Raw genomic sequence first — 55,899 nt, forward strand, 5'->3', positions numbered from 1 at the left:
CGGGAATCAGCCCCGCCTCCAGCCGCTCCAGCCCTGCATAGGCGATCATGGCCGCATTGTCGGTGCACAGGGCCGCCGGCGGCGCCACGAGCTGCGCACCGTGGCGCGCGGTCGCCGCCGTCAGCGCTGCGCGGATCGCCTGATTGGCGGCAACGCCGCCCGCCACCGCAAGCACGGCTTGCGTGCCGGCCGGCAGGACGGTGCGCAGCCGCGCCAGGGCGCGGTCGACGCGGTCCCCCAGGCTGTCGGCCGCAGCCGCCTGGAACGCGGCGCTCAAGTCTGCCACGTCGTTGTCCGACAGCGGGCTCGCCGCCTCGGCGGCCAGCCGCACGGCCGTCTTCAGGCCCGAAAAGGAAAAGTCGAGGCGCGGGTCGCCCTTCATGGGGCGGGGAAGGCGGAACCGCGCGGCATTGCCCGCACTGGCCATCCGCTCGACCGACGGTCCGCCCGGATGCGGCAGGCCGAGCAGCTTGGCGGTCTTGTCGAAGGCTTCGCCCAGCGCATCATCGATCGTCGTGCCCCAGCGCTCGTACTGGCCGAGGCCGCGGACCAGGATGATCTGGCTGTGGCCGCCCGACACGAGGAGAAGGAGATAGGGATAGGCGATCCCGTCGGTCAGCCGCGGCGTCAGCGCGTGCCCTTCCAGATGGTTGATGCCGAGAAAGGGAATATCGCGCGCGGCGGCGATGGCCCGGCCGGTCATCGCGCCCACGATAAGCCCGCCGACAAGGCCCGGCCCCGTCGTCGCCGCCACGGCGTCGAGCGCGTCGATCCGGATGGCGGCCTCTGCCAAGGCGGCCCGCACGATGCCGTCCATGGCCTCGACATGCGCCCGGGCGGCGATCTCCGGAACGACGCCGCCATAGGCGGCATGGTCTTCGACCTGGCTGTAGACGATATTGGACAGGATGCGCGCCGTGCCGTCCGCACCCCGCGCGACGATGCTTGCGGCGGTTTCGTCGCAGCTCGATTCCAGGCCGAGTATGGTTCGGGCGGGCCGCGCGGGCGGTACCGTTCCGCCGGATGCCGGCCGCGTGACGCTGTCCTGCAAGGGTCGACGGCTCCTCATGTTCGCCTGCCGACATAGCGTTTCGCACGGCAAAGCGCCACACCCCCGGTGGGCATGTCGCAACCGGCGGGCCGACCCGCGGCAAAGGCTTCTATCCTGGCTCGAAAGATTCTAGACAAGGCACGCCATCCTCCACGGGCAGGCCAAGGGATACGTGAAGCGCAGCATGACAGACCACCGCAGCTCGAAGGGCCCCATCCGCATCGGCACGCGGGGAAGCCGGCTCGCTTTGGCGCAGGCGCATCAGGTCCGCGACCTCCTGATGGCGGCCCATGGCCTGTCCGAAGAGGACATCGCCATCGTGGTCATGTCCACGGCGGGGGACCGGATCCAGGATCGCGCTCTGTCGGAAGTGGGCGGCAAGGGCCTCTTCACGCTCGAGATCGAGGAGGGGCTGTTGTCCGGCCGCCTCGACCTGGCGGTGCATTCGTCCAAGGACATGGCCACGCAATTGCCGGCCGGGCTGCATCTGGCCGCCTTCCTGGAGCGGGAGGACGTGCGGGATGTCTTCATCGGACGCACGGCGCCGCGCCTTGCCGAGCTTGCGCCCGGGGCGCATGTGGGCTCCGCATCGCTGCGCCGGCAGGCGCTGATCCGGCGGCTGCGCCCGGACCTGACCCTGTCGATCTTCCGCGGCAATGTGCAGACCCGCCTCGCCAAGCTGGAGGCGGGCGCGGCGGACGGCACGCTTCTGGCCCTGGCTGGCCTGAACCGGCTGGGCATGGCGCATGTGGCGACGGAAATCCTCGATGCAGACCGCTTTCCGCCCGCGCCGGGGCAGGGCGCCATCTGCGTCGAGAGCCGTATCGGCGATGAGCGCATCGCCGCGCTGCTGGCTCCGCTCGACCATCGTGCGACACGCCTGGAGCTGACGGCCGAACGTGCGCTCCTTCGGGTTCTGGACGGTTCGTGCCGCACGCCCATCGCCGCTCTGGCGCGATGTGGCGCCGATGACCGGCTCGATCTCCATGGCATGATCCTGACGCCCGATGGCACCGCCATGCACGAGGACCGGGTCAGCGGGCCGGCGGACGAAGCCGAGGCGCTCGGAACGGCGCTCGGCCGCACCCTTCTTGGCAGGGCCGGACCGGGCTTTTTCGAGGGCTGGGCACGGTGATCCGCGTCCTCGTCCTGCGGGAGGCGGCGGCGGCGCGACAAACGGCCGACGCCTTGCAGGCACGGGGGATGGCAGCCCTCATCATGCCGCTGGAAACGGTTGTCCGGCTGGATCCGCCACCGCCGCCCGAAGCCGGCGCCGTGACGGGGTTCCTTATCACCAGCGCGCATGCGATCGCCTGGCTCCAACGCCACTATGCCGGCGATGGACGGCGTGTCTTCGCCGTTGGGCCCGCCACCGCCCGCAATGCCCGCGCGGCCGGCTTTGCCGATGTGGTCGCGGCAGCGGGCAGCGCGCAATCTCTGGCCGCGCTTCTCATGCAGGAGGGGCCGGGCGACGGGCCGCTCCTCTACGCCGCCGGCGTGGACCGCCGGCCCGACCTGGAGCTGGCCCTGGCGGCGGCGGGGCGCGCGGTGATCGTGCGGGAATGCTACGATGTCGTCTTCCGGGCGCCGGAGCCTGCCGAGCGCGCGGCCATGACCGGGGCCACGGCCCCCGATTGCGCGCTGCTTCTGTCGGCCGGGCAGGCGCGCGCCTTTGCGGCGCTCGTGCCGGACGGCATGGTCGGGCCGCGCCCCTATTGCCTGTCGGCGCGGATTGCGCAGGCCCTGCCGCCGCGTCTTCTCCACAATTGCGTCGTTTCTCCCGTTCCGGCCTTGGACGGGTTGCTGGCGATGCTCGAAAACGATCGTTGCAGTCTGGAAACAAGGCGCTACATGCAGTGAGCGCGGCCCCGTCCGGGGGGGCGCTCGCGCCATGATGCGGGGATCGGACCTGATCCTTGCGACGGATTAAAAGTGAGCCGCGGCCGAATCGGCGCCGCGGCGAGAGGGAACGGGAGAAGCGTATGGCGAATCGTCCGCGCCGGTCAAAGGTGGGTGACACGACGCCCTCGAAGACCATCGATCTGACCGCGCAGGAAGCGTCCGGGCCGGATGCGTCGACACCCGCGCCGGCTGCGTCGGACACACCGGTTCCGCCCGTGACGCCACCGGACGCGCCGGCGAGCGTGGACGACGTGGCGGCCACCGCGCCGCCGGCGCCGACGGCCAGCGCCGCGGGCTTCGCCACCAAGGCAGCGGCGGTCACGCCCGAACCCGAAACGGACAGCACCCGGAAGGCGGCGCCCGGAGCGCGCCGCGCGGTGACGACGCCCCTGCCGGCGCCGAGCCAGCAGGCCAGGCCCGCGCCGGGCGAGGGCCTGGCCGACCAGGCCGCGCAGCAGGAGGCGGACAGAACCGGAGCCACAAAGGCCGGGGACGCAACGGCCGCACCCGCCGCACCCAAGGACGACGCAACCGAGCGTTTCGCAGCCGAGGAAGGCTTCACCCGGCCCCTGTCGCATGCGGACCTGTCCGAGTTCGACGATGATGAGACCGTCACCTCGGCAGCCGAGCCCGAGGCGGTGCCGGCGTCCGACCCTGCCCCCTACCGCGAACCCGATGTCCAGCCGGTTCCACCGTCGGCCGGCTCCTTGATCGGGGCGGCACTCGGCGGTGGCCTGGTGGCTCTGGTCGGCGGCGGCATCCTCCTCTATTCCGGCATTCTGCCGGGTCTCCCCACATCACAGCCCGCCGCCACGCAGTTCGCCTCGGCCGGGGAAGTCCAACGCCTGACGGGCGATCTGACGACGCTGCGCGAATCGGTGGAGCAGCTTCAATCGGCCCAGGCCGCCGGCGGCGCGACGACCTCGCCGGTCTCGGCCACCGATTTTGCCGCGCTGAGCGATCGCCTGGCGGCGATGGAGCGCAGCCTGCAGAATGGCAACACCGCCTCCGGCGATCTGACATCCGGGCTCGATGCCCTGCGCGGGACCGTGGACGAGCTCACGCAGAACGTCCAGGCCGCCCGCGATGCCGCGGCCGGCGCGACGCAGACGGCCGATGCCGCCACGCAGGCCGCCACCGGGGCGCGCGAGAGCGCGGACCAGATCCAGCAGTCCGTGACGCAGATGGAAGACCGCCTCGACGCGATCGAGGCTTCGAACCGCCAGGCGGGCACGGCGCTGGCGGCAGCCGGCCTCAAGGCGGCGATCGACCGCGGCGGGCCTTTCGCGCCGGAGCTCGAGGCCTATGCCACCGCTTCCGGCGCGCCGGAAAAGGTCGACGGGCTGCGCGACAGCGCCGCCTCCGGTGTGCCGACCCTGGCGACGCTCCAGGGCGAATGGCCGGATGTCGAGCGCGCCATGCTGCTCGCCTTGCGGCCGGACAGCGCGACCGCGCCGGTCGGCGACCAGCTCATGGCCGGCCTGCGTTCGCTCGTGACCGTGCGCCCGGAAGGGGCGGCCGCCGATACGGCCGAGGGCCCCGAGGGCGCGGTCGGCCGCATGAGCGCGGCCCTGCGCAGCGGCGATCTCGGCGCCTATCTGTCGCAGGAGGAAAGCCTTCCCGACGCCGCGCGTCAGGCGGGTGCGGACTATACGGCCCGCGTGCGGGCCCGTCACAATGCCGATACGCTGCTGGACCAGGCGCTGACGGGCGCCATTTCCGGCAATCCCGTCACACCTGCCACCGCCGATTGAGGCCAAGACATGTTGCGTATCCTCGCATTCTTTCTCGTGGTGCTGGCGGCTGGCCTCGGCTTTGCGTGGCTGGCCGATCATCCGGGCAGCGTCACGGTCGTCTGGCAGGGGCAGGAGCTGCGCACCACCTTCATGGTCGTGATCATCGCCCTGGCGCTGCTCGTCGTCGGGGCCGTCCTCGTGTTCTGGCTCTTGCAGACCCTCTTCGGCGCGCCGGACCGGATTGGCCGCTTCTTCGACGGCCGGCGCCGTGACCGGGGCTATCGTGCCCTGTCCAGCGGCATCCTGGCGGCCGGCGCGGGCGATGCCGCCACGGCGCGCCGCATGGAGCGGCAGGGCCGTAAGCTCCTGTCCTCCGACAAGGAGCCGCTCCTGCGCTTCCTGGATGCGCAGACGGCGATGATCGAGGGCGACCACGCCCGGGCACGGCGCGTGTTCGAAAGCATGGAGCACGATCCCGATACGCGCCTTCTGGCGTTGCGGGGCCTGTACCTCAACGCCGAACGGGTGAACGATACGAGCGCCGCGCGCCAGTATGCCGAGCGCGCCGTGCGCATTGCACCGCATGTTCCCTGGGCCGGCGGCGCCGTCCTGGAACTCAAGGCCGCCGAAGGAGACTATGACGGCGCCCTGGCCATTCTGGAGGCGCAGCGCAATTCCCGCCTGGTCGAAAAGAGCGAGAGCCAGCGCCTGCGCGCGGTGCTCCTGGCCGGCAAGGCGATGTCGCTGGCGGATGCCGACCCGGCCGGCGCGCGCAACGCAGCGCGCGAAGCCCAGAAACTCAGCCCCGACCTGGTGCCCGCCGCGCTCCTGGCGGCCCGCGCCAGTCTGCGGCTGGGCGATGCGCGCAAGGCCCAGAAGGTGCTGGAGGCCTCCTGGCGCGTGGAGCCGCACCCCGATGTGGCGCAGGCCTATATCCATCTGAACCCGGGCGACAATGCCGAGGAGCGCCTGCGCCGCGCGCAGCGCCTTGCGGGCTACCACCCCGACAGCCCCGAATCGCGCCTCGCCGTGGCGCATGCCGCCTTCGAGGCCCGGAACTACGCCCTGGCGCGGAGCGAAGCCGAATGGGTCGCCGAGCGTGCCCCGCGTGAAAACGCCTATCTCCTCCTGGCCGATATCGAGGAAGCCGAAGGCGGACCGGACGCGCGCGTGCGGGCCTATATGCAGCGCGCCTTGCGCGCGCCGAAGGATCCGGCCTGGACGGCGGACGGCATCGTTAGCCGGGAGTGGCGCCCCTTCTCGCCGGCGACCGGCCGGATCGACGCCTTCCGCTGGCGCGTGCCGGTCGAAGGCGATGCCCTGGATGCGCCGCTTCTGGACAATATCGCCATTCCCGCGCGCAGCACTGAGGCAACGCCCGACAGCGGGCAGATCGCCGCGCCGGCCCCCGTTCCGGCCGTGACGGCGCAACCGGACACGCAGCCGACCACCGACGCGACCGATCCCGGGCCCGTGCCGCCGTCCCCGCCGCGGGAGGCGGATTACGCGCAGCGCAAGGACGCGCGTTTCAACCTATAGAATCTTTACATCGCGGCTGCCCTGAACGAACATGGCGGCCTGATCCGCCCTGCCACGATGGATGGTCACGCATGCTGGAGCGCCTCAAGGAGTTCCTGGACGGTCTTGCCCCGGATACGCGCCCGCACGGGACGCTCGACGACGATCCCCGTGTGGCCATGGCCGCGCTCCTGTCGCACATCGCCTCCGCCGACGGAGCGGTCACCGATGCGGAAGCGGTGCGCTTGCAGGACCTCGTGGCGGAACGGTTCGGGATCGACCGCCAGGACGCAGGGCGGCTGGTCGATGCCGGTCGCCGCGCCGATGAGGAGGCGGTGGACCTTTACACCTTCACCAGCGTCCTGATGCGCCATTACGATGAAGAGGCGCGCCTGCGCTTCGTGCGGGCGCTGTGGGAAATCAGCCTGGCCGACGGCCATGTGGGCGAGCTGGAAGACAATCTGATCTGGCGGATTTCCGAACTGCTCGGCGTCTCCACGCGCCAGCGGGTCGAAGCGCGCCAGGATGCGGCCGAGCGGATTCGAGGACATGCCTGACGGCGACACGACGCCATTGCGCCACCGGATCGGATCGGAAGCGGAGGCCGAGCGCCGCTACGAGATATCTGCCATCACCGATGCGCGCCCTGTCCTGGTGGTCCTGCACCAGGAACGGTCGACGCCGGGCCGCGTCGGGCAGATCCTGGAACAGGCCGGCGTGCAGCTTGACATTCGGCGCCCGGTCCTCGGCGATGCCTTGCCGCAAACGCTGGACGAGCACCGCGGGGCGATTGTCTTCGGCGGGCCGCCCAGTGCCAATGATGCCGACCCGCATCTGCGGGCCGAGGTCGAGTGGATGAAGGTTCCCCTGGCGGAGGACAAACCGTTTCTGGGCATCTGCCTCGGCGCGCAGATGCTGGCCAAGCATCTCGGCGCCGCGGTCGGCCCAAGGCCGGACGGGATCGTGGAGGTCGGCTACTACCCGCTGCGGCCCACGCTGGAGGGCCGCCAGCTCCTGCCGCACTGGCCGCCCATGGTCTATCAGTGGCACCGCGAAGGCTTCGGCATGCCGTCCGGCGCGACGCTTCTGGCAACGGGCGAAGCCTTCCCGCACCAGGCGTTCCGCTATGGGCGCAACGCTTATGGCGTCCAGTTCCATGCCGAGCTGACCCTCGCCATGCTCCATCGCTGGACGACGCACGGCCATGAACGCCTGTCGCTCCCCGGCGCGCAGGCGCGCAAGGCGCATTTCACCGGCCGTGCCATGCACGACGCGCCCGTCCGCCGCTGGCTTGAGCAGATGCTGGGCCTCATCTTCGGCGGTCCGGCCGGCCGGGACTGAGCCCCCGCCCCGGCAGCGTCAGGGCGCGATCGCATCGAGAAAGTCGGACATAAGGTCCCGCGCACCGGCTTCCGGCTCGCTTCCGGCCATGACCGCGACGGCGATGGCGATGGCCGAAGATGTCGGATTGTGGCTTGCCGCCCCCGCTCGCAGGTTCATGACCAGCGTCGGGCACAGGAAGGCGGCGAGCCGGATGACCCGGCGCCAATCATCGGGAAGCAGCCCCTGCGCCGCCAGCAGGGCCAGGAGCGGGCGCCAGAGCGCATCGCGCTTGACGGCCAGAAGCGCCTGACGCACCGGCGAGGGGGCGAAGTCGGTTTCGATGTCGATGATGTCGCCGTTGTGCCGCACCCTCGCCGCGTAGCGCTTTTGCGCTTCGTCGGGTTCGTAGAGCCAGACGGGATGGGCGAGGATGTTGTGGAATGTGCTCTTGACCTCGGCCAGGAGGGTCGGAACATGCTCGCCGGCGAAGGCCGGATCGAAGAAGCGAAGCTCGGGCCCGTCCCGGCCCGCCACGTACCAGACATTGGCATTGTGCGCGTCTCCATGCGCGACGACGCCGCCGGCATCGGCAAGGCGCGTGGGCTCGAGGCGCTGGCGGGCGGCATCGAAGAGACCGCCGATCGTATCGCGGTAGAGAATGCCGTTGATGCGGACCCGGCTGGTGGCGAGCGTCGGCCAGTCGAGCTCCGCCCCCGGAAAGGCGAAGCGCTTGCCGACATAGAAGGCGGCGAGGCGCCCCCCGGGATAGTGCCCGGACGGCAGGTCCACGAGCCGGTCGTGGAACAGACGGTGGATGGGCTCGCGCGCGCTGTCCTGCGCGGTGATGGGGTGCAGCGTGCGGGCGAAGACCTCCATGAGGTGGCCTGACAGGACATGCTCCGCACGCGCTGCCGCCGCAATGCCGGCCGGGTCCGCAACCATGTCCAGCGCGCGCAGCACGTCGGAAAAGCGCGGGTCCGACCGCCGCCGATAGACCAGGATCTGCTCGCCCGGCAGGGTCGAGGACAGGACGGGCATGTCCACGGGAAGACCGGCTCGGGCCAGGATGTCGGCGCGGTAATACTCGCCCGACATGGTCTCCTCCCCGTCTTCCTGGTGGAACTTGAAGAAGAAGGCGCCGTCGGGCGTGTCGAAGAAGCCGTTCAGCGAGTTGAGGCTGTACTGGTCCCGGTTGATGGTCACGTTGCCGGGCGCGATGGCGAAGAGATCCTGAAGGAACGTGGCCAGCATCGCCTCGGCCCGGCCATCGCCCGCGCGGGCCGCCGCGCGGATCTCGCGCGTGCGCATGGGGGGCGTCACAGGGGCCGAAATGGGAGCCGTCATGGCCGCCCCGCCTGCAGGGCGTAGCGGCTGCCGAGCCAGCTCCGTTCCCCCACATAGGTAAAGCTGTTGACCGTCGCCACGACACGCCCCGTCCAGGTCTTGCGGTGCAGGACGAGGCAGCAGGAACCCGGCGCGATGCCGAGCCTCTGCGCCGCCTGCGACCCGGCCGGCACGGCACCGATCAGATGCTCGACCTCGGTCATGGGCGTCGCATGCTGGAGGTAGTCGAAGGTCGTCATGGCGGTGAAATCCTGCTGTGTATAGTCGGGCACCAGGTCCGGGTTCACGTGGCGCTCCTCGATCTGCACCGGCACGCCATCCTCGTGATGCAGGATCACCGAATGATCCACCGGACGCATGGCGTCGAACTCGAAGGCCAGCACCACGTCCGGGGCCGGCCGGGCGACGGTTTCCAGCACGAGCACGGCGGCGTGATGTCGCCCGCCGCGTGCGGCGATCTCGGCCGCGATGCTGGTGACCTCGATCAAGGTGGATTGCGGGCGCGCCGGTGCGACGAAGGTGCCGACCCCCTGGATGCGCCGCAGAATGCCCGCCGCCGTCAGCTCCCGCAGGGCGCGGTTGACCGTCATGCGCGACAGGCCGAGCTGGGCGACGAGCATGTTTTCGGACGGCAGGCGGCTGTTGCTCGGCCAGGCCCCGGAGCGGATCTTGTCGAGGACGAGCGTCTTCACCTTCTCATAGAGCGGCGCGGCATCGTCCGGGAGCGTGTCCATCCCGCTGCCTCCGTCCATCCGTCAGCCGCGCGGCTTGAGATAGGTGTCCCGCAGCTCCGACACGGCCAGCGCGTGGGACGAGAAGCCCTCATACTCGGCCAGCCGCCGCGCATGTCCGGCAAATTCCGGATAGGCCGGCGCGGTCACGTAGCCAATGGAGCTGCGCTTGACGAAATCGGTCACCGACAGGGGCCCGAAGCTGCGCGCCCAGCGGCTGGTCGGCAGAACGGCGTTGGGGCCGAGGGCGAAGTTCGCGATGCTGACCGGCGTATGCGTGCCCATCAGGATCTCGGCAGCCTCGGTGATGTGACCGAGATGCAGGAAGGGCTCCTGCGACAGGAGTTCCAGATGCTCGGGGGCGTAGGCATTGACGAAGTCGTAGCTTTCCTCGACCGACCGGGTCAGGACGATGCCGCCATGGCGGCCGCACAGGACCGCTCTGGAGAAGTCGGCCCGCTGCGGGCTCATGCGCGCCCAGTGCTCCGGCAGCGCGGCCAGCGCCTCCTCCGCCACGCGGCGGCTGTGGGTGACGAGATAGGCCGACGAGTCCGGCCCGTGCTCCGCCTCGATCAGGAGATCGAGCGCCGCCAGCCCGCCATGCACCGTATCGTCCGCCAGAATGACCACTTCGGACGGGCCGGCCGGCAGGCCCGTATCGATCACGCCCGCAAGGGCGCGCTTGGCCGCCACGACGAAGGGGCTGCCGGGACCCACGATCTTGAGCGCCGGGCGGACCGTCTCGGTGCCGTAGGCGACCGCCGCCACGGCCTGCGCCCCGCCGACCTTGTAGACGGTGTCCACCCCGGCCAATCGCGCGGCGACCAGCGTCGCAGCATCCACGCCGCCGTCCGGCGCGGGCGGCGTGACGATGGACAGCTCCGGCACACCGGCAACCATGGCCGGCACCGAGGTCATCATGGTGACGGAGGGGAAGGAGCCTTTGCCACGGGGAACATAGAGCGCGACGGACCGGATCGGCGTGAAGCGATCGCCCGCATAGGCGCCGGGGCGGATCTCCTTCAGCCACATGGGCTCGGGCTTCTGCTCCTCGTGGAAGCGGCGGATATTGTCGATGCCGAAGCGGATCGATTCCACCACCGCGCCGTCGACGGCGTCGAAGGCCGCCTCGAACTCCGCTTCGCTCACCTTCAGCCGATCGGGTGATAGGGCGGCCTTGTCGAACTCCTGGCCGAAGCGTGCCAGCGCGGCGTCGCCTTCGGTCCGGACGGCTTCGATGATCGGGGCCACGCGCTCCAGAAAGCTCGACAGGTCCGTCTCGGACCGCGCCAGGAGCGCGCTCCGCTCCGTGGCGCCGAGCGTGGCATAGTCGTGAAACGAGACGTCGGTCATCGAAGGCTTCTCCCGCGCGGGGTGCGCGCGCATCATTTGGATTTCAGGAAGATGTCCAGCCCGACGAGCCGGTCGAGCAGGGCGATGGCGAGCGCCGCGCAGGCGATGAAGACGACCGAGATCGCGGCGAGATCGGGCGTGATGATGGAGCGGATCGAGTTGTAGATCTGGACAGGCAGCGTCACGCTGCGCGCGTCGGTCAACAGAAGACTGACCAGGAACTCATTGAGCGCCAGGATGAACATCAGGAGCGAGCCGGTGATGATCCCCGGCGCGACCGCCGGCAGCGTGATATAGAGGAAGCGCTGCAGGGGCGGCGCACCGCAATTGGCGGCCGCCAGATCCAAATCCGGGCTCAGATTGCTGGCGCTCGCCGTGACGGCCCAGATCATGAAGGGCAGGTTGATCACGCAGCAGGCAAGGCCCACCGGCCAGATCCGCCCCAATATGCCGAGTTCCCCGAAGACGAGCATCATGCCGATGCCAGATCCGATCAGCGGGATGGTGAAGGGCAGGAGCAGGTAGATCTGGATCGACCGGGCGAAGCGCGGCCGGTACTTGGCCAGTGCGATGCCGGCCAGGGTTCCGACGGGAATGGCCACCGCCGTGCAGATGGCGGCGACGGCCAGAGACCGCAGGAAGGCCTGGCGCAGGTCCCGCGCGCCGGCGATCCGCTCGTACCATTGGAGCGAGAAACCCTCCGGCGGGAAGGTGATGATGTTGCCGGCGGTGAAGGAGGCACCGAGCACAACGATGGTCGGCGCGGACAGGATGACGATCGCCGCGATGACGAAGGTCCAAAGGGTGATCGTCTTGCTTCTGGCGTCCATCAGCGGCGCTGCCCTTCCAGAGCGAGGGTTCCCGCTCCGAACAGCATGAAGACGACCCCGACCAGCACCGAGCCGATGGCGACCAGAAGGAGCGTCAGCGTGGCGCCCATGCCCTGGTCCGAGGTGCGGAAGAACTGGTCGTAGATGGCATTGGCGACGAAGTCCTGCGTCCCGCCGCCGAGGATGGCCGGTATGGCGAACTCCGTCAGCGACAGGGTCCCCACGACGAGACCCGCCCCGACGAGGCCAGGCCGGGACAGCGGCAGCACGACATGGCGGAAGGTGCGGACCCAGTCGGCCCCGAGCGAGCCCGCCGCCAGCTCCATCTCTGCCGGAATGGCGGTCAGGGCCGGCGCCAGCATCAGGACGGCGAAGGGCAGCATGTACTGCACCAGTCCGAACAGGACGGCCGGGTAGTTGTAGAGAAGGCGGATCGGCGCCACGCCGACAAGGCCCAACGCCTCGTTGACCATGCCCTGGTTGCCCAGAATGATGAGCCAGCCATAGGCCCTGACCACCTGCCCGATGAAGAAGGGCAGGAACAGGGCGACGAGCAGGAGCTTGCGCAAGCCCGCCGACGGGGTGCGCACCATGACATAGGCATAGGGCAGGGCGAGGATCAGCGTCGCCACGGTGACGATCAGCGCGCCCAGGAGGCTGCGGCCGGCCACGGTGGCGAAGAAGGGCTCGGACAGGGCCCTGCGGTAATTGTCGAGCGTCAGCGTCTCGGACATCAGGAAGGTGCTGGTATCGAGCGTGCGCAGGCTCGTATCGCCGATCTGCACCAGCCCGAGCACCAGCACGCCGACGAGAAGCAGAGCCGGCAGCAGCATCAGATAGGGCAGGCCCGGCGCCAGGCGGGCGGGCCAGACACGGCCCGCGACAGCCTCCAGGCCGTCCATCAGGCGCCAGGTCAGCGGGTAGGCAGAGCGGGATCGACGCATGGTGGGCCTTCCTTGTTCGCCCGAAGGGCCGGCGGGCACTCTCCGCCCGCCGGCCTTTCGATCGGCATCAGCCCTGCATGATTTCCTTGAACTTTGCGAACCACTGGCTCTCGTTCTCGACCTGCACCTTGGACGAGATGCGGATGAGGTGTTTGAAATCCTCTTCCGTGGTCGGATAGGCCGGGTTGCCGACAAGATCGGCCGGCGGCGTCAGGCCGGGGACCACGCCCGGCAGGCCGAGCCCGTCGAGCCAGACCTGCTGCGCCTGGCGATCGAGCGCGTGGTTGATATAGGCCTTGGCCCAATAGAGCTCGTTCGCGGGCAGGCCCTGCGGGATCCACAGCCCGTCCGTATCGAACTTGGCGCCTTCCTCCGGCACGACCCAATCGATCTCGATGCCGTTCTTGCGCGCCTCGCGCGCATTGGTCGAGATGGTGCAGGCGGCGTCGATCTCTCCCTTCTGGAACCAGGCGGTGAAGTCCGGATCCTCGCCCAGGAGCGGCTCCTGCTCCTTGACCTTGGCGATGAAGTCCCAGGCCGGCTGCATGTCGTTCGGAATGCCGGCCAGGGTGCCCCCGCCGGCGATCTGCGCCGGGAAGTGGAAGCCGATCCCGTCATTATACAGGGCGATGCGGCCCTTCAGGCGCGGGTCCAGAAGGTCCTTCCAGGAGGTCGGCGGCCCATCGGGGAAGGCCGAGGGGCGGAAGGCCAGCACGTAGACATAGCCATAGGTGTTGACGATCGGATAGCCGTCCAGCCCGACCGGCTTGGCAAGCTCGGTCGTGTTCTTGAGGTTCGGCAGGTCCGACAGGTCCTCCGTCACGCCGCGCAGCGCCGATTTGGTGGCGTTGGTGGTCGTGTCCCAGTTCACATGGATGGGCGGCACGCGCTTCTGCGCCACGGCCGCCCAGATCTTGGGCTGGATCTCGTTGTCTTCGGTCAGGTCGTGGCGGACGGCGATGCCCGTCTGTTCGGTGAAGCTGTCGGAGACGCCGGCCTTGAGGGCGTCCACCCAGCTTCCGCCCCATGCCCGCACGATGATTTCGGTCGGCTTTTCCGGCTCCTGCGCAAAGGCGCGCGACAGGCCGAGGCCCGGCAGCATGGCGCCTGCGCCAAGTGCGCCCATCGAGGCAAGGAGCGTGCGCCGCCGGATGGATTTCGACAGGAAGTTCTCGTTCGACATTCTGGCCCCCGCGGTTTGGGATGGAGTGCTACTGACTGAAGACATGCAGGTCACGGGCATTCCAGCCCAGCGCCACACAGGCGCCCGGGCCAAATTGCGCATGGCCTTCCGGATCGTGGTCGAAAACGCGCAGCCGTTGCCCGGGTAGGGACTCGGCCTCGACCTCGTAGACGACCCGCTCACCCTCGAAGATGGCATCGGTAATACGGCCGGCAAGCACCGTATCGAGCCCGGAAAGTCCGGCGTCCACAGAGGCGATCCGCACCTGTTCGGCGCGCACCGCGCCGGCGCAGGCGCGGCCGGGATCGAGCGCGTCGCCGACGGCGCGGCCCGGCAGGCTCAGGCCCGCCACCGCGATCGACAAATCCGGCCCGGTGCGGGACAGGACCCGGCCCGGCAGGAAGTTGGTGACGCCGATGAAGTTCGCCACGAAGGCGTTGGCCGGTGCGCGATAGGCTTCGACCGGCGCCGCCTTCTGCTGGATCAGCCCGCCATCCATGACGACGATCTCGTCCGAAACCACCAGCGCTTCGCGCTGGTCATGCGTGACGTTGATGGTCGTCACGCCGAGCTCTTTCTGGATGCGCCGGAATTCAAGCTGCATTTCCTCGCGCAGCTTGCGGTCGAGCGCGGCGAGCGGCTCGTCGAGCAGGAGAAGGTCAGGCTCGAAGACAAGGGCCCGGGCAATGGCGACGCGCTGCTGCTGGCCGCCCGACAATTCGTGAACGCGCCGGCCGCCATAGCCGCCAAGGCGCACCAAATCGAGGTAGCGTTCCACCCGGTCCGGGATCTGCCGCGCATCGAAGCGCCGCATCTTCAAAGGGAAGGCGACGTTCTCGGCCGCCGTCATGTGGGGAAAGAGCGCAAGCTTCTGGAAGACCATGCCGATGGCCCGGCGGTGCGGCGGCACGGCGCTCACCGGTTGGCCGTTGATGAAGATCTCGCCCCGGCTCGGCGCGTCGAAGCCGGCGATCATTCGCAGGAGCGTCGTCTTGCCCGAGCCGGATGGGCCGAGGATCGTCAGAAAGCGGCCCTTGGCCAGGTCGAAGGATGCCTGCCGCACGGCGTGCACGTCGCCATAGATCATCGCCACGTCGCGCACGGAAACGGCAGCCGAGGCCGGGTCCGCGTTCGTCAAGGCTGCGGGTGAACCGTCACGCGCCATGCACCACTCCAAACGACCCGTCCCAAGGGGTCCCATCGACTTGTCTATACAGGAGCGTACAAGCCGGTCAAGTTGTGGGCATGCCGCTCTTATGAGCACTTAGATGGAGGCGAGATAGCCACCATCGACCGGAATGCAATGGCCGGTGACATAGGCGGCCGCGTCGCTGCACAGGAACACGACCGCCCCGCCGACATCGGCATCGCGACCGAACCGCCCTTGCGGGATCCGGTCCAGCATCCGGGCTTCCCATTGCGCGTCGGCATAAAAGCCTTCCGTCATGGCCGTGCGGAAATAGCCGGGCGCGATGGCGTTGACGCGGATCGACCGGCCGGCCCATTCCGTGGCCAGAGCCCGCGTCATGCCGAGCAGCCCCGTCTTCGACGCGCCATAGGGCACCGCGGTCGGAACGCCGACGAAGGATGTCAGCGAGCAGAGATTGACGATGGCCCCGCCGCCGCTGTCCGCCATATGCCGCGCGGCCGCCTGCGCCATGAAGAAGGCGCCCTTCAGGTTGGTATCGACGATCCGGTCCCACAGCGCCTCATCGACCGCCTCCGACGCCCGGACCTCTTCGATTCCGGCATTGTTGACCAGGATATTCAGCCCGCCCAGCGCCTCGCGCGCTTCTGCCACACTACTCTCCGCCGCGCCCGTTCGGCTGACATCCTGCGCCAGCCCGACATGCTGCCCGCCCTGCGCATGAAGCTGTGCGAGCGTCTCCTCCAACGCCTCCCGCCGGCGCGCCGTGACGGCCACCTGCGCCCCCGCCGCAGCCAGCGCCAACGCAATGGCCCGCCCAAGCCCACGGCTCCCGCCCGTCACCAGGGCCTTGCGGCCAGCCAGCGAAAAGAGATCGGACATCGACGGTCCCCAAAGTGATGAAGCGCTACCGGAGGACGAACCTATACGGGCGGCAACCGGCCGCCAAGTCTGCACGGTCGCAGCTAGGGCGTGCTTTCTCAGTCATTCTGCAGCCCTTAAACGAGACGCGCCCACGTCAGGGAGCGTTGGATGGAAACCTCATCGAGAACGATGTAATACTCCAAATATGAAATCTTGTGTCGCCCTGTCGATCAGATATGGATTGTTCTTATGGGTTCCCCGAAAGTTAAACCGGCACTGGAGCGGCTGGGCCAGGATATCCGCTACGCGCGTCTGCGTCGTGGCATCACCATGGCGGACCTTGCTTTGCGTTCAGGAACATCGACGAGCTCCATCGCCCGCCTCGAGCGGGGCGATCCGGGCGTTGCCACAGGAACGCTTGCCGAAGTTCTCCTTGTGCTGGGCCTTCTGGAGCGTTTGGCTGACATCGTCGATATCCGTAAGGACGATCTGGGGCTGGCCTTGATGACGGAACAGGGGCCACGCCGAGGCCGTTCCTTTGCGGCGAGGTTGAAACAGCAGAAGGCGAATACGGCGGAGAAACGGGATCGGCAGGATATTGTGGACCCTGACGGGGTGTCCTTCTGATGGCCGATTTCACCGCCCATGTTGCGCTTGGCGAAAGCTGCACATCGGTAGGGCAGTTTCGTTTCCCGCAGGCCGCGGCACGCGACTATGAAGCCGCATTCACCGGTGACGAGATGGAACATGCGCTTCAAGATATGAACTCACATCTGAACGGGACGGTACGCTTACACGTCAGATATGATTGGCATGTTAGGCGAACATCCGTCGCTTTAGGCCGACGTTGGCGGCATTGAAGCCTTGCATCGCGTAGGGCCTGCAAAGTTGCTTAGTCGCCCACCGCGTCGTGGTTGCCTCGACAAGTTGCGCGCCGTTGCAGGTTGAGCGACTTAACTTTGCCTGGAACTGCCGCACCACCGTTATCGGCCAAGCCAGCCGTCTGAACACAATCGGATGGAGAATTAGGGGAAACTGGTGGAGCTGAGCGGGATCGAACCGCTGACCTCGTCATTGCGAACGACGCGCTCTCCCAACTGAGCTACAGCCCCGTCCACCATTTCGTGGTGGCTTCTAGGCCTGGGTCCGGGGGCTGTCAAGCGGCTTGTCACACGCTGGTGCATTTCCCCGATTGTGCGGATGCGCTACAGGGGTTTGAAACCAATCGAAGGCAACGATCGTCCATGCTCGCCCTCATTCAGCTCATGCTGCTCATCCTCAATATTCTGTGGTGGATCATCATTGCCTCCGCGGTCCTGTCCTGGCTCTTCGCTTTCGGCATCGTGAATCCGCGCAACCAGTTCGTCTCGACCATCGCCGACTTCCTGTACCGCGTGACCGAACCTCTGTACCGGCCGATCCGGGCCATCCTGCCCGATCTCGGCGGGATCGATCTGTCGCCGCTGGTGGTCCTGCTCGGCATCTTCTTCCTGCAGCAGCTCATCGTCCATTCGCTGGCCCGGGTGCTGCTCGGTTACTGATGGCGGTCTTCCTGACGGTGCGGCTGACGCCGAAAGCCGCCCATGACCGGATCGACGCGGCCGAGCGCGGCGCGGAGGGCTGGCACCTCAAGGCGCGTGTGCGCGCCGTGCCGGAGGACGGGAAGGCCAATGCCGCGCTGATCCGCCTCGTCGCGGAGGCGCTGGGGCTCGCAAGGTCGGATATCAGTCTGACGGGCGGCGGCAAATCGCGCGAGAAGAGGCTGCGGATCGAGGCCGAACCCGCCGACCTCGAAACGGTCCTGGCGGGGCTCGGCGGCGCCGGAACTTAAGGGGGATACGAAAACGGGCCGCGTTGCGGCCCGTTGTCTGAGAAAACCTTGAGTTTACTTGCCCTTGGTCTCGTAGCGCTCGATGGCTTCGCGGATCAGCCGCTTGGCCTCGTCCGAGCCGCCCCAGCCCTCGATCTTCACCCACTTGCCGGGCTCCAGATCCTTGTAATGCTCGAAGAAGTGCTCGATCTGCTTGAGCGTGATGCCCGGCAGGTCCGTATGCTCGCGCACTTTTTCATAGCGCAGCGTCATGTCGGAGGAGGGCACCGCGATGACCTTCTCGTCCTGGCCCTTATTGTCCTCCATCTTGAGGACGCCGATCGGGCGGCAGGCGATCACGCAGCCCGGCAGGAGCGGGCGGGTGTTGCAGACGACGACGTCGATCGGGTCGCCATCATCCGACAGCGTGTGGGGCATGAAGCCGTAATTGCCCGGATAGACCATCGGCGTGTAAAGAAACCGATCCACGAAGAGGGCGCCCGACTCCTTGTCCATCTCGTACTTGATGGGTTGGCCGCCGACCGGAACTTCGATGATTACATTGATGTCGTCCGGTGCGTTCTTGCCGCGCGGGATCGCCTCGATCTTCATGAGCTCGCATCCTGTTCAGTAAAATGGCTGTCTGTCTGTTGGCGTTCCTAAAGCAGAACGGCCCCGAGTGGAAGCGCTCGCCGCGCCTGGCAAACAATCAGCCTTTGCGATGGTCCAGCCGGGCGACCAGACGGTCCCCACCCCATTGCAGAAGCCAGACCATGGCGACCAGCAGCGCCACCACGGCGATCATGACGTCGGTCTGGAAACGCTGGTAGCCATAGCGGATCGCCAGATCGCCGAGGCCACCGGCACCGATCGCGCCGGCCACCGCCGTGGCACCGACCAGCGTGACGAGGGTTACGACGAAGCCCGCGACAAGCCCCGGCAGCGCCTCCGGCACGAGGACCTCGCGCACGATGGTCCAGCGCGTCGCGCCCATGGCTCGGGCGGCCTCCACCAGATTGGGATCCACCTCGCGCAAGGAGACCTCGGCCATCCGGGCATAATAGGGAATGGCCGCGACCGACAGTGGCACGATGGCCGCCCATGTTCCGAGCGAGGTGCCGACCACGAGCCGCGTAAAGGGGATCAGCGCGACGAGCAGGATGATGAAGGGCACCGAGCGGAAGGCGTTGACGAGCCCGCCCAGGAGCCAGTTGACGGAGCGCGAGCGCATGATGCCTCCGCGGTCGGTCAGGGTGAGTACCAGGCCGAGCGGCAGGCCGAAGATGAGCGATGCCAGCCCCGAAGCGCCGGTCATCAGCAGCGTCTCCTGCGTCGCGCGCAGCAACTGGTCGATCAGGACGGGGTTCACGCGGAGAGTGCCTCGACATGGATCGCGGCCTCTGCCAGCGCAGCCTCGATGGCCGGGACGAGCATTGGCGTGCCGGGGCGCACGGCGATGAAGAGCCGGCCGACCGGCTGGCCCTGAATCTGCGTCATGTCGCCGCCGACGATGGCGATATCGGAATCGAAGCGCCTGGCGATGTCCGACAGGAACGGCTTTGCCGCAGCCTCGCCGCCGAGCTCCAGCCGGTAGAGACGCGTCATCGGCGCGGGGCGGTAGTCGACCGGCGCTTCGGGAAGAATGGCGGCAAGCAGTCCGCGCGTTTCGCGGGCCTGCGGATTGGCGAAGACCTGCCAGGTTTCGCCCTGTTCCACCACGCGGCCGCCATCCAGCACGAGGACCCTTCCTGCGATGCGCCGCACGACATCCATCTCGTGCGTGATGAGCGCGATGGTCAGGCCGAGGCGCCGGTTGATATCGGCCAAGAGCTCCAGGATCTGTTCCGTCGTTTCCGGATCGAGGGCGGATGTCGCCTCGTCCGACAGGAGGAGGACCGGGTCCGCCGCCAGCGCGCGGGCAATGCCGACACGTTGCTTCTGGCCGCCGGAGAGCTGCGCCGGATAGCGATCGCCCCGGCCGGAAAGCCCGACCAGATCCAGAAGCGCCGCCACCCTGCGGCCGCGTTCGGACCTAAGCAGGCCGGCGATCTTCAAAGGCAGGGCGATATTTTCGGCCGCGGTCCGGTTGGCGAGGAGATTGAAGTGCTGGAACACCATGCCGATGCGCCGTCGCACCGGCTGGAGCTGTGTTTCGGACAGGGCTTCGATGGCCTGCCCCTCCACCTCGACCGTCCCCGCATCCGGCCGCTCAAGGCCGTTGATACAGCGAATGAGGGTGGATTTGCCCGCGCCGGACCGGCCGATGATTCCGACGATCTCGCCCCGCTGGATCGACAGGTCGATCCCGGACAGGGCAGCATGCGTTCCGAATCGCTTGGAGACGCCGGACAGGCGCAGGATCGGCGTCTCCGGCCGGGCGGGCGGATGATCCATCGGCAGCTTAAAAGGCCGGAAGGGCCGCGCCCTTATAGGCCGCCTCCAGAGCCGCGGCCACGGCCGGGTTCTGATAGGATGCGACAAGGGCGGCAACCCAGGGTTCATCCTTGTCGGCCGAGCGGACTGCGATGATGTTGCGGTAGGGGTTGTCGTCCAGGGATTCGACGGCGATCCGGTCCTTCTGCGGATCGAGGCCGCTCTTGAAGGCCCAGTCCGTATTTACCACCGCAGCGTCGAGATCGTCGATCGAGCGGCCGACAATGCCGGCATCCAGTTCCTGGACGCGGATGTTCTTCGGGTTTTCCGTGATGTCGAGCGCGGTGGCCAGAACACCGGCGCCGTCGCGCAGCGTGACCAGCCCCTGGTCTGCCAGGAGCTTCAATGCACGGCCGCCATTGGAGGGATCGTTCGGAATGCCGATGGTGGCGCCGTCCGGTATCTCGGCCACGCTCGCATGCTTGCGGGAGTAGAGGCCGATCGGCTGGATCAGCGTGTAGCCGGCCGCCTCCAGCGCGTAGCCATGCTGCTCGATCTGCGCGTCGAGATAGGGCTGATGCTGGAAGGCGTTGGCGTCGATCTCGTTATTGGCGAGCGCCTCGTTGGGCTGGATGTAATCCGAGAAGAGGACGGTCTGAAGCGTCAGCCCGTGCTTGGCGGCTTCCGCCTTCACCACCTCGAAGACCTGCTCGTCCTCGCCGGCCATGATGCCGATGCGCACGGTCTGATCGGCCTGCGCACTGAAGGGCAGGGCAAGGCTGGATGCCAGGGCGATGGCGGCCAGAAGGCCGCGACGGGACAGAAGATGGGTCATGGTCATGTGACAGTCTCGGTCGTGTGGCGGGCTGGTGCCCGGATGCGGCCAATAGACCCCGTGGAGCGCCGTCCCGCAAAGGATGGCATTGCGCAGTTCGACGCCAGCGCGAAAAAATCGCAACGCAACCGTTCGGTCTGCAAGAGATGCGGTGCGGGCCGAAGGACGGCCCGCACCCAAGCCTTGTCTCAGGCGGCGGCCTTGCGGCTCTTTTCGAAGCGCTTGCGCTCGTTCGGATCGAGATAGAGCTTGCGCAGGCGGATGTTCTTCGGCGTCACCTCGACCAGCTCGTCGTCCTGGATCCAGGACAAAGCGCGATCCAGCGTCATGCGGATGGGCGGGGTCAGCTTGACGGCCTCGTCCTTGCCGGCGGCGCGGATGTTGGTGAGCTTCTTGCCCTTCAAGACGTTGACCTCGAGGTCGTTGTCCCGCGTGTGGATGCCGATGATCATCCCCTCATAGACCTTCACGCCCGGATCGATGATCATCGGTCCGCGGTCCTCGAGGTTGAACATGGCATAGGCCACGGCCTCGCCCGACTCGTTGGAGATCAGGACGCCGTTGATGCGGCCCGCAAGAGCGCCCTTGTAGGGCTGGTAGGAGTGGAAGAGCCGGTTCATCACGGCCGTGCCGCGCGTGTCGGTCAACAGCTCCGACTGATAGCCGATCAGGCCGCGCGTCGGCGCATGGAAGACGAGACGCTGGCGCCCGCCGCCCGAAGGCCGCAGCTCGACCATCTCGGCCTTGCGCTCGCTCATCTTCTGCACGACGATGCCGGAATGCTCCTCGTCCACGTCGACGACGACTTCCTCGATCGGCTCCAGCGTGTCGCCGGTGGCCTCGTCCTTCTGCATGACGACGCGGGGGCGCGAGACGCCGATCTCGAAGCCTTCACGGCGCATGGTCTCGATCAGAACGGCAAGCTGCAATTCGCCGCGGCCGGACACGAAGAAGGAATCCTTGTCTTCCGATTCCTCGATTTTCAGCGCCACATTGCCTTCCGCTTCCTTCATCAGGCGGTCGCGGATGACGCGGCTCGTCACCTTGTCACCCTCGGTCCCGGCGAGCGGGCTGTCATTGACGATGAAGGACATGGTGACCGTCGGCGGATCGATCGGCTGGGCTTCCAGCGCCTCGGTCACCTGCGGATCGCAATAGGTGTCGGCGACCGTGCCCTTGGACAGGCCGGCAATGGCGACGATGTCGCCGGCTTCGGCGTAATCCACCGGCTGGCGTTCCAGGCCACGGAAGGCCAGGATCTTGGAGATGCGGCCGTTTTCGAGCTGCGTGCCGTCGCGGCTCAGGACCTTCACGGCCTGGTTCGGGCGGATGGAGCCGGACTGGATGCGGCCGGTGATCAGGCGCCCCAGGAACGGATTGGCCTCCAGGATGGTGCCGATCATGCGGAACGGCTCGTCCTTGCCGCCGGTGGCCGGCGCGGGAACGTGGTCGAGGATCAGGTCGAAGAGCGGGGCGAGCCCCTGGTCCTGCGGGCCGTCCGGCGCATCGGCCATCCAGCCGCCGCGGCCCGAACCGTAGAGGACCGGGAAGTCGAGCTGCTCTTCGGTCGCGTCAAGCGCGACGAACAGATCGAAGATCTCGTTCAGCACTTCCTCGTGCCGCTCGTCCGGGCGGTCGATCTTGTTGATCGCCACGATAGGCTTGAGGCCGACCTTCAGCGCCTTGGACAGCACGAACTTGGTCTGCGGCATCGGGCCTTCCGACGCATCGACCAGGATGACGGCGCCGTCCACCATGTTGAGGATGCGCTCGACCTCGCCGCCGAAGTCGGCGTGGCCCGGCGTATCGACGATGTTGATGCGCGTGTCCTTCCACTCGACCGACGTCGCCTTGGCAAGGATGGTGATGCCACGCTCTTTTTCGAGGTCGTTGGAGTCCATGGCGCGTTCCTCGACGCGCTGGTTCTCACGCACAGAGCCGGACTGGGCGAGGAGCTTGTCGACAAGCGTCGTCTTGCCATGGTCGACGTGGGCAATGATCGCGATGTTGCGAAGCTTCATGAAATCTCGCTCGGGGTAGGGCATCGGACCGACAGGACGTATCCGGTCTTCGGGGCTTCCGACGCGTAAACAATGGTTCGGACTGCACCGGTTCCGCCCCGATGCCTTCCCGAAAGGCTTCAAGCACACCAAAGGCACTCCCCCGGGCGGGAAAGCACCTTCGATACGACAATGCCCTTCATTCGATGGGCGCGTCATACACCATTATTCGCAACTGCGAAAGTGGCGCCGTGACACAAGCCCGTTCCGAGCGCCGATCAGGCGAGCCCGCGCTTGCGCATCAGGGCGCCCGTCTGCGGCATGCGCCCGCGGAACTCCGTGTAGAGCGCCTCCGGCGGGCGGCTGTTTCCGGCGGCATAGACATGCCGGTGCAAACGCTCGGCGAGGGCGGGGTCGAAGGGATCGCCGCTTTGCGTGAAGGCCTCGAAGGCGTCGGCATCCAGGACCTCCGACCACATGTAGGAATAGTAGCCGGCCGAATAGCCGTCGCCCGAGAAGACATGCGCAAAATGCGGCGAGCGGTGGCGCATGTTGATCGCCTCCGGCATGCCGAGGCCACGCAGAAGCTCCGCCTCTTCCGCGATGGGGTCGGCCGGCGCATCGGGGCGGTCGTGCAGCGCCAGGTCGACCAGGGCCGAGGCGGTGAATTCGACCGTGTCGAAGCCCGCATCCACGTTGCGCGTGGCGTTCATCGCATCCAGCAAAGCGGTCGGAAGCGGGGCTCCGGTGTCCACATGGCGCGCATGACGCTCCAGGATCTGCGGCACGGTCAGCCAGTGCTCGTAGAGCTGCGAGGGCAGCTCGACGAAATCGCGTGAGACGGCCGTTCCCGACAGGGACGGCCATGTCACATCCGACAGGAGCCCGTGCAGCGCATGGCCGAACTCGTGGAACAGCGTGCGTGCATCGTCGATGGACAGGAGTGCGGGCGTGCCCTCGGCCGGCTTGGCGAAGTTGCAGATATTGTAGATGATCGGCAGGTGGCCGCCATCGAGCTTGTCCTGCGAGCGCAGGCTGCTCATCCAGGCGCCCGAGCGCTTGGATGGGCGGCTGAAATAATCGCCGATGAACAGGCCGACCGGCGTTCCATCCGCGCGCTCGACGGCAAAGACCCGCGCATCCTTATGCCAGGCGCGGGCATCCGGCAGCGGGCGGAAGCACAGGCCGAACAGGCGGCCCGCCACATCGAAGGCAGCCTCGATCATGCGTTCGAGCTGGAAGTAGGGCTTGAGCGCACCTTCGTCGAAGGCGTATTCGGACTGGCGCCGCCGTTCGGCCCAGTACCGCCAGTCGGCCGCTGCCAGCGGCGCGTTGCCGCCCTGTCCGGCGGCGAGCGATGACAGGCGCTCCGCATCCTGCAGGGCGCGCTCGCGCGCCTTGTGCCAGACCTCCGTCAGAAGGGTGCGGACGGCCTGCGGCGTCTGAGCCATCGTGTCCGCCAGCTTGTAGGCCGCAAAGCTCTCATAGCCGAGGAGCTGTGCCTTCTGTGCGCGCAGGCCAAGCATTTCGGCGATGATCGGCCGGTTGTCGTGCGGGCCCTCATGCTCCCCGCGCAAGATCCAGGCGGCATAGGCCGCCTCACGCAGGGCCGCGTCCGGGCAATAGGTGAGGAAGGGGACGATGATGGAGCGCGACAGGGTCACCACACCGCCCTCCAGCCCGCGTTCGGCGGCGGCGTCGCGCATGGCGCCCGACAACCAGTCCGGCACCTGTGCCAGCACGTCGGCATCGACGGGGAGGGCAAAGGACCGCTCGTCGGCCAGGACGTTCTGGGCGAAGGCCGTGCCGAGTTCCGACAGGCGGGCGTTCAGCTCCGACAGGCGATCGCGCGCCGCACCCTCCAGCCGCGCGCCGCTGCGCACGAAGCCGAGATGGGTCCGTTCCAGAAGACGCAGCGCTTCCGCGTCGAGCCCGAGCGACTGGCGTTCCGCATAAAGCCTGTCGATCCGGTCGAACAGGGCGGCGTTGAGCGAGATCGCGGAATTGTGGCGTGACAGTTCGGGCGAGACGGCGCGCTCCACGGCCTGCAGCGCATCGTTCGTATCGGCGCCGGCCAGCGCGTAGAAGGTGGCCGCCACCCGCCGCAGCAATCCACCCGAGCGCTCCATGGCGGCGATCGTGTTCATGAAGTCGGGCGGGGAGGCCTGGCCGGCAATGGCGTCGATCTCGGCCCGATGCTGCGCCATGGCGGCCTCGAAGGCGGGGCGGAACAGGTCCGGTGTGAGCCGCGCGAAGTCCGGAAGCCCGTGCGGCGCGTCGAAATCGAAGAGCGCAGGATGAAAGACCGTATCGGTTCCGTTCATGAGCGTATCAGTTCCTTCGAGAAGGGTATCGGGCAGGCGAAGCTGTGCCGCATCGGCGACTCGCCCCGATGCGGATTGTTTTGCCGACAGTTAGGAATTGTCATGGATAGATGAAATGCCGTAAGCGAAAAAGGCTGGAAAGGCTTGGGCGCCGCGGCAAGCGTGAAGGGATGCACGTGACGGAATATACTTCTGGCAATACCCTGGGTTTTCTCCTTGCCGATGATGCGCGGCTGTACCGCCAGGCGTTCGAGCGGGCAGTGGCGGAGAACGGCCATGGGCTGACCCCGGGCGAGGTGCGCACATTGGGCCATGCCATGCGCTACAGCGGATCGCGCCAGGCCATCCTTGCCGAGCGGATGGGGATCGAGCCGATGACGCTGTCGGCCTATCTGGACCGGCTGGAAGCGCGCCAGCTCATCCGCCGCGAGGTCGACCGCACGGACCGGCGCGCCAAGATCATCCACCCGACCGAAAGCGCGGTGAAGCTGATGCGCGAGATCGCGCCGACATTCCAGCGCGTCTACGACGAGGCGACACGCGGCCTCGATCCGGACGATATGCGCGTCTGCGTGAAGGTGCTCATGGCGCTGCGCTCCAACCTGACCAGCGATCCCGAGCTTCTGGGCAGCATGGAGCCGCTGACGGCGGAAGAGCTGACGGGCCGGCCCGTCCTGTGATGTCATGACGCGCCGCATGTCGGAGCGGCGCACCAGCGCCATTGGCGGCATGCTCGTCGCGATCGGCCCCATCTCCATGGCGCTCTACACCCCCGCCATGCCGGACCTTGCCCGCGCCTTCGACACGAGCCCCGCGCTCGTCAATCTGACGCTCACCCTCTACTTCGCCGGATTTGCCATCACGCAACTCGTCTGCGGCCCCATGTCGGACGCGCTGGGACGCCGCCGCACCACGGTCCTGTTCATGGCGCTCTACATGGTCGGCGCCCTGGCCGCGGTGCTGGCCCCGACCATCGGCTGGCTCCTGGCGGCGCGGCTTCTGCAGGGGGTCGGCGCCTCGGTCGGGGTGGCCACGGCGCGCGCCATCGTCCGCGATCAGTTCACGGGCGAGACATCCTCCCGGATCATGAGCACGATCGGCATGATCCTGGCGCTCGGTCCGGCCGTCGCGCCGACCATCGGCGGCTTCACGCTGGGCCTCGCCGGCTGGCATGCGATCTTCGTGCTGATGCTGTTCTTCGGGCTGGCCGTCATCGGTATCGTCCTTGCCGCCATGCGGGAGACGACGGAGCCGGACGCCGCGCTCCTGCAGCCGCGCGCCATCATGGCCGCCTATGGGCTGCTGCTGCGCAGCCGCATCTTAGTCTGCTGTTGCCTGGTGCTCGGCGGCTCGATCGGCGCGCTTTACAGCTGGGCGACCATTTTGCCCTTCGTGCTCATCGACCGCGCCGGGCTGACGCCCCAACAGTTCGGCCTCGGCATGCTGGCGCAATCGGGCATGTTCTTCCTCGGCAGCACGAGCGCGCGCATCGGCATGCGCTGGGTGCCGGCGCGCCGCCTGGTGGCGCCGGGGCTGGCGATGATCGGGCTTGGCGGCATTCTCCTGATCGTGGTGCTCGGTCTGCGCGCGCCAGCCTATCTGGAGGTGATGGCGCCGATCGGACTCTATGCTTTCGGCATCGGCTGCGCCATGCCCGCCATGACCACCATGGCCCTGGCGCCGTTTCCGCAGATGGCAGGCTCGGCCGCCGCGATGATGGGTTTCATGCAGATGGGCGCGGGACTGGTCGGCGGTCTTGCCGCGGCAGCCATTCCCGATCCGGTCCTGGCCCTGCGCATCATCGTCCCGACGCTGGCGCTGATCGCCATCCTGGCCTATCTGGCGCTACCGCGGGGCCCGCTCACGCCGCAGCGCGCTCCCCATTGATCCGCTGCATGACCTCGGCACCGAGGCGGAAGCTGTCGCGCCGCGCGGCCTCGTCGTGGATCTGGCCGTTCAGCATGACCTCGTCCGGCTTGTAGCGGGCGATCAGGGCCGAGAGCTCGCGCTCGACCGTCTCCGGCGCGCCCGTGGCAGAGACGGCCAGCGCGTCGTCGACCATGGCGCGGGCGGCAGGGTCGAGCGCAGCGTCGATATCGTCGACCGGACGAGGAAGCTTTCCGGGCTTGCCCGAGCGCAGTTGCGCGAAGGCAAGCTGCATGGAGGATTTGAGCCGCGCGCCCTCTGCATCGCTCTGCGCGGCAAAGAGATTGACCGCCAGCATGAAATAGGGCGCGGCAAGCTCGGCCGAGGGACGGAAGGTCTGGCGGTACACCTCGACCGCATCGTCCAGCGCCGCCGGCGCGAAATGCGATGCGAAGGCATAGGGCAGGCCGAGATGGGCGGCGAGCTGCGCGCCATAGAGGCTGGATCCGAGGATCCATACGGGCACGCGCGTGCCCTCGCCCGGAATGGCGGCGAGCCGCTGGCCGGGATCGGCCGGGGAAAAGTAATGCATGAGCTCCACCACATCCTGCGGGAAGTTGTCGGTGGATTCGAGGTTCCGGCGGAGCGCGCGGGCGGTCATCATGTCGGTGCCGGGGGCGCGGCCCAGGCCAAGGTCGATCCGGCCCGGGAACAGGGTCGCCAGCGTGCCGAACTGTTCGGCGATGACGAGCGGCGCGTGGTTGGGGAGCATGATGCCGCCGGCGCCGACACGGATCGTCCGTGTGGCTGCCGCGACATGGCCGATCACCACCGCCGTGGCGGCGCTGGCGATGCCGGGCATGTTGTGGTGCTCGGCCAGCCAGAACCGGTTGTAGCCCAGCGCCTCGGCGTGGCGTGCAAGGCCTGCCGACCGCGCCAGCGCATCAGCAGCTGTCCCGCCTTCGGGGATGGGGGACAGGTCGAGGACGGAATAGGGAATGGCCATAAGGATACCTTCACAACGTTACGACACCATCTGGTGATTGTGCCGGCCGATGTGAAGACGCGCCGTGGCCGCCACCCTGCGCGCCGTGGCGAAGGGTGGCGTCATGATGCGAAGCGCTTCAGCGCGCGTCGCGCTTGGCGAGCGTGCGCAGGCGCAGGGCGTTCAGCCGGATGAAGCCGGCGGCGTCCTTCTGGTCATAGGCGCCGTGATCGTCCTCGAAGGTGACGAGCGCGTCGGAATAGAGCGATTTTGCGCTTTCGCGGCCGATGACGATGACATTGCCCTTATAGAGCTTCAGCGTGACCGTGCCCTCGACATGCTCCTGGCTTTTGTCGATCAGCGCCTGGAGCATCTCACGCTCGGGCGAGAACCAGAAGCCGTTATAGATGAGCTCCGCGTAACGCGGCATCAGCTCATCCTTCAGATGCGCCGCGCCGCGGTCCAGCGTCAGGCTTTCCATCGCGCGGTGCGCATGGATCAGGATCGTGCCGCCGGGCGTCTCGTAAATGCCGCGCGACTTCATGCCCACGAAGCGGTTCTCGACGAGGTCCAGGCGGCCGATGCCATTGTCGCGGCCCAGATCGTTCAGCCGCGCCAGGATCTCGTGCGGGGGCAGCGCAGCGCCGTCGATGGAAACGGCGTCGCCGCGGTTGAAGCCGATCCGCACGATGGTCGCCCGGTCGGGCGCTTCCTCGGGGCTGACCGTGCGCTGGAAGACATAGGCCGGCGGCTCCTCGTTCGGATCTTCCAGGACCTTGCCCTCGGACGAGGAGTGCAGAAGGTTGGCATCGACCGAGAAGGGCGCCTCTCCGCGCTTGTCCTTGGGCACCGGGATCTGGTGCTGTTCGGCAAAGTCGATCAGATGGGTGCGGGACTTCAGCTCCCATTCGCGCCAGGGCGCGATGACCTTGATGTCCGGGTTCAGCGCATAGGCGGCCAGCTCGAAGCGCACCTGATCGTTCCCCTTGCCAGTGGCGCCGTGGGCGATGGCGTCCGCGCCGGTTTCCCGGGCGATCTCGACCAGATGCTTGGCGATGAGCGGCCGGGCGATCGACGTGCCGAGGAGGTAGGTTCCCTCATAAAGCGCATTGGCGCGGAACATGGGGAAGACGAAGTCGCGCACGAACTCTTCGCGCACATCCTCGATCCGGATGTCCTTGATGCCGAGCAGCTCGGCCTTCTTGCGGGCCGGCTCCAGTTCCTCGCCCTGGCCGAGATCGGCCGTGAAGGTGACGACCTCCGCGCCATATTCGGTCTGCAGCCATTTCAGGATGATGGATGTGTCCAGTCCGCCCGAATAGGCGAGTACGACCTTCTTGACGTCGCGATGCGCGGCCATTCTGCTCACTTTCCCTTGCGTCTCCGGCCGTGGTCGCGGGGAGCCGTCCGCTCCCGCCTGCCGGCAGCCTGGCGTTATCGTGACAGGGGCTCTACAGGAAGAGGGCAGCGCTGAAAAGTTCGAACGCGTGGCGCGCCCCAGCGCCCGGCCTCTTCAAAGACGCGATCGGTCGGGGTACAAGCGCCGCCGTGCCAGTTTTTGGAGCGCGCGCCGCATGACCTTCCTTCCCGATACTGCAGCGCTCGCCTCCTTTGCGCTGGCGTCTTTCGTCCTGGCGATCACGCCGGGGCCGGACATGATGCTGTTCCTGTCACGCACGGTGGCGCAGGGGCGTCTGGCTGGCTTTGCCTCCATGCTCGGTGCGGTCAGCGGCATCGTCGTCCATACGACCCTGGTGGCGCTGGGCCTGGCGGCCCTTCTGGCGGCATCGCCGCAAGCCTTCACCGTGCTCAAGCTCGCCGGCGTCGCCTATCTCGTCTATCTTGCGGTGCAGGCGGTGCGCCACGGATCGGCCCTGTCGGTGGACGAGCGCAAGAGCCGGCCGCTGGGCTTCTGGCACAACTGGCGCGCCGGTTTTGCGGTCAATCTCCTGAACCCGAAGATCATCCTCTTCTTCCTGACATTCCTGCCGCAATTCGTGGCCGCGAGCGATCCGAACGCCGCCGGCAAGCTGGCCTTTCTCGGCGCGCTTTTCGTGGTCGTGGGCGTGGCGGTCGGTGCCGTGATCATCCTGATGGCCGAGCAGGCCACGGCTTTGATCCGTCAGAGCCCCAAGGCGACCCGCGCGCTCGACTGGGTCTTCGCGTCGGTCTTTTCCGCCTTTGCCATCAAGCTCATGCTCGCGCGGGTCTGAGGCGGCCCGTCACGACGCATAGGCATAGGGGCCGCCGCGCTCCAGCGCCGCACGGTAGGCCGGCCGCGCATGGATCCGCGCCAGGAAATCCCGCAGGAGCGGCCGGGCGCTGAAGTTCAGCCGGGCGCTCGCGGCCTCGATGGGGAAGCTCATCATCACATCGGCCACGCTGAAGGCGGGGCCGGCGAACCAGCCGGTCGTCTTCAGGCTCGCCTCCCAGTAATCGACATGTGCCTGCGTCTGCGGCGCGACGAAGGCCTCGTTCGCCTTGTCCATCGCGGTGCGGATGACGGGCCGCACCAGAGCCGGCGTGCGTTCGGCGATGACCGACAGGACGAGGCCGAGGAACAGCGGCGGCATGGCCGAGCCTTCCGCGTAGTGCAGGAAGTGCCGGCAGGTCCAGTAATCGGGACTGTCCTGCACGGGCATGAGCCGCCCGCGCGCATGCGTTTCCAGGATGTAATCCACGATCGCCCCGGTTTCCGCCAGGGTCGTCGCACCCTCCGTTAGGACGGGCGCCCTGCCGAGCGGGTGGACCGACTTGAGCTCGGGCGGCGCCAGCCTGTCGCTGCCGCGCTTGTAAGCCCGGACCTCATAGGGCAGCTGCAGCTCCTCCAGAAGCCAGAGAATGCGCTGCGAGCGGGAATTGTCGAGATGATGAACCGTGAGCATCGACTCTAGATCGGGTCCGGGCGGGCGTTGGCAAGGTCCGCTCGGTTCTGCGGTCCACGACCCGACGGACGAAGTGCCTCGCATCGCTGAGTTCGAGCCTGTCAGGCGGCATCTTGCCAGTGGTGAGGCACGGCGCGATAGACCGTCGGCCTCCAGGTATAGAGCATGTCATGGTAGAATCGATGGCGTATAACCGGCGTTACAACTTGAGGTTGCATTTTGACTCGACATTGGATCAACGAAGCGGGGAAGGTCGATGCCTGGCCTCGAAAGGAGAAGTACCGCGTCAAGGTGCTGTCTTATCTCTGTGAAAAGTTCGATGCTGACAGGATTTACACAGAGAAGGAGGTCAACATCCTCCTCCAGCAGTATCATACGTTTCAGGATTGGGCCCTTCTGCGCAGGGAACTGTATGAGCGCGGCTTCCTGGACCGGGATCCCCGTACACAAACATACTGGGTCGTTCGAAACGGCGCGTGACAGCCGGCGCGCCTAGCTTTCGACCCGGTCCGGTGCGCCCGTCCTGCGGCGCCAGCGGCCGGCGCCGTGGCCGGCCACGATCCAATAGATAAGGGCGAAGGCGAGGCCGGACAGGAGGATGGCCGTCTGGATGCTCATGGGCGGTTCCATGCCGCCATAGGCCAGACGGGTGACGACGAAACCGCCGATCAGCCCCGCCGCCGCATGGAGAAGCAGCGACGACCAGCCGAGGATTTCCGTCACAACCATGAAGAGCGCCCAGGGCAGGAGCGCGGTCGAGCCGACCTGCGCGGATTGGGCAAGAAACAGGACAGCCAGCTCCACGATCTGCACAGGATCCTGCTCCAGCGAGGCCAGGGAGAAGGGCACGAAGGGCCAGACCAGCGGGAAGGCGGCCGCGAAACAAGCCAGGATGAAGCCGATCGGAATGCCGAACAGAAAGCGGAAAACCGTGCGCATCCTGTCAGCGTCAGCCGGCCACGGCCGCCGCCAGGGCCAGCCGGTCGGCCTTTTTCATCCGTTCCGATTCCGACTTGAGCTGCCCGCAGGCGGCGAAGATGTCACGGCCGCGCGGCGTGCGGATGGGGGAGGCATAGCCGGCATCGTTCACCAGATCGGCGAAGCGCTCGATCTGGTCCCAGTCGGAGCATTCGTAATCCGTGCCGGGCCAGGGATTGAAGGGGATCAGGTTGATCTTGGCCGGAATGCCCTTCAGGAGCCGGACCAGTTCGCGCGCATCGGCCAGGCTGTCGTTGACGCCCTTCAGCATCACATATTCGAAGGTGATGCGTCGCGCGTTGGACAGGCCCGGATAGGCGCGGCAGGCCGCCAGCAGCTCTTCCAGCGGGTACTTCTTATTGATCGGCACCAGCACGTCGCGCAGCTCGTCCCGGACGGCGTGCAGCGAAATGGCGAGCATGACGCCCATTTCCTCGCCGGTCCGCGGGATCATCGGGACGACGCCGGATGTGGACAGGGTGATGCGCCGCCTGGACAGGGCCAGCCCGTCACCGTCGGAGGCGACAGCCAGCGCTTCCTTGACGTTGTCGAAATTGTAGAGCGGCTCGCCCATGCCCATCATGACGATGTTGGAGACGAGGCGGCCCTCGTTGGGCACGATGGCGCCGATGGGCGTATCGGCATGGGGAAGATCGCCCAGCCGCTCACGGGCCGTCAGGATCTGGCCCACGATCTCACCCTCGGTGAGGTTGCGCACCAGGCGCTGCGTGCCGGTGTGGCAGAAGGTGCAGGTCAGCGTGCAGCCGACCTGTGAGGACACGCACAGCGTGCCGCGCCCTTCCTCGGGAATGTAGACGGTTTCGATCTCCACCGGGCGGCCGGCGCCGCGGGCCGGGAAGCGGAACAGCCACTTGCGGGTCCCGTCGACGGAGATCTGCTCCTCGACGATCTCCGGCCGGGCGATCTCATGCCGCTCGGCCAGCGCCGTGCGCAGATCGCGCGAGACATTGGCCATGACCGAAAAATCGGTGACGCCGCGCACATAGAGCCAGTGCCAGAGCTGGCCGACGCGCATGCGAACCTGCTTGTCGGGCACGCCGATATCGCGCAGGCGCGCACCCAGCGCATCGCGCGACAGGCCGAGCAGCGATGTCCGGTCCTGCACGGCGGCCGGGCTGGCATTGCCGGGCCGCTCGGCTCCGGTCAGGTCGATCGATACGCTCATAAGCTCGTTCCCGGCAGGCGGCGAACGAGTCCGGCCGCGCCACTTCCATCATCGTCTATGGTCGAATGGGGGAACACATGCGCGTTTTGCGCGCAAATCGCAAGGTGCGCGCGGAAAATCTGTTGCGGGGCGGGCAGTTGCAGCCGGCCCCGCACTGTTGGTCCATGGCGCCTGGGCGCGTCAGCGGCACTCGCCGATGGAGTTGATCGCTGCCGTGATGCCGGCCAGCGAGTAGGAATATTTGGTGGCGGTGCCGCGGGCCGAGGTGGCGTCCACCTGCATGGCCTTGCCGTTCCGCATGGCGGCGACGAGCTGCGGCTCCTCGGCCGGCTTCTCGACCCAGGCCGATTCGCCACGCGTGAAGAGGGTGAACTTGCGGCCGTCGACCGTCACCGTCACCTTGGAGCCCTCGCGCATGGGGTAGCCCATCACGACCTGCGGCTCGTAGGCGCGGTTCTGTCCCGGCTTTTGGGAGACCAGGAAGAAGATATCGCCATGGTTGACGCTGGCGGGTTCCTTCGTCTTCGGGGCGGAGAGTGCGTAGCAGACCTTATTGCCGCCCGTGGTGTAGGAATAGGTGCCCCAGTCATTGAACTGGTTCAGGCGGGTCGGCGTCTGGGCGAAGGCGGCGGCGGTGGAAAGGACGACAAGGGCTGTTGCCGTCAGGACTTTCGTAAAGGACATGGTTCCCCGCAAATTAAAAATTCGATGGCTCACGCGAAACGCGCGGTGATGCGTCACGCCGCGATCTGCCCGGAAATTACTGCGAAGAGACTTTATGGACCGTAAACGCCGGTCCATGACCTGCGGCCCGTTCGCAGCGCGCGTTCACGCAGCAGCCAAAAGATGGCGGCAAGACCATGTCCAAAATGTGGGCTCGCAAAGACGTGTCCGCCAGCGCGGCGTCACACGCCGTCGGTGGTGGTGTCGCGCTTCAGGAAACGCCTGGCCCGGCTGTAATGGCGTGGCGCGATGTTGGCGCGCACGGCGGCGATGGCGGCCATCAGCACGGCGGCATCGTCGGTAAAGCCGATCAGCGGTGCGAAATCGGGAATGATGTCGGTCGGCAGCACGAAATAGGCCAGCGCCGCCAGGAGGATGCCGCGTGATGCCACGGGCGTCCTGGGGTCGAGCGCGCAATAATAGGAGGCGAGCAGATCCTGCGTGAAGGGAACCGCCCCCGCCGCACGGCGGAACGTGTCGAGGAAGGAACGGCGAACGCGTTTGCGTTGCCCCTCCTGGCCTTGGGGGTCCGCCGGCTGAAGGATCCGGTCGATCGTCTGCCGCCCGAGCGGCATGCGGGGAAGAGACAAGCGCGTCATGCGCCAAGAGATAGGGTGCAGCTCGGGCCTGGCCAAGAGGCTGCGGCAAAGGAGGCGCCGGACGGCACATCGTGCGAGACGGCCACGTGGCCCGGCACCGGCCCCGTCAGGCCGATAGGGCGACTCCAGCCTCGGCCCTGCCATTGCGCGTCGCCTCGGCCAGCGGGAAGGCTTCCTCGAGCACATAGGGGCCGCCGCCGACCGAATCGCGCGAGGAATAGAGGACGAAGCGGCCCACCCGGAAGGTCGGGCTGCGGTAGTTGCCGCGCCCGGACAGGTAATGGGCCACCTCTTCCGACTTCGGTTGCCGCAACCGCGCCAGCGTGACATGCGGTACGAAGCGGCGCGGATCGGCCGGCAGGCCAGCGCGCCGGCAGGCCCGGTCGATATCGGCCTGGAGAAGCTCGAGCTGCGGCGAGGGGACGATGCCCGCATAGACCGAATGCGGCTTGCGCGAGCCGAAGGCGTCCACGCCGCGCAGCGTCAGCTCGAAGCCGGGGCGCTCGATGCGGTCGAGCGCGGCCACCACCTCGTCGGCAGTGCGAAAATCCACATCGCCGATGAAGCGCAGGGTGAGATGATAGTTCTCCGCGTCGATCCAGCGCGCGGAGGGGAGGCCGCCCCTCAGGAAGGAAAGAGTGAGAGCCGCGTCCCGCGGGATCTCGATGGCTGTGAACAGTCGCGGCATGAAGTTGTTCCTTCCGCTTCGAGCATGTCTCGCACGGTTGGCAGGGAATCATCCCCCGCGCCGCGCTGCAAGTGCGAAGATGGGGGGCGGGATGCAATTTCCCCCGACTGTCGCGGGACGGCCGGCCGCATGGCCTATTGCGCGCCGCCCGGCCGGACGCCCATCCCCGCCAGAACCTCCTCCACCTGCGGCAGCATGCGCTGCACGATCTCGGCGATTCCCTCTTTCGTCGGGTGCATGTAATCGGCCTGGTTCAGGCGCGTGACGCCGGCGACGCCGTCCAGGAAGAAGGGGTAGAAGGCCACGCCCTGTTCGCGCGCAATCTCCGGGAAGATCGGATTGTAGCTTTCAGCAAAGGCTGGTCCCATGTTGGGCGGGGCGATCATGCCCGTCAGAAGAACGGTCGTGCCGCTTCGGCTCTTGAGCCGTTCCACGATGGCCGTCAGGTTGCGGCGCGTCAGCGCCGGATCGATGCCGCGCAGGGCGTCATTGGCCCCGAGCTCGACGATCACCAGATCGCTCGCTTCCGGCACCGACCAGTCGAGCCGCGCCAGGCCGCCGGTCGTGGTATCGCCCGACACGCCGGCATTGGCTACGGATACGGCGTAGCCCTTGGCCGCGAGGGCGGCTTCCAACTGGTCCGGGAAGGCTTCGCCCGGTCCCAGCCCGTAGCCGGCCGAGAGGCTGTCGCCGAAGGCGACGATCTGGGTCGTCGGCGTCTGCGCCCAGCCGGCGGTCGGCACAAAAATTTGCGTGATCAGTGCAAAAACTGCCGCCGCAACGGCCAAGGGGGAGTGAATTTGCCGCATTCGATTTCCATTTGCGGTCCAGCGCTCGTGCGGCGCGGGCTCTTCTCCCCCCTCATATAGGAAGGGTATTCCTTGGCTGATACCGCGATCCGCCTGCGAAACGTCCAGCTCACGCTCGGCGCCGGCCATGGAGCCGTGCACGTGCTCAAGGGCATGGACCTCTCCGTCGCCCGGGGGGAGTCGGTCGGCATCCTCGGCCCTTCCGGGTCGGGCAAGTCGACGCTCCTCATGGTCCTGGCCGGGCTGGAGCGGGCCGATAGCGGCCTGGTCGAGGTGGCGGGGCAGTCGCTGGAAGGCCTGAGCGAGGACCAGCTCGCCGCGTTTCGCGGCCGCAATATCGGCATCGTCTTCCAGTCCTTCCATCTCATTCCCAACATGACGGCGCTCGAAAACGTCGCCGTGCCCCTGGAACTCGCCGGCCATGCCGACGCCTTCGGCCGCGCCGCACGGGAACTGGCCGCCGTCGGCCTGAAGGACCGGGTGAACCATTATCCCGGCGCCCTGTCCGGCGGCGAGCAGCAGAGGGTTGCGCTGGCGCGGGCCCTGGCGCCCGAGCCGGCCATCCTGATCGCCGACGAGCCGACGGGCAATCTGGATTCGGACACCGGCGCGCGCGTCGCCGATCTGCTCTTCGACGAGGTGCGCCGCCGTCATATGACGATGGTCCTCGTCACCCATGATTCGTCCCTGGCGGCCCGTTGCGCCCGGCAGGTTTCCGTCCGCGACGGGCGGATTCTGGAAAGCGCCGGCCTGGATGCCGGGGTGCCCGCATGAGCGCGGCCGACAGCGCCGCCGAGGGTGCGAAAGCGATCCGCGCCGCACGGCCGGGGCCGGGCAATCTGCGCCTGGCGCTGCGGTTCGCCCTGCGGGAAATGCGCGGCGGCCTGTCCGGCTTCGTGATCTTCCTGGCCTGCCTGACGCTCGGTGTCGCCTCCATTGCTGCGGTCAATTCCGTATCGCAGATGATGACGGATGCCATCGCCCGCGAGGGTCGCATCATCCTGGGCGGCGATGTCCGCTTCAGCCTGCCCCAGCGCCAGGCGACGGAGACGGAGCGCACCTTCCTGCAATCCTTCGGTCCGGTGTCGGAAAGCGCCTCGCTGCGCTCCATGGCGCGCCTGCCCGATGCCAGCAACCAATCCATCACCGAGGTGAAGGCCGTCGATGGCAGCTATCCCCTGTATGGGGCGGTGGAAACCGATGCGGACCGCCCCCTTGCCGAACTGCTCGCACCCGTGGATGGGGTCTATGGCGCAGTCGCAGCGCCGGAACTCTTCACCCGGCTCGGCATCGCGCCGGGCGACCGAATTCAGCTCGGCACCTCGACGCTCGAGCTGCGTGCGCAGTTGACGCGTGAGCCCGACCAACTGTCGGATGGCTTCGTCTTTGCGCCCCGCCTGATGATCGGTCTCGACGCGCTGCAAGCCGCCGGCCTGGTTCAGCCCGGCAGCCTCGTCGAGTTCGACTACAAGCTTCGGCTTGGGGCGGATACGCCCGTCGAAGCCGTCACGAGCGCCGCCGACACGGCGCATCCGGAAGCCGGTTGGAGCGTGCGGCCCTTCGACCGCGCCGCCCCGGCACTCCAGCGCAACATCGAGCGCTTCAGCCAGTTCCTGACCCTGGTCGGGCTGACGGCGCTGATCGTGGGGGGCGTCGGCATTGCCAATGCGGTCAACGCCTATCTGGATGCCAAGCGCAACGTCATCGCCACCTTCAAGAGTCTGGGGGCCGGCGGCAACTTCGTCGTCGCCCTCTATCTCATCCAGATCCTGATCCTGGCGAGCGTCGGCGTGGCGCTCGGTCTCGTGCTCGGTGCCGTGGCGCCCTTCGTGGCGGCGCGGTTCCTGGAGGCCGCCATACCTGTGGCCACGGAGCCGTCCGTCTATCCGCTGGCGCTTCTGACCGCCGCCGTCTTCGGCTATCTGACGGCCGTCGCCTTTGCGCTCCTGCCGCTCGGGCGCACGCGTGACGTCACCGCCGCGGCGCTGTTCCGTGATGCGGGTGGCGCGGGATTGCGCATGCGCTGGCCCTTCCTCGGCGGCGCCGTGGCGCTGGCGCTGGTGATCGCAGGGATCGCCCTTCTGATGGCGGACGACCGGCGCATCGCCGGCGTGTTCCTCCTGGCCACGGGGGTTGCCTTCGTGATCCTGCGGGTCGTCGCGCTCGGCATCCAGCGGCTGGCGCGCGCTGCGCCGCGCGTGCGCTCCACACCACTGCGGCTGGCCATCGGCAACATCCATCGGCCCGGCGCGCTGACGCCATCGGTCGTCCTGTCGCTCGGGCTCGGCCTGACGCTGCTCGTCTCGCTCGCCGTCATCGATACGAACATCCGCACCGAGATCGGCACCAACATCGCCGGCAGGGCGCCCGACTTCTTCTTCTTCGATATCCAGTCGACCGAGGAAGACGCCTTCGCACAGCGCATTGCCGCGCTGGCGCCGCAAGGCGCGCTCGAGGCCGTGCCCATGCTGCGCGGGCGGATCGTCGAGTTGAACGGCACCAATGTGCGTGACATCACCGTGCCGCCGGAGGGCGCCTGGGTGCTGCGCGGCGACCGGGGCCTCACCTATGCGCAGGAGGTCCCCCCATCCTCCACCCTGGTGGAGGGAGACTGGTGGCCCGCCGATTATGCGGGCGAGAACCTCGTCTCCTTCGCCGCGCAGGAGGCCGGCGAACTCGGTTTGAAGCTCGGCGATACGGTGACCGTCAACGTCCTGGGCCGCAACGTCACGGCCCGCATCGCCAATCTGCGGCAGGTCGAATGGCAGAGCCTTTCGATCAACTTCGTCATGGTCTTTTCGCCCAACAGCTTCGCCGGCGCACCGCATTCGGTGCTCGCGACGCTGCGCCTGGCGCAGGATTCGCCGGAGGCGGAGCAAACGGTGCTGCGGGGCCTGGCCGGTGATTTCCCGGCGGTGACGGCGGTGCGCGTGCGCGATGCGCTCGACGCGGTCAATCAGCTCATTGCGCAACTCGCCCTGGCGATCCGGGCCGCTGCGGCGGTGGCGCTGCTCGCATCGGTCCTGGTCCTGTCCGGTGCGCTCGCGGCGGGCAACCGGGGGCGCGTCCATGACGCGGTGGTGCTCAAGACCCTCGGCGCGACACGCGGCACGCTGATCAAGGCCTATGCGACGGAGTATCTCCTGCTCGGGCTCGGCACGGCAGGCTTTGCCATCGCAGCCGGCGCGCTGGCCGCATCCTTCGTGGTGGCGACCATCATGCAGATCCCCTTCCGTTTCGACTGGACGGTTGCGGTCGTGACGCTGGTCGGCGCGCTCGTCCTCACCATCGGCTTCGGCCTGGCCGGGACATGGCGGGTTCTCGGCCGCAAGGTAGCGCCGGTGCTGCGCACGCTCTGATACACAGTTCCACCGGTCCGGCCGATTAAGAGGGTTCAGTAACGTGAATTTAATCGCCGAAGCGCCTGACCGGCGGGCCTGAGGCCGGTGCATGCCCTTGTAACACAGGCCAAGCTTCCGCATATTCTTCCACAGGACTGCTGGGGGTTCCGCCAGCGGCGCCTCGGCCATGCGCAAGCGCATGGGCCGACACCGGACGGAACACGCAGAAAGGAATTTGGACAAGCTCATGGCTGATTATCGGAACTACGGGGCCCGCGTCCCCGCTGCCGGTAGCCGCACCGACGCCACGATCGACGTGGGCCTGCGCGCCTACATGCTGAAGGTTTACAACCTGATGGCTCTGGGCCTCGCCATTACCGGCGTGGCGGCTTACGGACTCTTCGCACTGGCCACCAGCGGCGCCCCCGTCGAGGGCGGCGCACAGGTGCGCCCCGATCTCTGGCTGACGCCGCTCGGCATCGCCGTCTTCACCTCGCCGCTGCGCTGGGTGCTGATGCTCGCCCCGCTGGCGCTGGTCTTCTTCCTGTCCTTCCGGGTGCACCGGATGAGCGTCGGCGCCGCGCAGGCGACCTTCTGGTCCTATGCCGCGCTGGTGGGCCTGTCGCTGTCGACCATCTTCCTGGTCTTCACGCAGGAATCCATCGTACAGGTCTTCTTCATCACCGCCGCGACCTTCGCGTCGCTGTCGCTGTGGGGCTACACGACCAAGCGTGACATTTCCGGCTGGGGCTCCTTCCTGTTCATGGGGCTCATCGGCGTCGTCATCGCCATGGTGGTCAACATCTTCCTGGCCTCGTCCGCGCTCGGCTTCGCCATTTCGGTGATCGGCGTCCTGGTCTTCGCAGGCCTGACCGCCTACGACACCCAGCGCATCAAGGAAATGTATTGGGAAGGCGACGATGCCCTGGTCGGTGGCCGCAAGGCCGTCATGGGCGCGCTCAGCCTGTACCTGAACTTCATCAACATGTTCATGATGCTGCTGCAGCTCTTCGGCAACCGCGAATAAGCGGGACGACAAGCACACATTCGGGGAGGGCGGGCCGCAAGGCTCGCCCTTTTCCATATGCGCGGGCGGTTGCCAGCTCCGGCCGTCACGCGCTAGAGCGCGTGGGAACATCCGTCATTCTGGAGTGGCTCCATGAGCGCCTTCACCCTCCGCGATGCGCAGGCAGCCGACATCGCGGCCATTACCGATATCTACCGGCATGCGGTGCTCTACGGCACGGCGACCTACGAGCTGACCCCGCCCGACGCCGCGGAGATGTCCAGCCGGATGGCCGCGCTGCAGACGGACGGATACCCCTATATCGTCGCCGTGTCGGGCAGCGGGGAAACCGTCGCCTATGCCTATGCCGGACCGTTCCGCACACGGCCCGCCTATCGCTGGTCGGTCGAGGATTCGATCTACATCCACCCCGACCATCAGGGTAAGGGCATCGGCCGCGCGCTTCTCACACGCCTGGTGGAGCTGTGTTCGGAGCGCGGCTTCCGGCAGATGGTCGCCGTGATCGGCGGCGCGGACAACATGGCCTCGATCCGCCTGCACGAGCGGGCCGGCTTCACGATGATCGGCACCTTCGAAGGCTCCGGCTTCAAGTTCGGGCGCTGGGTCGACACGGTGCTCATGCAGATGCGCCTGGGCGACGGCCGCCATTCCCTGCCCGACGAGACCCGCTACCCGGGAACCCTGTTCAAAGGGTAGCGCTGCGGCCTGCCGGCGATCGCTTCGGCAGGATGGTTCGAGTTGGGTTTCACATCACCATCGGCTCCGTAGGCCTCTGGTTCTGCGAGGCGGTGCGAACTGCGGCATCGTAGACCCTCCTGTGCCCGCTATCGAACGAGCGGAAGAACGCGAGCGTCAGGTGCCGCGGCCGGCAAGGACAATCTCAGCCGTCGCCATCCTGGTTCGGCGCATCAGGGTTCAGACCTTCCGCCAGCTGCCCGGATTTCGCCCGTTCGCTTCACGCAAGCTCTACGAAGCGCCGGCCATCTCGATGCTGTGTCCATGGATAACGGCTTTCTCATTCGGTGTAGCCCTTGCGGGCTCGGGTCATCATTGCGCAAGCTTCTCGATCGTCTTGCGATGCGTCTCCATCCGCTCGCTCAATTCCTTTTTTCTTTCGGCCGAAGGTTCCTGCGGTGGTTCATAACGCCTCAGGCGCTGATACTCGTCGGCTGACAGGAGGACGATGCTGTCCCGGCCGTGATGCGTGATAAAGACCGGCTCACGCAACGCCAAGTTCCAGTAGTGCCCGAGATGGCTTTGCAACTCGGCGGCTGTGATCGTGACCATTACGCAACCCTCTTCCTTGTCATCCGCAGGATAATGTCGTTCGACAAGATCGACGAGAGCAACACGACTGCCCCGCTTCGGGCTTTGGTCTGCGTGAAACAATCCTGGCTGACGGCTTTATGCTTACGCATGTCCGCAGCGGTCCGGGGCTGGCTGCGTGTGCAACTTCCGAGCGGCGGCGATCCAACCTTCGGGACTGTTCGAGAGGCCTCTGCAATCGAGCTCGCTTCTAACCCAGCGAACGCATCGCCGGGTCGAACACCTTCAGGACGGTGGAGAGGTCATGGCCGCGTTTCAGGATGGTGCCGCCGGTGCCGACCACGCTGTAGGCGCCCTGCTTGCGGGCGAGCTTGGGGTCCTTGACCACGCGGAACAGGGGCATTTCGCTACTGCGGCGGAAGATGGAGAAGATGGCCCGGTCGCGCAGCGTGTCGATGGCGTAGTCACGCCACTCACCGGCGGCGACCATGCGGCCATAGACCCTCAGGATGGCGCCGAGTTCATGCCGGTCGAAGGAAATGATGGGCAGGGTGGCGCGGGGATTGGCGGCGGGGAAGGTGATGAGCGTTCCCGGAACGTCAGGCGTATGATCGTCCAAATGCATTCCCTCTCGTCGGCCGGCGGCCTCTGATGGTCGATCGTCTCACCAATCGATGCCGGATGCAAATGCGACCGGGGCTGTTCAGTCGGCGGCGAACTCGAGCTGCGCTGCAGCCAGGATGCGGCCGGGTTTGCCGCCATGGTCGACGTTCTGCAGCATGGCGGCGCAGCCGATCCGCGCGCCGAGCCCTTCCGTCACCATGGAAATGGGAAGCTCGATGCGCAGCGGTTTGCCGGGCGATACCGAGCCGAGCACCCGGAAGTCGCGCACGGCGTGGCGGTTGACGAGGTTGTGGCCGCGATTCTCCCCCTTCAGGACCGGCGTCTCGATGCGGTCCTGGTAGATGGCGAGCGCGAGTACGGGCGGGTTGTCCCGGTCGGGGCGCTCGACATGGGCCGAAACGATCAGCGTGTCCCCCTCGACCTGCATTTCGATCAGGCCGGCCGTGGCCGGCGCCGCGTTGAGCGGCCGTGTGTCGAGGGCGGCGGCGATCTCAGCCTGATGGGTGCCGACAAAATCGCCGTCCCCATTCACCACGATCTGCGGCGTATAGACCGAGCTTGTCCGGAACGCCTTGGCATAGGCCTTCTGGCGCTCCGTATTCTGGCGCGTGGCGAGCTGGTCCTTCCAGCCGATATAATCCCAGTAATCGACGTTGAATGTCAGGGCGACGATGTCGGCGCGGTCGGACAGCGCGGCCAGCACCGCGTCCGCCGGGGGACATGTCGAGCAGCCCTGGCTCGTGAACAGCTCCACCACGCCCCGGAAATCGCGCGAGGTCGCATGCGGCTCCGCGGCAAGGGCAGGGGCAGCGGTCAGCGCCAGGGCGGCGAGGCCCGCCAGCGGCAGGCGCCGCAACTGGTGCAGGATCGGTCTTGCGTTCATGGACCGAAAACTAGTGGCCGTCCGTCACACCGACCAGTCACTTCGGGGTGAGAAACGCGAGTGGCGGCAGGACGGCAAAAGGGGCGGCCGGAGCCGCCCCTTCGAAACATGCGGATGGCTTGCGGGCTCAGGCGGCGAGCTGGCGCAGGACGTAATGCAGGATGCCACCGTTGCGGTAGTATTCCAGCTCGTCCAGCGTATCGATGCGGCACAGGAGCTGCACGGTGACGGTGCTGCCGTCCGCGCGCTCGATGGTCGCCTCCATGGTCTGGCGCGGCTTGACCTCGGCGAGGCCCTCAATGGTGACCTTCTCGTCGCCCTTCAGGCCGAGCGTCTGCCAGCTTTCGCCCTCGTTGGCGAAGACGAAGGGAACGACGCCCATGCCGACGAGGTTCGAGCGGTGGATGCGCTCGAAGCTCTGCGCAATCACCGCGCGCACGCCCAGAAGGACCGTGCCCTTGGCCGCCCAGTCGCGCGAGGAGCCGGTGCCGTATTCCTTGTTGGCGAAGATCACCAGCGGAACGCCCTCCTCCTTGTAGCGCATGGCCGCCGTGTAGATCGGAAGCTGCTCGCCCGACGGGTAGTGGACCGTCACGCCGCCTTCCACGCCCGGAACCATCTGGTTCTTGATGCGGATGTTGGCGAAGGTGCCGCGCATCATGACCTGATGGTTGCCGCGCCGCGCGCCATAGGAGTTGAAGTCCACCGGACGCACCTGGTAGCTGACCAGATATTCGCCGGCCGGGCTCGACGCCTTGATCGAACCGGCGGGGGAGATGTGGTCGGTCGTGATCGAATCCAGGAACAGGCCCAGGATGCGCGCGCCCCGGATTTCCTCCACGGGCTTGGGCGTCATGGTCATGCCCTCGAAGTAGGGCGGGTTCTGGACATAGGTGGAACGGTCGTCCCACTCATAGGTCAGGCCGCCCGACACGTCGATCTTCTGCCAATGCTCGTCGCCCTTGAAGACGTCGGAATAGCGCGTCTCGAACAGGTCGCGCGTCACCGTGCGGCGGACGATCTCGGCGATCTCCTGGGTGGTCGGCCAGATATCGCGCAGGAAGACGTCGTTGCCGTCCTTGTCCTGGCCGAGCGGATCGTTCGTCAGGTCGACGAAGAGCGAGCCGGCCAGCGCATAGGCGACCACGAGCGGCGGCGATGCCAGGTAGTTGGCGCGCACGTCCGGATTGACGCGGCCCTCGAAGTTGCGGTTGCCCGACAGGACGGAGCAGGCGACGAGGTCGTGCTTGTTGATGGCGTCGGAAATCGGCTCCGGAAGCGGGCCGGAATTGCCGATGCAGGTCGTGCAGCCATAGCCGACGAGGTTGAAGCCGAGCGCGTCCAGATCCTTCTGCAGATCGGCCTTTTCCAGATACTCGGTCACCACCTGGCTGCCGGGGGCGAGCGAGGTCTTGACCCAGGGCTTCACCGTCAGCCCCTTCGCATGCGCCTTGCGGGCCAGAAGCCCGGCTGCGACGAGAACATTGGGGTTGGAGGTGTTGGTGCAGGAGGTGATGGCGGCGATAACAACATCGCCGTCCGAGATGCCATGATCGGCGCCCTCGACCGCATGGCGCGGACGCGCGGCCTTCGGCGTTTCTCCGGATTGCAGCGCGCCTTCGTCGATGTAGCGGGAATCACCCACCGATTCCGGCTTCTGGCTGGTCTTACGGCCGCCCTGGATTTCCGTCAGCGCAATGTCGAACTTGCGGGCGGCGTCGGTCAGCGCCACGCGATCCTGCGGACGCTTCGGGCCGGCCAGCGAGGGGACGACCGTATCGAGCGAAAGCTCCAGCGTGTCGGTGAAGACCGGGTCGGCCAGGCCTTCGCCGAAATACATGCCCTGCGCCTTGGCATAGGCCTCGACCAGGCTGATCCGGTGCTCGTCGCGGCCCGTCGCCTTCAGATAGGCGATGGTGTCCTTGTCGATCGGGAAGAAGCCGCAGGTCGCGCCGTATTCCGGCGCCATGTTGGCGATGGTCGCCTGGTCTTCCAGGGTCAGGCTGGAAAGGCCGGGGCCGAAGAACTCGACGAACTTGCCGACGACGCCCTTCTTGCGCAGCATCTCCGTCACGGTCAGGACGAGGTCGGTCGCCGTCGTGCCTTCGGGCAGCTTGCCCGTCAGGCGGAAGCCGATGACTTCCGGAATCAGCATGGAAATGGGCTGGCCGAGCATGACGGCCTCGGCCTCGATGCCGCCGACGCCCCAGCCGAGCACGGCCAGACCGTTGACCATGGTGGTGTGCGAATCGGTGCCCACCAGCGTGTCGGGATAGGCGACGGTCTCGCCGTCTTCCTCACGCGTCCAGACGGTCTGCGAGAGGTATTCGAGGTTCACCTGGTGGCAGATGCCGGTGCCGGGGGGCACGACGCGGAAGTTCTTGAACGCCTTGGAGCCCCAGCGCAGGAAGGTGTAGCGCTCGCCATTGCGGTCATACTCGACGGTCACGTTCTTTTCGAACGCTTCCTTGGAGCCGAAGAAGTCGACCATGACCGAATGGTCGATGACGAGGTCCACGGGAACCAGCGGGTTGATGCGCGTGGCGTCGGCGCCCAGCTTCTCGGTCGCGTCGCGCATGGCGGCCAGGTCGACCACGGCCGGAACGCCGGTGAAATCCTGCATCAGGACGCGTGCCGGGCGATAGGCGATCTCGTGTCCGGCCTTGCCCTTGTCGTCCAGCCATTTGACGACGGCGCGGATGTCGTCCGCCTTGACCGTGCGGTCGTCTTCGTTGCGCAGGAGGTTCTCCAGGAGAACCTTCATCGAGAAGGGGAGGCGCGATGCACCCTCCAGCCCGTTCTTCTCGGCTTCCTTCAGGTCGTAATAGACATAGTCCTTGCCATCCACGGTCAGCGTGCGGCGGCTCTTGAATGTATCGGGGTGGGACACGGGCTCTCGTTCCTCTTCGAACCAAAGTGATGTCCGAAAGGCGAACGCCAGTCACGCCCGCGGAAAGAGCGCGTTTGGAAATGCGGGTACGACCATTTCCGCTCGTCCGCCTCCGCGCCTGCCGGGGCAGGCCGCATGAGATCGGCGCTATGTTTCCACGCCGGTCGCTGGTGTGGTTGCCGCCCTTATAGGCAAGTTTGTAATCGCTATAAAGGGGATTGCGCCTCCGCCGGGCAATTTTGTGCGAGACTGGACATCGCGCGCGCAGCAGGACAGACAGGGGCGTCCCGCGTTCGATATGAGAGGTTCATGACCGTCATCACGCTCTCCGGTCTGGTCGTCGGACGCGGCGGACGGGCCATGACGCCGCCGCTCGACCTTGACGTTCCGGGCGGCGCTGCGCTGGCCGTCACCGGACCGAACGGCGCCGGAAAGTCGACCTTCCTGCGCAGCCTCGCAGGGCTTCTGCCACCGCTGGCGGGCATGGCGCGTCTGTCCGGCGTCCCTGGCGCGGACGGAGAGCCGGCCACCCTTGCCGAGGCATGCCACTATCTCGGCCACCGCAACGGCCTGAAGCCGCAGGCGACGCTGCGGGCCAACCTGACCTTCTGGCACGACTATCTCGGGCCCCGGAGCGCCGGGCCGGACGCCATCGAGGCGGCCGTGGACGCCTTCAAGCTCGAGGGGCTGGAGGACATCCCCGTCGCCTACCTGTCGGCCGGGCAGCAGCGGCGTGGGGCGCTGTGCCGACTCCTGATCCGTCACCGGCCGCTCTGGCTCCTGGACGAGCCGCTCACCGCCCTCGACGGCGCGGCGCAGGCGCGCTTCTCTGCCCTGGCGGCAGACCATCTGGCTAAAGGCGGGATCGTCATCGCCGCGACCCACCATCCGCTCGATCTGCCGGGCACGCGGGAATTGCGCATCGCGCCGCCCGCCCCGATGGATGGCGATCCTTCAGCAGAGGCCTGGTCATGGTGACGCTGATGCTGCGCGATCTGCGCCTGGCCCTGTCGGGCGGCGGCGCTGCGACGGGCCTCGTCTTCTTTCTGGCGCTGGTCGTCACCATGCCCTTCGGCATCGGGCCGGACCTCAACCTTCTGTCGCGCATCGGCCCGGCCATCCTGTGGATCGGCGCCCTCCTGTCCACGCTCCTGTCCCTGGACCGGCTGTTCCAGGCCGACCGCGACGACGGCACGCTGGAGGGGCTCCTCGTCGGGCCGCTGCCGCTGCCGCTGGTCGTGCTGGCCAAATGCGCGGCGCTCTGGTGCGCCACCTGCCTGCCGCTTGTCGCCGCAGCGCCCGTGCTCGGCCTGTTCCTGGCGGTGGAGCCGCCGGCGCTCCTGGCCGTCACGGCGACGCTCCTCGTCGGCTCTCCGGCGCTGGTGCTGATCGGCGCGGTGGGCGCCGCCGTCGCCGTTTCCCTGCCGCGCGGCGGGGTGCTCGTCTCGGTGCTCGTCCTGCCGCTCGTCATTCCGGTGCTCATCTTCGGGGTGACGGCAACGAGCGGGGCGGTCAGCGATCCGGCGCCCTTCACCGCGCCGTTCCTCATCCTGATCGCGCTGACGCTCTTCTTCGGCGTGCTCGGGCCCGTGGCGGCAGCCTTTGCCCTGCGCGCCGCCGGTGACTGAGCCCTGCGGGCGATGTGGCGTTTTTCGGATTTGCGCAGACACAAGAGGCCTTCTAGATTGAGGGCATGAGCCAACTCGCCGTCCGCCAATCGCGCTTTTCCGCGCTGGCCAATCCCACGCGATTCCTGCAACTGTCCGGGCGGGTGCAGCCCTTCGTCTATGGGGGGGCGCTGGCCTTCATCGCCCTCGGCCTGGGCCTGGGCCTTGTCGCGCCGGTGGACTACCAGCAGGGTGCGACGGTGCGGCTGATGTTCATCCATGTTCCCTTTGCCTGGCTGTCCATGATGGTCTGGACGGTCATGGCGGTGTCGGCCCTGGGGCTTCTCGTCTGGCGCCATCCGATTGCCGAAGTGTCGATCAAGGCGGCCGCACCCATCGGTGCGGCCTTCACGCTGCTGGCCCTCGTGACGGGGTCGATCTGGGGCCGGCCCATGTGGGGCACTTGGTGGGTCTGGGATGCACGCCTGACCAGCGTCTTCGTGCTGTTTATCATGTATCTCGGCCTGATCGCGCTAACCCGCGCCTTCGAGGATCCCGGCAAAGCCGGCAAGCCCTCGGCCATCCTGGTCCTGGTCGGCTTCGTGAATATTCCCATCATCAAATTCTCGGTGGATTGGTGGAACACGCTCCACCAGCCCGCCAGCGTGGTGCGGCTGGACGGGCCCGCCATGCCGGCGGTCTATCTCTGGCCGCTGCTCCTGTCGGCGCTCGGCTTCTCCCTTCTGTTCTTCGCGCTGCATCTGACGGCCATGCGGACCGAGATCCGCCGCCGCCGCATCGGCGCCCTTGCCCGGCGCTCCGCCGCCGGGGCGGAGGAAACACGATGAGTGGCGCCTATACCGGCTATATCCTGTCCGCCTATGCCGTATCGGCCCTGGTCCTTTTGAGCCTGGCGGCCTGGACATGGTGGGATGCGCGCGATGCCGACAGGCGGCTCAAGGCCATCGAAGCGCGCCGCCCGGGCCGCAGCCGCCCGCAGCGGGACGCAGCATGAGCCAGGAGCCGCAACGCCCGCGTTCCGTGCGGCGCCGCCTCGGCCTTGCGGCCCTGCCGCTCGTCGCCTTCATCGCCATCGGCGCAGTCTTCCTGATGGCGCTGGAATCGGGCCGCGATCCGCAGGCCCTGCCATCGGCGCTGCAGGGACGGGCGGCGCCCGCAACCACGCTCGCACCGCTGGCCGGACTGGCCCGGATCGACGGAACGCCCACGCCCGGCCTGTCCCTGCCGCAGGGCGGGACGGGGCGGATGGTCCTCGTCAATGTCTTCGCCTCCTGGTGCGCGCCCTGCCGCCAGGAGCACCCTTTGCTCATGCAACTTGCGCGGGACGAACGCTTCGACCTGGTCGGCATCAACTACAAGGACAAGGTCGACAACGCACAGGCCTTCCTGCGCGAACTCGGCAACCCCTATGAGGCCATTGGGTTGGATACGGATGGGCGCGCCAGCATCGACTGGGGTGTCTATGGCGTGCCGGAAACCTACCTCGTCTCACCGGACGGGATCGTCCTCTGGAAGGCGACCGGCCCGCTGACGCCTGAAATCGTCACGCGCGATCTCCTGCCGCGGCTGGATAAGGGCGCGCCGGACGGAACATCCTGACACGTTCCACTGGACAAGCCGCATGTCTCGAACCTGCGGCGCCGGTGGCGTGCCGTGTCGCATCTTGCGTCGCAGCACCGGAGCGCAGGCCATAATCCGCACTGACGGGGCGTGGCTTCGACCCTGAAGCCGAGGGGGCGAGCCTTGAAAGCTTGTCTGGCCTTCCCCCTCGCTCGCCTCAACCATACAGTGCGCTGTCGGGACCCCAAATGCGGCCATGGCGGCCGCTTTGCGGTTGCAACCCCGGGCACGGGTGCCCGGCGTCCTTCAGCACCCCTTCATCCATGCCGGGTTCTCCGACATGGTTCAGGGCGGCGACGAACGCGTCATCGCCGACACGTTCCGGCGCAGGTCCGAAACGGCCCATCATCGACGGAGCCGTTCCGTCCCCGATCTCAAAATCCTCATCGGGGAGGGTGCCGGCCCCGCGCTTTATCAAGCGGAAACGCATCGGCATCGATACGAAGCGGATGCGGATGATGATGGATATATGTTAGAGGCTTTTACAGCCATCGATGCTTGTTCCTTTGAAGTTGAAGCATTGGCGGTCAGGCCCGGCTTGGAGGTTTGAGCTCCCTGCCGGGCCGCTCCCTCTATAGGATAATATTCATAAGTTTACCAGTCGTGTCGGGCGTTCCGTTGCTCCAGGGATGGATCGGCAACAGAATCTCCCATCGCGGCTGCGCGGTGGGGCCCATCGGCGGGCACGGGGTTATCCGATGTGGATTCGGGCTAATCCTGCGGCAGCGCGGACAAGTCGTCCACGGTCAGGTCCGGCACCGCGACGGGATGGGCGGGGGCGGGAACGCCGGTGCGCACCAGGATCGAGAAGAGGCCGGCCCGCTGCCCGGCCACGATATCCGTGCTGACCTGATCGCCCAGCATGACGATGGAGGCACGCGGAACGCCGAGGCGGTCGATCGCCGCATCGATGAGCGGGCGCTCGGGCTTGCCCGCGATGATCGGCGTGGCGCCCGCCGCCGTGGCCACGGCGGCCAGGATGGAGCCGCAGCCAGGGTCGAAGCCGGAGGGCGAGGGGATCATGGGGTCGGGGTTGGTGCCGACGAGCACGGCCCCCGCGCGCACGAGGCGCGCGGCCTTGTCGAGCTTGTCATAGGTGAAGCTTCGGTCGAGCCCCACCACGACGCAATCCGCCGCGCTGTCCGCCGGCGCGAAGCCCGCAGCCTCGACCGCCTGCGCCAGCGCGGGCGCGCCGATCACATAGGCCGTGCCGCCCTGTGGCCAGCGCGCATGCAGGATGCGCAGCGCGGCGTCGGTGCTGGTGATGACGCGGTCGGCATAGACGGCGACGCCCATCGCGTTCAGCTTCTGCGCCACCGATTGCGGTGATCTGGTCGAATTGTTGGTGACGAAGCAATAGGGAATGCCGCGGCGGGCCCACGCCGCGAAGGCCGTGACGGCCGTATCGATGGCGACGTCACCGCGAAAGACCACGCCATCGAGATCCGACACGACGCCGGCGATCCGCGGAAGCGGACGCGCCTCGGCGGGCTGATGGTGCAGGACGTTCGTCATGGGGACCTCTTCGGCTCGCGGGGCAGGGCGGGCGCAGACCCGATCAGCCTGCCCGCCCCAAGGTGCGCACGGCATCGAGATAGCGCAGGACGACGGCCGGATCATCCCCCGACGCGGCAAGATAGCCGTCGGGCCGGACGAGCGACAGCGCCGCGCCGGGTAGCGGCGGCAAGGCCGCCGTCGCCACGAGGTCCGGATGGGCGGCGATGATATCGGTTGCGATCCCCGCCTCTGCGCACAGGGTGAAGACCGGCCGGTCCGTGCAGGCCTTGCCCGGCACAGGGGGCACCCTGTCGCCGGCTTTCAGGCCGCCCGGTGCCGTGGGACCGTTCAGCGGCGAGTGCGGATAGTGGACCGCGAGCTCGCTGGCCGTATTGGCCGCTGCGTGGCGGGCGGCGGCAAAGCCCAGGATCGTGTGGAAGGCCCAGTTGCGAATGTCCTGCACCAGCGGATTGCGCAGCGTGGCGACCTTGGTCAGCCGGCCGGCTTCTGCCAGCACCCTGTCACCGACGGCGCTGCGCTCCGGCGTGTAGCTGTCCAGAAGCGCGTCTGCGCCTGTCCCGTGGGCCACCATGGCGAGCTTCCAGGCCAGGTTGATGGCGTCCTGCATCCCCGTATTCATGCCCTGGCCGCCGGCCGGGCTGTGGATATGGGCGGCATCTCCCGCCAGGAAGATGCGGCCATGGCGATAGGCCGATACTTTCCGGTCGTTGATGCGGAAGCCGGCGAGCCAGACCGGGTCGTGCGCGGTCAGCCCCGCCGCTCCGCGACGGTCGATCAGGGACTGGATCTCTGCCATATCCGGCACGGGTGCCTGCGCGGTCGCGGCCATGGGGCAGTCCGCGATGACGCGGAACCGGTCGGACCCGATCGGAAAGACGATGAGGACGCCCTCGCGGTGCCAATGGACCTCGATGTCCGAACCGTGTCGGTAGCCGGTCAGATGGACATCGCCGAGGACCCAGTCGCTTGCGAGGGTCTCCCCTTCGAACTGCGCCCCGACACTGTGCCGGACAAGGCTGTGCGCGCCATCGCAACCGATCAGCCAGTCGGCCTGGACCGTTTCCTGCGATCCGTCCGCATGGCTGAGAACGGCCGTGACGCCAGCGGCCGAACCATCGATGGCGGTGACTTCGACATTGCGCTCCACGCGGATGCCCTGGCCGGCGAGGCGCGTCTCCAGCAGGCGCTCCGTCTCCGACTGGGGCAGCATGAGCGCAAAGGGGAAGGGTGAGGCGACACTGTCGAGATCGAGCCGGGCCATCGGCTCGGCCGCGTTGAAGATGCGGATGGTGCGGGTGACGAGCCCGGCCGAGATGAAGGCATCGGCGCCGCCCGGCCCATCGTCGAGCAGTTCCAGCGTTCGGCTCCACAGGACGAGCGCCTTGGATTTGTCGGTCCGTGCCGGGGCTTTGTCGACGATCCGCGCGCTGATCCCGTAGCGCGCAAGTTCGGACGCCATCGTCATGCCGACGGGGCCACCGCCGACGACGAGGACCTGGCACATGGAGGTGGATGGCGACGTCGATTGGGTCACGCGGCATTCCCACTAGAGAGAGCTCATGCGAACGCTACTACAAGTCGCAGCCTCCTGCGATGCCCGGACAGCCCGCTCTAAAACACGCAACGATAAAAGGCGGGCCTGTCCCAGGCCCGCCTTCCAGAATGAGGGGCGGTCAATGGCTTTTTGAAATAGGTCTTCAACTGAACTTATCTGAAATGGCTTGCGCAGTCCTGAGACTGTCAGTCACGGCGCCTCCTCGGGTGACGAGGCTGAGATAGCCGGACAAGCAAATCCGCCAACCCGTCCAATGACGCACTGGATTCAGCCGTTAGGGGTAGAGCACCGAGCGGGGTGGCAGGTCGCACCCACAGCTTTATCGAACGCGCTCCAGGATCGTGCAGTAATTGGCAACGGCCGCTCCACCCATGTTGAAGACGCCGGCCAGGCGTGCCCCGGGGAGCTGCATGTCACCGGCTTCCTCGCAGAGCTGCATGGCTGCCATGACATGCATGGAAACACCGGTCGCGCCGATCGGGTGGCCCTTGGACTTCAACCCGCCCGACGGGTTCACCGGCAGGCGGCCGTCCTTGCGCGTGGTCCCGTCCCGCACGACCCGCGCACCCTGACCCGGCGGGGCCAGGCCCATGGCCTCGTATTCGATGAGTTCCGCGATGGTGAAACAATCGTGGGTTTCAATGAACGACAGGTCTCCGAGGCCAAGGCCCGCTGTTTCCAGTGCGGCCGCCCAGGCACGCCGCGCGCCGTCGAATTGCAGCATATCGCGCCGCGACAGCGCCAGTATATCATTCGCCTGGGCGCGGGCACGCACGGCCACCGCCCGCCGCAGGGCGGATGCCGTCTGCGCATCGGCCAACACCAGCGCGGCCGCGCCATCCGAGACGAGCGAGCAGTCCGTCCGCCGCAGCGGACCCGCGACGATGGGGTTGCGATCACTGACCATGTTGCAGAAGGCGAGGCCGACATCCCGCCGCATATGCGCATAGGGGTTGGAGACCCCGTTGGCGTGGTTCTTGGCCGCGATCATGGCGAGGTCCTCGGAGTGGTCGCCATAGCGCTGGAAGTAGCTGTCGGCGATCATGCCGAACAATCCGGCGAAGCCCCCGCGAACCGAAGCCTCCTCCTGCCGGTAGCTTGCGCCGAGCAGGATATCTCCGACCTCGGCATTGGGCGTAGCCGTCATCTTTTCCGCGCCGACCACGAGGGCGATCCGGCCGCGCCCCGCGGCGATGAAGTCCATCGCCCCGTGAAGTGCGGCCGACCCTGTGGCGCAGGCATTCTCGTAGCGCGTCGCGGGAATGCGGGCGAGGCGCTCATCGCCCATGGCAACGAGCGATGCCTGGAAATCCTGGCGCGAGAAGCCGTTGTTGAAGACCCCGACGAAAATGCCGTCCACATCCTCCGGGCCGATGCCCGCGTGATCGAGCGCGGGACGCACCGCCGCCTCCATCAGGGCCATCGTGTCCGGCAGCTCCGACTTGCCGAAGGGCGTATGCCCCCAGCCGACGATCCGGGCCTCGTCCATGCCGCTTCTCCCAAGGCCGGCCGGCGCATGGCAGCGCGCGGCCGGGCTCATTGTGGGGCGGGCGCAGCTTCATGCCAAGGCCTTGGCCGTGTGTCAGAAGCGATAGGCGAGGTCCCCGCGCAGGGATTGCTCGGTCATGCCATCGCCAAAGCGCCCATCATAGGACAGGCCGATGGACAGCGCATCGGAAAGCGATGTGCGCGCCGCCAGGCCGAACAGGGCGCTGTCCTGCGGTTGTTCTGTCGACGAAACGGCAAAGGGCGTCCCGTCCGCAAAGCTCACCATTGCCGCCGGTGTGCGGTCGCCGACGCGGTGCTCGAGGGCGAGGCGCAGATCGAGCGCCACCGGCAGGGTGCCGAGCCGGACCCTGTGGCTGACATCCGCGCCCAACGCAGCCACGGCGAGCTCATCCGTCGATTCCCGGACGGACAGGGCGGCATAGCCGATGCTTTCGGAAGCAGCGCCAAGATGGAGCTGCGACACGGTCAGGGCCGCGAAAGGCTCGATAACCGTGTCGGCCAGGAACCCAGTGGTTGGCGCCATGCGGGCGCGCAGCTCTGCAAAGCCGAGCATCGCCAGCGCCTCGCGCTGCGCCGTCAGGGTCTCGGGCTCGGCCGCCATGGCAATACGCGTCGTATCGATGTCCGCATGGGCGACGAGGCCGCCGACGCGCACCGTGACTGGACCGAGGCGCTTGGCACCATAGACGCCGAAGCCCAGGCTGTCGGTGTCGAGGCTTCCACGCCCTTCGCGCAGCGCAGCCCCGCCAGAATCCTGCGCCAGGGCGAAGCCGATGGTCCAATCCTGAGGCAATGCGCGATCCAGGCCCACGACGACGCCGGTGGATGTGTCCGAGAGGCCGGCGGCGTTGCCATCGCCCGCCAGGCGCGTCCATGTACCCAGTGCCTGAAGGTAGGGCCGTGTGCCGTCGACGCAGGAGGGCGCGCCTTGCGCATCGAGGCAGGAGGCAGCCTGCGCCCGGCCGTGATCGCGCAGGATCGACGCCATGCTGAGGCCCGCTCGGGCAACGGCGTGACCGGAGGCGGCGTGCACTTCGCCGGAGAGGCTGTCCAGCACCGTCCTGGCGGCTTCGACGGATGGTGCCGCTGCCAGCCCCAGCGTTGCCGCAGCGCCTTCCTGAAGGCCATCGAGTGCGGCACCGACGGCCATCTGGTTGGGGGTCGAACCCACGCTTTCGAAGCTGTGCAGGCGCGCGACCGTCAGATAGGCGTTGTTTGCGTCATATGAGGGTGTCAGCCCGTAGAAGAGAGAGCTATTCGGCGTCGGCGCAACGGTGAAAGTGCCGGTGACCCCGTTCTGAGCGGTCAGGATCGTGTATCGCGTCCCCGCACGCAACCCACCGGGCGTGTAGGGAGTGGGCGCCAGACGCGCGCCATCCTCCAGAAGCGCGGTTCCCGAAACGACGATCCGGTCCGACGCCGCTGTCGCCGGGTCGAACTCCACGACATAGGTGGAGCCTGCGGATTGGCTGTAATCTCCCGCGACGGTCAGGGTGCCGATGGAATTGCCCGGAGCGACCATGGCGCCGGGCCGCAGAGCGAGCGTTCCCACGGTGCCGGAGCCGGACAGGCTTGTCCCGGCCATCGCACGCAGCGTCCCACCGAGCGCGCCGTTCACGGTTAGTGCCCCGGCGGAAAGGTTCATATCCCCCAGGAAGCCGCTGGAATCGCCCGTCAGGATCACCCGTCCGGACCCCATCTGTTCGATCGTGCCGGTTCCGCTGAAGTCGGATGGCATGATGACCGTGTCGGACCGGTCGAGGACAAGCCGGGCGGGGCCGGTGTTTCCGGTAAGGAGCGCGATATCGCTTGAGATCGAGCCACGGCCACCGCCATCACCGATGCGCAGCGTGCTGCCCTCGACGGTGGTGCCGCCGACCAGCGTGCTGTCGCCCGTCAGGGTCAGCGTGGCGCCGCCGGTCAGGCGCATGGCCCCGCCGCCCGAAATCCCGCCCCCGAAGGTGATGTCGCCCGTGCGGTCGAAGGCGAGCACGCCGTTGTTCACGACCACATCGCCCTCAATGGAGCCGCCATTGCCGATGACGAGCGTC

55 protein-coding genes and 1 tRNA gene (1 of these 56 only partly in view) are annotated in these 55,899 nt (G+C 67.4%); 23 read left to right on the forward strand and 33 right to left on the reverse strand.

Annotated features, from left to right (window positions below):
- On the reverse strand, positions 1-985 hold a 985-nt coding region (tsaD, locus tag AUL30_RS05455; protein ID WP_244490724.1), incomplete at its 3' end, for a tRNA (adenosine(37)-N6)-threonylcarbamoyltransferase complex transferase subunit TsaD.
- A 250-nt stretch (positions 986-1,235) separates the two neighbouring features.
- Between tsaD and hemC the strand changes: the two genes are divergently transcribed.
- The 6 genes from hemC (at position 1,236) to AUL30_RS05485 (ending at position 7,548) form a co-directional block, all read left to right on the forward strand.
- Entirely contained in the window at positions 1,236-2,186 is a 951-nt protein-coding gene (gene hemC, locus AUL30_RS05460; RefSeq protein ID WP_062226867.1) for a hydroxymethylbilane synthase, read from the forward strand.
- Entirely contained in the window at positions 2,183-2,911 is a 729-nt protein-coding gene (locus AUL30_RS05465; RefSeq protein WP_062226868.1) for a uroporphyrinogen-III synthase, read from the forward strand. Before hemC ends, AUL30_RS05465 begins: the two co-directional genes overlap by 4 nt.
- A gap of 122 nt (positions 2,912-3,033) precedes the next feature.
- Positions 3,034-4,707, forward strand: a complete 1,674-nt coding sequence (locus AUL30_RS05470; RefSeq protein ID WP_062226869.1) for an alanine-zipper protein — start codon at positions 3,034-3,036, stop codon at positions 4,705-4,707.
- A gap of 9 nt (positions 4,708-4,716) precedes the next feature.
- The gene (locus AUL30_RS05475; protein WP_062226870.1) at positions 4,717-6,228 is read left to right on the forward strand and encodes a heme biosynthesis protein HemY; all 1,512 of its coding nucleotides are present in this window, start codon (positions 4,717-4,719) and stop codon (positions 6,226-6,228) included.
- A gap of 71 nt (positions 6,229-6,299) precedes the next feature.
- Entirely contained in the window at positions 6,300-6,764 is a 465-nt protein-coding gene (locus tag AUL30_RS05480) for a tellurite resistance TerB family protein (RefSeq protein WP_062226871.1), read from the forward strand.
- The gene (locus AUL30_RS05485) at positions 6,757-7,548 is read left to right on the forward strand and encodes a glutamine amidotransferase (RefSeq protein WP_083507713.1); all 792 of its coding nucleotides are present in this window, start codon (positions 6,757-6,759) and stop codon (positions 7,546-7,548) included. Before AUL30_RS05480 ends, AUL30_RS05485 begins: the two co-directional genes overlap by 8 nt.
- Positions 7,549-7,566: 18 nt before the next feature.
- Here AUL30_RS05485 and AUL30_RS05490 read toward each other — a convergent pair whose 3' ends face one another.
- The 8 genes from AUL30_RS05490 to AUL30_RS05525 form a co-directional block, all read right to left on the reverse strand.
- Positions 7,567-8,781 (reverse strand): hypothetical protein, encoded by a 1,215-nt coding sequence (locus tag AUL30_RS05490; RefSeq protein WP_192843021.1) that lies wholly within the window; start codon positions 8,779-8,781, stop codon positions 7,567-7,569.
- Positions 8,782-8,870: 89 nt separating this feature from the next.
- Positions 8,871-9,608, reverse strand: a complete 738-nt coding sequence (gene hutC, locus AUL30_RS05495; RefSeq protein WP_062226873.1) for a histidine utilization repressor — start codon at positions 9,606-9,608, stop codon at positions 8,871-8,873.
- A 21-nt stretch (positions 9,609-9,629) separates the two neighbouring features.
- Positions 9,630-10,958 carry a histidinol dehydrogenase gene (gene hisD / locus AUL30_RS05500; RefSeq protein WP_062227044.1) on the reverse strand — a complete coding sequence of 443 codons (1,329 nt, stop codon included), beginning with the start codon at positions 10,956-10,958 and terminating at the stop codon, positions 9,630-9,632.
- A 32-nt stretch (positions 10,959-10,990) separates the two neighbouring features.
- Positions 10,991-11,788, reverse strand: a complete 798-nt coding sequence (locus AUL30_RS05505; protein WP_062226874.1) for an ABC transporter permease — start codon at positions 11,786-11,788, stop codon at positions 10,991-10,993.
- The gene (locus AUL30_RS05510) at positions 11,788-12,732 is read right to left on the reverse strand and encodes an ABC transporter permease (protein ID WP_062226875.1); all 945 of its coding nucleotides are present in this window, start codon (positions 12,730-12,732) and stop codon (positions 11,788-11,790) included. Before AUL30_RS05510 ends, AUL30_RS05505 begins: the two co-directional genes overlap by 1 nt.
- 67 nt (positions 12,733-12,799) lie before the next feature.
- Positions 12,800-13,915 carry an ABC transporter substrate-binding protein gene (locus tag AUL30_RS05515; protein ID WP_062226876.1) on the reverse strand — a complete coding sequence of 372 codons (1,116 nt, stop codon included), beginning with the start codon at positions 13,913-13,915 and terminating at the stop codon, positions 12,800-12,802.
- Between the two features lie 28 nt (positions 13,916-13,943).
- Positions 13,944-15,002: an ABC transporter ATP-binding protein gene (locus tag AUL30_RS05520; RefSeq protein ID WP_083507714.1), complete on the reverse strand. Its 1,059-nt coding sequence runs from the start codon at positions 15,000-15,002 to the stop codon at positions 13,944-13,946.
- Between the two features lie 177 nt (positions 15,003-15,179).
- Entirely contained in the window at positions 15,180-15,944 is a 765-nt protein-coding gene (locus tag AUL30_RS05525) for an SDR family NAD(P)-dependent oxidoreductase (RefSeq protein ID WP_062226878.1), read from the reverse strand.
- A 231-nt stretch (positions 15,945-16,175) separates the two neighbouring features.
- On the opposite strand from AUL30_RS05525, the gene AUL30_RS05530 reads away from it, so the two are divergent.
- Entirely contained in the window at positions 16,176-16,553 is a 378-nt protein-coding gene (locus AUL30_RS05530) for a helix-turn-helix domain-containing protein (RefSeq protein ID WP_062226879.1), read from the forward strand.
- 409 nt (positions 16,554-16,962) lie between these two features.
- On the opposite strand, the gene AUL30_RS05535 is transcribed toward AUL30_RS05530, so the two are convergent.
- A tRNA-Ala gene (locus tag AUL30_RS05535) sits at positions 16,963-17,038 on the reverse strand.
- A gap of 132 nt (positions 17,039-17,170) precedes the next feature.
- Between AUL30_RS05535 and AUL30_RS05540 the strand changes: the two genes are divergently transcribed.
- Entirely contained in the window at positions 17,171-17,467 is a 297-nt protein-coding gene (locus AUL30_RS05540; protein WP_062226880.1) for a YggT family protein, read from the forward strand.
- Positions 17,467-17,757 (forward strand): DUF167 family protein, encoded by a 291-nt coding sequence (locus AUL30_RS05545; RefSeq protein ID WP_062226881.1) that lies wholly within the window; start codon positions 17,467-17,469, stop codon positions 17,755-17,757. The genes AUL30_RS05540 and AUL30_RS05545 overlap by 1 nt, the downstream gene beginning before the upstream one ends.
- 54 nt (positions 17,758-17,811) lie before the next feature.
- Here the strand turns inward: AUL30_RS05545 and ppa are convergent, their stop codons facing one another.
- The 6 genes from ppa to AUL30_RS05575 form a co-directional block, all read right to left on the reverse strand.
- Complete coding sequence (ppa, locus tag AUL30_RS05550; protein ID WP_062226882.1) at positions 17,812-18,348, reverse strand: inorganic diphosphatase; 537 nt, start codon at positions 18,346-18,348, stop codon at positions 17,812-17,814.
- A gap of 97 nt (positions 18,349-18,445) precedes the next feature.
- Complete coding sequence (locus AUL30_RS05555; RefSeq protein ID WP_062226883.1) at positions 18,446-19,105, reverse strand: methionine ABC transporter permease; 660 nt, start codon at positions 19,103-19,105, stop codon at positions 18,446-18,448.
- The gene (locus AUL30_RS05560) at positions 19,102-20,130 is read right to left on the reverse strand and encodes a methionine ABC transporter ATP-binding protein (protein WP_083507690.1); all 1,029 of its coding nucleotides are present in this window, start codon (positions 20,128-20,130) and stop codon (positions 19,102-19,104) included. Before AUL30_RS05560 ends, AUL30_RS05555 begins: the two co-directional genes overlap by 4 nt.
- A 7-nt stretch (positions 20,131-20,137) precedes the next feature.
- Entirely contained in the window at positions 20,138-20,950 is an 813-nt protein-coding gene (locus AUL30_RS05565; protein WP_157069937.1) for a MetQ/NlpA family ABC transporter substrate-binding protein, read from the reverse strand.
- A 182-nt stretch (positions 20,951-21,132) separates the two neighbouring features.
- The gene (gene typA / locus AUL30_RS05570) at positions 21,133-22,965 is read right to left on the reverse strand and encodes a translational GTPase TypA (RefSeq protein ID WP_062227046.1); all 1,833 of its coding nucleotides are present in this window, start codon (positions 22,963-22,965) and stop codon (positions 21,133-21,135) included.
- A gap of 257 nt (positions 22,966-23,222) precedes the next feature.
- A complete protein-coding gene (locus tag AUL30_RS05575; RefSeq protein ID WP_062226884.1) occupies positions 23,223-25,268 on the reverse strand; it encodes a M3 family metallopeptidase in 2,046 nt (681 codons plus the stop codon).
- Between the two features lie 176 nt (positions 25,269-25,444).
- On the opposite strand from AUL30_RS05575, the gene AUL30_RS05580 reads away from it, so the two are divergent.
- Both AUL30_RS05580 and AUL30_RS05585 read left to right on the forward strand, forming a co-directional pair.
- Complete coding sequence (locus AUL30_RS05580) at positions 25,445-25,948, forward strand: MarR family winged helix-turn-helix transcriptional regulator (protein ID WP_157069938.1); 504 nt, start codon at positions 25,445-25,447, stop codon at positions 25,946-25,948.
- Positions 25,949-25,964: 16 nt separating this feature from the next.
- Positions 25,965-27,155: a multidrug effflux MFS transporter gene (locus AUL30_RS05585; protein WP_157069940.1), complete on the forward strand. Its 1,191-nt coding sequence runs from the start codon at positions 25,965-25,967 to the stop codon at positions 27,153-27,155.
- On the opposite strand, the gene AUL30_RS05590 is transcribed toward AUL30_RS05585, so the two are convergent.
- Entirely contained in the window at positions 27,130-28,140 is a 1,011-nt protein-coding gene (locus AUL30_RS05590) for an LLM class flavin-dependent oxidoreductase (RefSeq protein ID WP_062226887.1), read from the reverse strand. The genes AUL30_RS05585 and AUL30_RS05590 overlap by 26 nt on opposite strands.
- A gap of 118 nt (positions 28,141-28,258) precedes the next feature.
- On the reverse strand, positions 28,259-29,479 hold the full coding sequence (locus AUL30_RS05595) for an argininosuccinate synthase (protein ID WP_062226888.1): 1,221 nt from the start codon (positions 29,477-29,479) through the stop codon (positions 28,259-28,261).
- A gap of 214 nt (positions 29,480-29,693) precedes the next feature.
- On the opposite strand from AUL30_RS05595, the gene AUL30_RS05600 reads away from it, so the two are divergent.
- Positions 29,694-30,332 (forward strand): LysE family translocator, encoded by a 639-nt coding sequence (locus AUL30_RS05600; RefSeq protein WP_062226889.1) that lies wholly within the window; start codon positions 29,694-29,696, stop codon positions 30,330-30,332.
- 9 nt (positions 30,333-30,341) lie between these two features.
- Here the strand turns inward: AUL30_RS05600 and AUL30_RS05605 are convergent, their stop codons facing one another.
- Complete coding sequence (locus AUL30_RS05605; protein WP_062226890.1) at positions 30,342-31,004, reverse strand: glutathione S-transferase family protein; 663 nt, start codon at positions 31,002-31,004, stop codon at positions 30,342-30,344.
- A gap of 219 nt (positions 31,005-31,223) precedes the next feature.
- Between AUL30_RS05605 and AUL30_RS20265 the strand changes: the two genes are divergently transcribed.
- A complete protein-coding gene (locus tag AUL30_RS20265) occupies positions 31,224-31,484 on the forward strand; it encodes a DUF2087 domain-containing protein (protein WP_202814478.1) in 261 nt (86 codons plus the stop codon).
- A 12-nt stretch (positions 31,485-31,496) separates the two neighbouring features.
- Here AUL30_RS20265 and AUL30_RS05615 read toward each other — a convergent pair whose 3' ends face one another.
- From AUL30_RS05615 to AUL30_RS05640, 6 genes are all read right to left on the reverse strand, one after another.
- On the reverse strand, positions 31,497-31,943 hold the full coding sequence (locus AUL30_RS05615; RefSeq protein WP_062226892.1) for a hypothetical protein: 447 nt from the start codon (positions 31,941-31,943) through the stop codon (positions 31,497-31,499).
- Between the two features lie 10 nt (positions 31,944-31,953).
- Positions 31,954-33,168 carry a 23S rRNA (adenine(2503)-C(2))-methyltransferase RlmN gene (rlmN, locus tag AUL30_RS05620; RefSeq protein WP_062226893.1) on the reverse strand — a complete coding sequence of 405 codons (1,215 nt, stop codon included), beginning with the start codon at positions 33,166-33,168 and terminating at the stop codon, positions 31,954-31,956.
- 180 nt (positions 33,169-33,348) lie between these two features.
- Complete coding sequence (locus AUL30_RS05625) at positions 33,349-33,852, reverse strand: invasion associated locus B family protein (RefSeq protein ID WP_062226894.1); 504 nt, start codon at positions 33,850-33,852, stop codon at positions 33,349-33,351.
- 221 nt (positions 33,853-34,073) lie between these two features.
- Positions 34,074-34,466 (reverse strand): YkvA family protein, encoded by a 393-nt coding sequence (locus AUL30_RS05630; protein WP_062226895.1) that lies wholly within the window; start codon positions 34,464-34,466, stop codon positions 34,074-34,076.
- A gap of 130 nt (positions 34,467-34,596) precedes the next feature.
- Entirely contained in the window at positions 34,597-35,178 is a 582-nt protein-coding gene (thpR, locus tag AUL30_RS05635) for an RNA 2',3'-cyclic phosphodiesterase (protein ID WP_062226896.1), read from the reverse strand.
- 134 nt (positions 35,179-35,312) lie between these two features.
- Entirely contained in the window at positions 35,313-35,987 is a 675-nt protein-coding gene (locus AUL30_RS05640; RefSeq protein WP_062226897.1) for an arylesterase, read from the reverse strand.
- Positions 35,988-36,059: 72 nt separating this feature from the next.
- On the opposite strand from AUL30_RS05640, the gene AUL30_RS05645 reads away from it, so the two are divergent.
- The 4 genes from AUL30_RS05645 (at position 36,060) to AUL30_RS05660 (ending at position 41,051) form a co-directional block, all read left to right on the forward strand.
- Entirely contained in the window at positions 36,060-36,761 is a 702-nt protein-coding gene (locus AUL30_RS05645) for an ABC transporter ATP-binding protein (protein WP_062226898.1), read from the forward strand.
- Positions 36,758-39,346, forward strand: coding sequence for an ABC transporter permease (locus AUL30_RS05650; protein WP_083507691.1), 2,589 nt, complete (start codon positions 36,758-36,760; stop codon positions 39,344-39,346). Before AUL30_RS05645 ends, AUL30_RS05650 begins: the two co-directional genes overlap by 4 nt.
- Before the next feature lie 229 nt (positions 39,347-39,575).
- Positions 39,576-40,355 carry a Bax inhibitor-1/YccA family protein gene (locus tag AUL30_RS05655; RefSeq protein WP_062226899.1) on the forward strand — a complete coding sequence of 260 codons (780 nt, stop codon included), beginning with the start codon at positions 39,576-39,578 and terminating at the stop codon, positions 40,353-40,355.
- Positions 40,356-40,487: 132 nt separating this feature from the next.
- A complete protein-coding gene (locus AUL30_RS05660; protein ID WP_062226900.1) occupies positions 40,488-41,051 on the forward strand; it encodes a GNAT family N-acetyltransferase in 564 nt (187 codons plus the stop codon).
- 351 nt (positions 41,052-41,402) lie between these two features.
- On the opposite strand, the gene AUL30_RS05665 is transcribed toward AUL30_RS05660, so the two are convergent.
- The 4 genes from AUL30_RS05665 to acnA form a co-directional block, all read right to left on the reverse strand.
- Positions 41,403-41,642 carry a type II toxin-antitoxin system Phd/YefM family antitoxin gene (locus tag AUL30_RS05665; protein WP_062226901.1) on the reverse strand — a complete coding sequence of 80 codons (240 nt, stop codon included), beginning with the start codon at positions 41,640-41,642 and terminating at the stop codon, positions 41,403-41,405.
- Between the two features lie 229 nt (positions 41,643-41,871).
- Positions 41,872-42,246, reverse strand: coding sequence for a DUF2794 domain-containing protein (locus AUL30_RS05670; protein WP_083507692.1), 375 nt, complete (start codon positions 42,244-42,246; stop codon positions 41,872-41,874).
- Positions 42,247-42,324: 78 nt separating this feature from the next.
- Positions 42,325-43,128, reverse strand: coding sequence for a DUF1223 domain-containing protein (locus AUL30_RS05675; RefSeq protein ID WP_083507693.1), 804 nt, complete (start codon positions 43,126-43,128; stop codon positions 42,325-42,327).
- Between the two features lie 127 nt (positions 43,129-43,255).
- Positions 43,256-46,018, reverse strand: coding sequence for an aconitate hydratase AcnA (gene acnA, locus AUL30_RS05680; protein ID WP_062226903.1), 2,763 nt, complete (start codon positions 46,016-46,018; stop codon positions 43,256-43,258).
- 309 nt (positions 46,019-46,327) lie between these two features.
- Here acnA and ccmA point away from each other — a divergent pair, with 309 nt between their 5' ends.
- From ccmA to AUL30_RS05705, 6 genes are all read left to right on the forward strand, one after another.
- Complete coding sequence (ccmA, locus tag AUL30_RS05685; protein WP_062226904.1) at positions 46,328-46,996, forward strand: heme ABC exporter ATP-binding protein CcmA; 669 nt, start codon at positions 46,328-46,330, stop codon at positions 46,994-46,996.
- Positions 46,990-47,646, forward strand: a complete 657-nt coding sequence (gene ccmB, locus AUL30_RS05690) for a heme exporter protein CcmB (RefSeq protein ID WP_062226905.1) — start codon at positions 46,990-46,992, stop codon at positions 47,644-47,646. Before ccmA ends, ccmB begins: the two co-directional genes overlap by 7 nt.
- 65 nt (positions 47,647-47,711) lie before the next feature.
- Positions 47,712-48,473, forward strand: coding sequence for a heme ABC transporter permease (locus tag AUL30_RS05695; RefSeq protein ID WP_062226906.1), 762 nt, complete (start codon positions 47,712-47,714; stop codon positions 48,471-48,473).
- Complete coding sequence (gene ccmD / locus AUL30_RS19225) at positions 48,470-48,640, forward strand: heme exporter protein CcmD (RefSeq protein ID WP_083507694.1); 171 nt, start codon at positions 48,470-48,472, stop codon at positions 48,638-48,640. The genes AUL30_RS05695 and ccmD overlap by 4 nt, the downstream gene beginning before the upstream one ends.
- The gene (locus AUL30_RS05700) at positions 48,637-49,245 is read left to right on the forward strand and encodes a DsbE family thiol:disulfide interchange protein (RefSeq protein WP_062226907.1); all 609 of its coding nucleotides are present in this window, start codon (positions 48,637-48,639) and stop codon (positions 49,243-49,245) included. The genes ccmD and AUL30_RS05700 overlap by 4 nt, the downstream gene beginning before the upstream one ends.
- Before the next feature lie 217 nt (positions 49,246-49,462).
- The gene (locus AUL30_RS05705; protein WP_062226908.1) at positions 49,463-49,816 is read left to right on the forward strand and encodes a hypothetical protein; all 354 of its coding nucleotides are present in this window, start codon (positions 49,463-49,465) and stop codon (positions 49,814-49,816) included.
- A 161-nt stretch (positions 49,817-49,977) separates the two neighbouring features.
- Here AUL30_RS05705 and AUL30_RS05710 read toward each other — a convergent pair whose 3' ends face one another.
- The 4 genes from AUL30_RS05710 to AUL30_RS05725 all read right to left on the reverse strand — a co-directional run.
- A complete protein-coding gene (locus AUL30_RS05710) occupies positions 49,978-50,781 on the reverse strand; it encodes an HAD-IIA family hydrolase (RefSeq protein WP_062226909.1) in 804 nt (267 codons plus the stop codon).
- Positions 50,782-50,824: 43 nt separating this feature from the next.
- Positions 50,825-52,318 (reverse strand): FAD-dependent monooxygenase, encoded by a 1,494-nt coding sequence (locus AUL30_RS05715; protein WP_244490720.1) that lies wholly within the window; start codon positions 52,316-52,318, stop codon positions 50,825-50,827.
- Positions 52,319-52,658: 340 nt separating this feature from the next.
- Positions 52,659-53,828 carry an acetyl-CoA acetyltransferase gene (locus tag AUL30_RS05720; RefSeq protein ID WP_062227050.1) on the reverse strand — a complete coding sequence of 390 codons (1,170 nt, stop codon included), beginning with the start codon at positions 53,826-53,828 and terminating at the stop codon, positions 52,659-52,661.
- A gap of 93 nt (positions 53,829-53,921) precedes the next feature.
- Positions 53,922-55,899: the 3' end of an autotransporter domain-containing protein gene (locus AUL30_RS05725; RefSeq protein WP_062226910.1), read on the reverse strand. Its footprint extends 2,402 nt past the window's final position; only the last 1,978 of its 4,380 coding nucleotides appear in the window; its start codon lies beyond the right edge, outside the window — the gene reads right to left on this strand; it ends in the stop codon at positions 53,922-53,924.

Source organism: Aureimonas frigidaquae, assembly GCF_001463905.1.
GTDB lineage: Bacteria > Pseudomonadota > Alphaproteobacteria > Rhizobiales > Rhizobiaceae > Aureimonas > Aureimonas frigidaquae.

Excerpts from the sequence above, each read along its gene's own strand:
- AUL30_RS05540 (WP_062226880.1), top strand. The coding sequence starts at position 17,171 with ATGCTCGCCCTCATTCAGCTCATGCTGCTCATCCTCAATATTCTGTGG.
- ccmD (WP_083507694.1), top strand. The coding sequence starts at position 48,470 with ATGAGTGGCGCCTATACCGGCTATATCCTGTCCGCCTATGCCGTATCG.
- AUL30_RS05530 (WP_062226879.1), top strand. The coding sequence starts at position 16,176 with ATGGGTTCCCCGAAAGTTAAACCGGCACTGGAGCGGCTGGGCCAGGAT.
- AUL30_RS05655 (WP_062226899.1), top strand. The coding sequence starts at position 39,576 with ATGGCTGATTATCGGAACTACGGGGCCCGCGTCCCCGCTGCCGGTAGC.
- ppa (WP_062226882.1), bottom strand. The coding sequence starts at position 18,348 with ATGAAGATCGAGGCGATCCCGCGCGGCAAGAACGCACCGGACGACATC.
- AUL30_RS05470 (WP_062226869.1), top strand. The coding sequence starts at position 3,034 with ATGGCGAATCGTCCGCGCCGGTCAAAGGTGGGTGACACGACGCCCTCG.
- AUL30_RS05640 (WP_062226897.1), bottom strand. The coding sequence starts at position 35,987 with ATGCGGCAAATTCACTCCCCCTTGGCCGTTGCGGCGGCAGTTTTTGCA.
- hisD (WP_062227044.1), bottom strand. The coding sequence starts at position 10,958 with ATGACCGACGTCTCGTTTCACGACTATGCCACGCTCGGCGCCACGGAG.
- AUL30_RS05560 (WP_083507690.1), bottom strand. The coding sequence starts at position 20,130 with ATGGATCATCCGCCCGCCCGGCCGGAGACGCCGATCCTGCGCCTGTCC.
- AUL30_RS05675 (WP_083507693.1), bottom strand. The coding sequence starts at position 43,128 with ATGAACGCAAGACCGATCCTGCACCAGTTGCGGCGCCTGCCGCTGGCG.
- AUL30_RS05705 (WP_062226908.1), top strand. The coding sequence starts at position 49,463 with ATGGCGGCCGCTTTGCGGTTGCAACCCCGGGCACGGGTGCCCGGCGTC.
- AUL30_RS05520 (WP_083507714.1), bottom strand. The coding sequence starts at position 15,002 with ATGATCTATGGCGACGTGCACGCCGTGCGGCAGGCATCCTTCGACCTG.
- AUL30_RS05600 (WP_062226889.1), top strand. The coding sequence starts at position 29,694 with ATGACCTTCCTTCCCGATACTGCAGCGCTCGCCTCCTTTGCGCTGGCG.
- AUL30_RS05505 (WP_062226874.1), bottom strand. The coding sequence starts at position 11,788 with ATGGACGCCAGAAGCAAGACGATCACCCTTTGGACCTTCGTCATCGCG.
- AUL30_RS05480 (WP_062226871.1), top strand. The coding sequence starts at position 6,300 with ATGCTGGAGCGCCTCAAGGAGTTCCTGGACGGTCTTGCCCCGGATACG.
- thpR (WP_062226896.1), bottom strand. The coding sequence starts at position 35,178 with ATGCCGCGACTGTTCACAGCCATCGAGATCCCGCGGGACGCGGCTCTC.
- AUL30_RS05670 (WP_083507692.1), bottom strand. The coding sequence starts at position 42,246 with ATGCATTTGGACGATCATACGCCTGACGTTCCGGGAACGCTCATCACC.
- hemC (WP_062226867.1), top strand. The coding sequence starts at position 1,236 with ATGACAGACCACCGCAGCTCGAAGGGCCCCATCCGCATCGGCACGCGG.
- AUL30_RS05630 (WP_062226895.1), bottom strand. The coding sequence starts at position 34,466 with ATGCCGCTCGGGCGGCAGACGATCGACCGGATCCTTCAGCCGGCGGAC.
- AUL30_RS05475 (WP_062226870.1), top strand. The coding sequence starts at position 4,717 with ATGTTGCGTATCCTCGCATTCTTTCTCGTGGTGCTGGCGGCTGGCCTC.
- AUL30_RS05700 (WP_062226907.1), top strand. The coding sequence starts at position 48,637 with ATGAGCCAGGAGCCGCAACGCCCGCGTTCCGTGCGGCGCCGCCTCGGC.
- ccmB (WP_062226905.1), top strand. The coding sequence starts at position 46,990 with ATGGTGACGCTGATGCTGCGCGATCTGCGCCTGGCCCTGTCGGGCGGC.
- AUL30_RS05650 (WP_083507691.1), top strand. The coding sequence starts at position 36,758 with ATGAGCGCGGCCGACAGCGCCGCCGAGGGTGCGAAAGCGATCCGCGCC.
- AUL30_RS05615 (WP_062226892.1), bottom strand. The coding sequence starts at position 31,943 with ATGCGCACGGTTTTCCGCTTTCTGTTCGGCATTCCGATCGGCTTCATC.
- AUL30_RS05660 (WP_062226900.1), top strand. The coding sequence starts at position 40,488 with ATGAGCGCCTTCACCCTCCGCGATGCGCAGGCAGCCGACATCGCGGCC.
- AUL30_RS05585 (WP_157069940.1), top strand. The coding sequence starts at position 25,965 with ATGTCGGAGCGGCGCACCAGCGCCATTGGCGGCATGCTCGTCGCGATC.
- AUL30_RS05515 (WP_062226876.1), bottom strand. The coding sequence starts at position 13,915 with ATGTCGAACGAGAACTTCCTGTCGAAATCCATCCGGCGGCGCACGCTC.
- AUL30_RS05575 (WP_062226884.1), bottom strand. The coding sequence starts at position 25,268 with ATGAACGGAACCGATACGGTCTTTCATCCTGCGCTCTTCGATTTCGAC.
- typA (WP_062227046.1), bottom strand. The coding sequence starts at position 22,965 with ATGAAGCTTCGCAACATCGCGATCATTGCCCACGTCGACCATGGCAAG.
- AUL30_RS05720 (WP_062227050.1), bottom strand. The coding sequence starts at position 53,828 with ATGGACGAGGCCCGGATCGTCGGCTGGGGGCATACGCCCTTCGGCAAG.
- AUL30_RS05590 (WP_062226887.1), bottom strand. The coding sequence starts at position 28,140 with ATGGCCATTCCCTATTCCGTCCTCGACCTGTCCCCCATCCCCGAAGGC.
- AUL30_RS05665 (WP_062226901.1), bottom strand. The coding sequence starts at position 41,642 with ATGGTCACGATCACAGCCGCCGAGTTGCAAAGCCATCTCGGGCACTAC.
- AUL30_RS05525 (WP_062226878.1), bottom strand. The coding sequence starts at position 15,944 with ATGTCCGATCTCTTTTCGCTGGCTGGCCGCAAGGCCCTGGTGACGGGC.
- AUL30_RS05605 (WP_062226890.1), bottom strand. The coding sequence starts at position 31,004 with ATGCTCACGGTTCATCATCTCGACAATTCCCGCTCGCAGCGCATTCTC.
- AUL30_RS05695 (WP_062226906.1), top strand. The coding sequence starts at position 47,712 with ATGAGCCAACTCGCCGTCCGCCAATCGCGCTTTTCCGCGCTGGCCAAT.
- AUL30_RS05625 (WP_062226894.1), bottom strand. The coding sequence starts at position 33,852 with ATGTCCTTTACGAAAGTCCTGACGGCAACAGCCCTTGTCGTCCTTTCC.
- AUL30_RS05710 (WP_062226909.1), bottom strand. The coding sequence starts at position 50,781 with ATGACGAACGTCCTGCACCATCAGCCCGCCGAGGCGCGTCCGCTTCCG.
- hutC (WP_062226873.1), bottom strand. The coding sequence starts at position 9,608 with ATGGACACGCTCCCGGACGATGCCGCGCCGCTCTATGAGAAGGTGAAG.
- AUL30_RS05595 (WP_062226888.1), bottom strand. The coding sequence starts at position 29,479 with ATGGCCGCGCATCGCGACGTCAAGAAGGTCGTACTCGCCTATTCGGGC.
- AUL30_RS05545 (WP_062226881.1), top strand. The coding sequence starts at position 17,467 with ATGGCGGTCTTCCTGACGGTGCGGCTGACGCCGAAAGCCGCCCATGAC.
- AUL30_RS05485 (WP_083507713.1), top strand. The coding sequence starts at position 6,757 with ATGCCTGACGGCGACACGACGCCATTGCGCCACCGGATCGGATCGGAA.
- ccmA (WP_062226904.1), top strand. The coding sequence starts at position 46,328 with ATGACCGTCATCACGCTCTCCGGTCTGGTCGTCGGACGCGGCGGACGG.
- AUL30_RS05565 (WP_157069937.1), bottom strand. The coding sequence starts at position 20,950 with ATGACCATGACCCATCTTCTGTCCCGTCGCGGCCTTCTGGCCGCCATC.
- AUL30_RS05490 (WP_192843021.1), bottom strand. The coding sequence starts at position 8,781 with ATGCTGGCCACGTTCCTTCAGGATCTCTTCGCCATCGCGCCCGGCAAC.
- rlmN (WP_062226893.1), bottom strand. The coding sequence starts at position 33,168 with ATGAGCGTATCGATCGACCTGACCGGAGCCGAGCGGCCCGGCAATGCC.
- AUL30_RS05510 (WP_062226875.1), bottom strand. The coding sequence starts at position 12,732 with ATGCGTCGATCCCGCTCTGCCTACCCGCTGACCTGGCGCCTGATGGAC.